We start from the raw sequence: 57,671 nt of genomic DNA, 5'->3' as shown, positions 1-57,671 counted from the left end.
GCCCTCGGAGGGCTCTTGGACGGAGCACTATCCCGAGCTGGGAACCGGCCCGATCTCGTTTCGAGACTCGACATCGCCGGAGTTCTTCGAACTGGAACGCGAGGCCGTGTTCAAACGGGCCTGGCTGAACGTTGCCCGCGTCGAGGAGTTGCCGCGCGTAGGCAGCTATGTCACCAAGGAAATCGAGGTGGCCCGCACGTCGGTGATTCTGGTCAGGGGCCGCGACGATCGCATTCGCGCCTTCTACAACGTCTGCCGCCACCGGGGAAACAAGTTGGTATGGAACGACTTTCCCGGTGAAGCGACACGCGGGACCTGTCGTCAGTTCACCTGCAAGTACCACGGGTGGCGCTACGGCCTCGACGGTGCGCTGACATTCGTGCAGCAGCCGGAAGAGTTCTTCGACCTAGACGCCGCGGACTACGGATTGCGGCCGGTGCATTGCGATGTGTGGAATGGATTTATATTTATCAACTTTGATGCCGAACCGCGTCAGAGCCTGCGCGAGTTCTTGGGTCCGATGATCACCGGCCTTGATGACTACCCGTTCGGCAAGTTGACCGAGCGCTACGAGTGGGTGGCGCACAACAACAGCAACTGGAAAATCTTCGCCGATGCGTTCCAGGAGTATTACCACGTGCCGTCGCTGCACCCACAACAGGTGCCGGCGGAGGTGCGCGACCCTAAGGCCGGATTCACCTGTGGCCATTTCCAACTCGACGGCCCGCACCGGCTGGTGTCGACTGCGGGACGGCGCCGTTGGCTGCTGTCGCCGGAGTTCATGTATCCCATCGAGCGGGCCACCAAGAGCGGCCTCGTCGGCCCGTGGCGCACACCGGATATCGGGGAGCTTCCGGCCGGCCTCAATCCCGGGGGCATTGAGCCGTGGGGAATCAGCAATTTCCAGATCTTCCCGAACACCGAGATATTGATCTACGGAGGCTGGTATCTCCTGTACCGGTACTGGCCGACTTCGTACAACACCCACCGGTTCGAGGCCTACACCTACTTCCACCCGGCGCGCACCGTCCGGGAACGCGTTGAACACGAAGTCGCCGCGGTGGTGCTCAAGGAGTTCGCGCTGCAGGACGCCGGCATGCTCGGCGGAACGCAGGCCGCACTGGAGTACGGCGTTGTCGACGAGTTCCCGCTCAACGACCAGGAGATCCTGGTGCGCCACCTGCACAAGGTTATCGTCGACTGGGTAGAGGCATACCAACGCGAAAAAGCTCCGGCGCCGGCGGGGGTCTGATCATGCCGGACGCCCTGCTGCCCAGTGCATTCGCCGAGCTGGAGCGCTATGCCCAAACCTGGTGCCTGGCCACCGAGACCGAGCGCTGGAACGCGCGGGTGGCCAGCACCATGCCCGAAATGCACGAGTTCTACGATGCGTTCTTCCCGCGCCTCGAAGAGGCCATCGACTACTGCGACAAGTTCCCGCTCGACGACCTACCTGAGGATGCGCTCAACCTGCTGCACCTGATCTATTCGCTGATCATGGTCGCCATGGCGGTCGAGGTCATGCACCAGCCCGTTCCGACCGATGCCGCCGATGCGGTCATGATCCGCACCCACGAACCGGTCCCGTGACATCCGCGTGACCACAAGGAAGGCCAGGCAGGGATTTTCATGAGTCTGCTCACCATCACCAAGCTCGGCGAGTCCGTCGGCGCCGAAGTCACCGGCCTGGATCCGGCTCACCTCAGTTCCGACGACCCGATCGGTGAGGTCATCCTGGATGCGTTGGAGCACAACGGTGTTCTGGTCTTTCCCGGGCTCCGGCTTCAACCCGAGACCCAGGTCGCCTTCTGCCGCCGCCTCGGAGAGGTCGATCACTCCTCCGACGGGCATCACCCCGTGCCCGGGATATACCCGATCACGCTGGACAAATCGAAGAACTCCTCGGCGGACTATCTTCGGGCCACGTTTGACTGGCATATCGACGGATGCACCCCGCTAGGGGACGAGTATCCCCAAAAAGCCACCGTCCTTTCGGCCGTGCAGGTCGCCGAATGGGGCGGCGAAACCGAATTCGCCAACTCATACGCCGCCTACGACAGGCTGAGCGACGAAGAAAAGCGCCGTCTCGGCACGTTACGTGTCGTGCACTCCCTGGAAGCCTCACAACGGAGCGTCACCCCCGATCCGACCCCAGAACAGCTGGCGCGATGGCGATCCCGGCGCACCCACGAGCACCCGTTGGTGTGGACACACCGCAGCGGCCGCAAGTCACTGGTGCTGGGCGCCTCGGCCGACTACGTCGTCGGGATGGATCTCGACGAAGGGCGTGCCCTATTGGCCGAACTCCTCGAGCGCGCCACCGTGCCCGCGAACGTCTACAGCCACACCTGGTCGGTCGGGGACACCGTCATCTGGGACAACCGAGGGGTCCTCCATCGCGCGGCTCCCTACGACCCCAGTTCCGCCCGCGAAATGCTCCGCACGACCGTCCTCGGCGACGAGCCAATCCAGTAAAGGGAACCGTGAATGACAAAATCGCTACTGTTCGTAGAGAGCAAGCCCGCATCAGCGGAACTGGTTGAGGAATACCATCGTTGGCACGATCGGGTGCATGTGCCCGAGATGCTGACAATTGATGGATTCGTGTCGGCCCGACGTTGGCAAACCGATGGTGACTCGTTCGTCACTCTCTACGAGATCGACACCGACGTCGACACGGCGCGCACCAACCTACGGGCGGCGTTCGCCGAGGGTCGCATGTCCAAACCGGTTGCGGTCGAGACGGAACCGCCACCGGTGATGCGTTACCTGAGTCTGATCAGCGACTCCACTCTCTGACGGACAGCGTGGCAGGCATCTTTCGAGCCATTTCGCAGGGGGCCGAGTGGCGTTGCGTATCAACCTATTTGGCTCGCCGGGCGCTAGGACTCTTCGGTCAACGCCTCGCTTAGCCGGCGGGTCGCAGCAGCGAGCTGCGCGCCGAGCTGGGTGACCGCCGCGCCGGTCATCGGCTCGGCGCTGGGGACCAGGCTGAGCATCAGGTCGATGCGGGATTCGCCCTCCAGGATGGGAGAGTCGATGTGGCTCACCTCGTAGGTGCGGTCCGGCTGCAGGCTGATCGGGAACCACTCCTCCTGATGGATCAGCTCGTCGGTCAATTCCTGTGCCAGCTGGCTCAGCCGGGTGGAACGAACCTCGGCACTGCGCACGATCTGCGCAAGTTCCCGCAGCCGCAGATCGGGCAGGATGTGCAGGCCGACCGCGTAGCCGCGCTGCTTGGCGGCGGCGATGGCCTGCCGGTAGCGACCGCGCACGTCGTCGGGAAGGGTGGCCAGCCAGCGTTCGCGAGCTTCCGGCCCGGCCCAGGCGACGGTCGACGCGCCATACGGCGGGCGGTGCGGGAACTGGGTGCCGACGGGCATCGGATTACCCCCGCCGCGGCTGCTCCGGACTTGATCGACGACGGTCGAGTAGTCATCGCTCACCGAAAAGGCAACGCAGTGCGCACCCGTCGCGGCCGAAAGTTCGGCCATCGCGGAGCGCGCCAACACTAGAGCGGGATAGCGGCCCGCGGCCTCTCGGCCGAGGCGCACCAGTGCGGGCCCGAGGTGGTAGGTCTTGCGAACCGGGTCGCGCAGCAGCCAGCCGGCCCGAAGTAGTTCGGACAGCATCGAGTGGCAGCTGGCCTTGTGGACGCTCAACTGGCGCGAAACCTGGGCCAACGTCATCCCCCCGCTGCCATCACCCGCCAGGTGTTCGAACAGGTTCACCACCCGCTCGGTCTGGGGGGAGGGGCGCGGAGCCATGGAGCCTATGGTCGCATAATGCGACTCCTTGCGGTGGGATGAGCGACCATGTGACCATGGCCACAATGTCTGACCTTCGAGGCAAGACCGCCGTCGTAACCGGGGGAGCCGGTGGCATCGGCCAGGCCATGGGCAGGCGCTTCGGCCGGGAGGGCATGAAGGTGGTGCTGGCCGACGTCCTCGCCGAACCATTGGACGCGGCAACCCGGGCACTCGTGGACGAGGGCATCGAGGCGGTCGGCGTGGTCACGGACGTCACCGACTATTCCTCGGTCGAGTCGCTTGCCAAGGAGGCGCTCGACCGCTTCGGCGCGGTGCACGTCGTCTGCAACAACGCCGGCACCGGCGGGGTCTCCGAGGGCTACATGTGGGAGCACGACCTGGCCGACTGGCGCTGGGGGATCGACGTCAACGTGCTCGGCGTCATCCATGGCATCAAGGCTTTCGTGCCGATCCTGCTCGAGCAGGGCGACGGGCACGTGGTCAACACCTGCTCGGGCAACGGGGGATTCGCCCCAATTGCGCGGGGGGCCATGGGCGGGCCAGCCACGGCGGTCTACCCGATGACCAAGGCCGCGGTGCTCTGCCTGACCGAAAGCCTCTACACCCACCTCGAGATGACCGGGACGCGGGTGCGGGCGCACGTCCTCTTCCCCGGCGGCTTTCTGAACACCGGCATCTGGGAGTCGTGGCGGCACCGCCCGGAGCGCTACGCCGCGACGCAGGAACGCCGCACACCGGAGGCGACGCTGGAAAAGGTGGTGGCCCGCTTCGAGGCCGCCGGCGCACATGTCGAGTTCACCCCACTCGAGACGGTGGCCGACCTCGTCGTGGAAGGGATTCGGGCGGACCGCTTCTGGATGATGGGGCCGCCCACCCCGGCCGATCAGGTCGTCAGCAAGAAGGCGGCATCGATCCTCGCCCGCGGCGAGCCCGACTACCTGGTTGACGTCCTCGGCCGGCATGCCGAGAAAACCGAAGGAGGAGCACGTTGAGCGCCAACGAAATTCGCTACGGTCCTCGCGCACCCGAGGCGCAAGTCGACCACGAGATCGATGCCACCAAGGCGCCCATCGCCACCGAGGCGATCACCGTCACCTACCTCACCGATCCGGAGATCGTCGCGGCCGTGCTGCCCAAGCCGTTGGAGCCGGCGGCCGAACCGCTGGTGCGGGTCCAGCTCCAGCGCGTCCAAATCGAAGGCAGGCCGCCGTTCGGGTCCGCGGTGTTCTCGGTGACCGCGCGCCACGGCGACCTCGCGGGCGACTATCCGCTCTTCATGCCCCAGTCGACCGAGCAGTCGGTCACAGGTGGGCGCGAAACATTCGGTGAGCCAAAGAAACTGGCCCACATCGAGGTGGAGCGCGACGGCGATCGCGTCGCTGCCGCCGTCGACCGGCTGGGCTATCAGCTCATCAGGGTGACCGGCCAGATCACCGGCCCGGCCGAGCTGCCGCCCGACCAGGTGAACACCGAGTTCTACTTCAAGTTCCTGCGCGCCCCCGACGGCAGCGGCATCACCGACCCCCACCTGGTCTACGGCGAATACCACCGCCACTACGAGCTGCTCGAGAATATCGACGGCACAGTGGAATTGGGCGAGTCACCGCTGGACCCGGTGGCCGACATCGCGATCCGCCAGATCACATCGATCACGTGGTGTCGCCGGCGCACGATCCAGGTGGGTCGGATCGCGACGCAGGTGCCGCAGGAATGGCTGCTGCCGTACGTGCACCAGCGCTACGACGACGTGGCCCTGCTCGCCGCGCCCCGTCCCGAGCCGACGCGGGTATAGCGCATCATGGACCGGTACACGGTCATCTCGGCCGACTGCCATGCCGGCGCTGACCTGCTCGACTATCGCGAATACCTCGATCCGCAGTACCGGGACGAATTCGACGGCTGGGCAAAGGCATACGTCAACCCGTTCGGCGACCTCACGGAGGCCGACGCGGAGCGCAATTGGAACAGCGCGCGCCGGAACTCGGACCTGGATGCCGAAGGCGTCGCGGGGGAGGTCATCTTCCCCAATACCGTGCCGCCGTTCTTTCCCCAGGCGAGTCTGGCCGCCCCCCAACCCGTGGACGCCCGGGAGCTCGAGCTGCGCTGGGCCGGCCTGCGTGCGCACAATCGTTGGCTTTCCGACTTCTGCTCGTTGTCGCCGGAGCGGCGCGCCGGGGTGGGTCAGATCTTGCTCGGGGACCTCGACGAGGCCGTCGCCGAGATAGCTCAGATCGCCAAGTTGGGCCTGCGCGGCGGTGTACTGCTGCCCGGGATCCCGCCCGGCGCAGGCATTCCCCAGCTCTACGCAGAACACTGGGAGCCGCTCTGGGCGGCGTGCGCGGAGGCGGGCCTGGTGGTCAACCACCACGGCGGCAACGCCGGACCGAACCCCACGGACGGATGGGGCAGCTCGTTCGCGGTATGGGTGTATGAGACGCATTGGTTTGCGCACCGGGCGCTGTGGCACCTGATCTTCAGCGGCGCACTGGATCGCCATCCGGATCTCACCGTCGTTTTCACCGAGCAGGGTGCGGGGTGGATACCGGCGACCCTTGACTCGCTCGACGTGGCGGCGGCCCGTTACGGGCGGGCGAACTCGGCGATCGCCCGCTTCGCCGGACCCACCGCCGGCTCGCTGACGTTGCGGCCCAGCGAATTTTGGTCCCGCCAGTGTTACGTCGGCGCCAGCTTCATGCGGCCCGTCGAGTGCGCCGAGCGCCACCGGATCGGCATCGACCGGATCATGTGGGGCAGCGACTACCCGCACCTGGAGGGCACCGCTCCCTACACCCGAGAAGCGTTGCGCTACACCTTCAGCGGTGTGCCGGCCGACGAGGTGGCGGCCATCGTGGGCGGCAATGCGGCGGCCGTATACGGATTCGACCTCGACGCGCTGGCGCCCCTGGTTGAGCGAATCGGCCCGACCGTGGCAGAGGTTGCCGAGCCCTTGGCGGCCGCGCCCGCCGATGCGAGCAGCACCGTCTTCGAGCCCGACCCGATCCGTACCTGGTAAGCGAGAGGACCACTGTGAACGACGCTGCGCCCTACCTCATCATCTCCGCCGACACCCACGCCGAGCTGCCCACCGAGCAGTATCGCGAGTACATCGACCCGGAATACCGGGAGGACTTCGAGACGTTCCTCGCCGAGAAAACTGCCGCCGCGGCGCAGACCGGCGACTTCATCGACGAGGAGTTCGCCGAGCAGTGGTTCGACGAACACGGAGACGGCATCGCGGGTGGCTGGGACGTCACCCAGCGCGACCGCGAACTCGACGGCGACGGCGTCGCCGGTGAGGTCATCTTTCCCGACGCCGACGCCGTCACCGGTGTCGCCGGGGCTCCGTTCGGCGCGGGCCTAGGGCAGTCGGGCGACCTGGACCCGGGACGTGCGATGGCGGGGGCGCGGGCCCACAACCGCTGGCTGGCTGAACTGTGCAGCCAGAGCCCCGAGCGGCGGGCCGGCGTCGCGGTCGTGCCGATACTCGCGGACATCGATGCGGCGGTGGCCGAGATCGCTCGAGCGGCCGAGGCCGGGTTGCGCGGCGGCATCATGATCCCGGTGCTCTGGGGCGACTATCCGCCCTACCATGACCGGCGCTACGACAAGGTGTGGGCCGCCTGCCAGGACCTGCAGATGCCAGTTCACACTCACGTCGGTCCCGCCCCCAGCGAGCAGTACGGTCCACACCTGGGCATCTACACGACCGAGGTGCGCTGGTGGGGAGTCCGGCCCCTGTGGTTCGCGTTGTGGGCCGGCGTGTTCGAGCGCTTCCCGAACCTGCGCTGGGGGGCTACCGAATGCGGGGCCTACTGGGCTAACGACCTGTTGTGGCTGATGGACACCCGGTTCATGCGTGAGCACTCGGCCAAGAAGATGAGCCGTCTCTTGGAGGGCGATCTGACGATGCTGCCCTCGGCCTACTTTGACCGGAACTGCTTCATCGGCGCCACCACGACCGAGCGCCGGGAACTGGCCCGTCGCTACGAGATCGGTGTACCAAACATGCTGTGGGGCAACGATTATCCTCACCCGGAAGGAACATGGCCGCATACCCGGGACTGGCTGCGACGCTCGTTCTGGGACATTCCGATAGACGAGACGCGACAAATCCTCGGGCTCAGCGCAGCCGAGGTGTACAACTTCGACGTGGCTGCGCTCGCGGGTCTAGTCGAGCGCATCGGCCCGACCCCGGCGGACCTGGGTCAGGACGATGCGGTGAGCATCCCCAAGTGGGAGGCGGCCCGCCGGGCCGGACGCCACTGGCTGACGGACGCGGAGCCCATCCCGGACCTTGTGGAGAGCTGAGGGCTACATTTCTTAGAGTGTCGAGTCCTTCTGGAGATCGTGGATGCATTCTCGCACTTGCTGCCCCATGATGCGCCCCAGCTGGGTGTAGGCGGCGAACTGCCCTTCGTTGAACCATTGATCGGATGTCGGGTCATGGGGGAACACGTCACCCGAGGCCGCGTAGGTCAAGAGCCACTGGGGGAATCCCTTGCACAGCACCGCTTTCGCGAAAATGAGAAGGCCTTGACGCTCATGTGGGCCATGCCCCAAGTCAGGGGCTGCCGATGGATAGGTGATGAGCCCGACCGCGACGGTCCTCTTGGCGAGGCGACTGTTCAGGCCGTAAAACGCGTCGGTCTCTTCGAACTTGTCGCCGGAGCCGGGGGTGAGCTCCGCCAAGGGGAACTTTGCGAAATAGTCGAAATCGATCGTCACACCCAGCTCGTATTCGGCCAATCGCATCGCGTCGGCCAGCCCGCTGGCCAATGGGGGTGCATCGCCGCCCCCATCGATGCAGAAGATCAGTCGGCTGCGTCGGCGCAGCGCCTCGACCAGTCCAAGGTTTTCGTAGTGGCCGCCGTCGGTGACTTGTACCAACCGCGCGTCGGGGTAGTTGAGGCCGATGAGTTCGCGGTAGTAGTAGCCGGCGCCGCGAATGTAAGGCAATGACTTCGGCCACGGCCTCTTGTTGTCCTTGGGATCGAGGCAGGCCCCATTCTCGGAGGCAGCAAGGTTGGCAACAAAATTCGGGTTGGGCAGCCATGTCCCCAGGCGAGCACCCGAAACGGCCAGTAGTTTTTCAAATCCCTTCTGTTGTCGGCCCATCGCCGACGCGAAGGCGGCTCCACTCGCTGCAACCGCAGTCAAAACCGTGAGATCCCGCTTGATTCTGGGTGGGGATTGGTCGTGCAGCTGGGGAGTCTGCAGCCACCCAAGTTCGGGGCCACCGATGAAATCGTGGCTGATCACGTAGGACACCGCGTTCAATCCCGGTGCAGGCTTGTGCTTTCCGCTGATGGGGGCCGCGGCGGCGAAAATGAACTTGGGTCCGCCCGCGGGAACGCTGCCAAAGTCAGGCAACCAGGTGTATTCATTCCGGTCGTAGGCTTCTGCGCGCCAGAGGCCCGAAACTCGTTTGCGCCGAACCGCGAACGTCTTCCCTAATCGATAGCGATAGAACGGATTCAGGCTTATCGACGCGACATCCACCGAGCTGATCCATGCGATCGCTAGGACCAATACCAACGAGGGCCACAAGGCGGAGAAAGGCATCTGGCGAAGGCCACCCTCTAGTCCGCCCGTGGTCAACGAGCGAAATACGCCGGCAGCAAAACATCCGAGGATGATCAGCCACGCGACCAGCAGGACGGTAAGGGTCACCACCACCAGAATCATCGCGATGACGCCCGGGGGGAGCAGTCGCTTCCATAGTGAGAGCTTTTTCGCCTCTCCCGACAGTGTGCTGCGCTTTTTCCAAGCCATCGCGGTAATCGCCGCCAGGTAGTTGAGACCCACCAGGCCGGAAACGGCTGCGGCGGCGTCACCCTGGTTATGGGTAGCGTGCGCGCTGAGCGATGAACACAGCCGCATCAGCGTCGGTAGCCCGACGACCACTATCAGCACCAGCGCTGCGAAGACCGCGCTGCCGACCGCGAAGCGCTGCACCCACAATTTCGCGCGCTCGCTAGGTTTCTTCCAGAGAAACATCTCGATACCCATTGCGATACTGGTGAGGAACGCGGCCAAGCCGGCGAAGACAGCCACTGCGATCCACGACGCAGGATGGTCTGTCAGACACATCAGGTAGTCCGGGTGCTCGTGCACGAACGCGTCGTTAACGTTCGGATTGAGTACGGGAATGATCTGGGCGAAGGAGAAGGCGGGGCGCGATAGCAGATATCCGAACACCCACCCCAGCAAGGCGGGGAGGGTGAAGAGGATGGTGATCGATGCGAGCAGATTCTTGAAGACCACGGCCAACGCGTAGACCAGTTCTCCGGGCGAGTCTGCGATATAGCTTGAGCCCCTTCGGAAATGGTCGAGCTCGGGCGACCCTTCCTCGAAGCGCTCGGAAACCAAGGGCTTCTTCTCGGTGTCCTGGGTGGCCAGCAGCCGCGCGCCGGCCGTATAGCCGCCGCCGGATACCGAGATCACGTAGTCGACGGTGTCGATGAGCTTTGCCCTGCCGCCGAACTTTTCGTGAACACCTATGCCTGGTTTGATCGGATCCTCTTTTGAGAATTCCTGCATGACGCCCATCGCGATGCATGCCGACCGCACTCCGCCACCGGATAAGCAGATCGCTTGCACCCGCTCGCCATTCCGGGCTTTGATGACGTTCCCAGCATCGGGGACGTTATACGCTTCGACCCAGCTCGCTTCATCGGGGTCGACAGCATCGGTCGGCTTGGGTGGCGTCCACAGCACTTCGTTCCACCACTTCGCGGTGGTCTTGTCCGAGGACCGCGTCCGGCAAGATCTCCCAGCCGCCGCCGCCCAGCGAAGGACGATTCCCACTGTCGCGGGAAAGCCGCCGAGGGCTAGCAGCAAGGCGCACCATTGGATGGTTGCTGCCGTCGAGATAGCGTTGATCCAGGCGGTCGAGTTGTGACCTTCGACCGCCCAACAAATCAGCGAAGCCTCGATAATCCCGGCTAAAGAGGCAATTGCCACGGCCGCAGCGACGTATATGGCCGCTAGTCGCCCAGCCGCCGAGATCGCCCACAACAGGAAGACCCCCGCTAGCCCGCCCAGCGTGAGGGTGTAGCCGAGGACGAAGAGAAAATCCGAGTAAATCGCTGCCCGGACCCGATCGACGACGACTGGGAATTGCGAGCCGTGACCGTAGATGTACCTCGCGAAGCTCGACCCTGCGGGGCCCGGCCACGAATACCACACCAATACGCCACCGGCGGTTGCAAGGGCAAATGCCGCGGCCGTTAGGACCCGCCGGCGAGACGCCCATTTGGCTGCCTCGATTGCCGACGGGGAAACCTCTTCAGTTGCCTCAGTTTGCGACTGTGAAGTCTCTTCAGTCACCAAAGTTTCCGACATGGATGCCTCTTCAATCCGCACCATGATGTTTCCCTTGTCCCGCATGACCGACGGCCGCCAAGCTGTATGCCGGGCGAATTTCCGAATCCTGTGGGCAAATGCTAGGGACGATGTGCAGTACTGATCTCGAGTAGTCGACTACTCCAATCCGCTCGAATTGGCGTACACCGGCCGGGCGCGCTCACAACGCGAAGGCCAATCGTGGACGACGAGGGCTGTGTCACCCGGCCGCCGGCGGCCGTGGCATCACCGTCAGCCGGTTCCCGTATCGCGGTATGACGCCCGATGCCCGCGTCGCCGCCGGCATTCCGGGCACGCCGGGCATTCCCGCCCCGACTGCCTCCTCGCTTCCCGGCAGCGTGGTTAAACCGGTGCCTGACAGTGCCGATATGTGGCTGACCGCCGGGGTGGACCAGCTCGCCGGCACTGACATCGGACCGATCGACTTTGCGCTGGTAAGCATCGCGGACACGCCGCCGCCACTGGTGAAGGCGCTCATGTTTTCCACCGGCAACTTAGTAAGCCCGGATGGGATCGACACCCCTAATGCTTCCCCGGCTTTTGCAAGTGATTTCGCAAAATCCTCGACTAGTGCGTCCGCGTCCATGGTGCTCTTGCCCGCAAAACCTGCAATGTTAAGCGTGGCCGGCAGCTGGAACACCCCACTCGAAGCCAGAGAACCCCACACTGTGGCGTCAGGCCCGATTAGTTTGCCAAGCTCGCTGTCCGTGAGGGGTGCGATGTCCTGCAAAAAGTTGGCCCACAAATATTGGAGCCATTGTGATATAGGCCCAGCTGCGACTCCTTGAAGTGTGTTGGCCTGTGCCACCGCGGCCGATTGGCTGGCCGCGCCCGCCGGATTGGTGGTCTGGTTCGGCGGGGTGAACGGCGTCAGCGTCGCCGCGGCGGCCGAGGCGCTTGAGTAGCCGTACATCGCGGCGGCGTCCTGGGCCCACATTTCGGCGTATTGCGCCTCGGTCGCCGCGATGGCCGCAGTGTTTTGGCCGAAGAAGTTGGTTGCGATCAGGGAAGCCAGTTGAGTGCGGTTGGCCGCGATCACCGGCGGGGGCACGGTCATCGCGAACGCCTGCTCGTAGGCCGCCGCGGCGGCCCTGGCCTGCATGGCGGTCTGCTTGCTCTGCTCGGCAGTCATACTCAGCCAACCGATGTAGGGGATGGCGGTGGCCGCCATCGAATCCGACGCGGGGCCGTGCCAGTTCAAGGTGGTCAGGCCCGAGATCACCGATTGGTAGGTCTCGGCCGTGGTGGCCAATTCGGCGGCCAGGGAATCCCAGCTGCCTGCGGCGGCCAAAAGCGAACCCGACCCCGGGCCGGTGTACATTCGGGCGGAGTTGATCTCCGGGGGTAAAATCGCGAAATCCATTGTGTCACATCTCCTTAGCTTGACTTCGGTGGCAAACCCCCCTTTTTTGACGGCGCAAGATAAAGCGCCGGGTGATGCGGGACAGATTGGTACCGCGGCCCGGGTTTCCGGGCGGTAACCGCTCATTCGAGTTCTCGGCGGACCACGCGAACTGTGCATATCCAGCCACCTTTGCGGTTTCGGTGACTATCTCTGGTGAACCCTATGAATTTCGAAGGAGTAAAGATAGGGCTGAACTGCGAAAAAATAAGATCGCCGATCTTGATTGCCGCGGGCTAGAAGCGGCAATGATCCGAGTTACTCAGCTATTAGCGCCAGCTCGCGGGCAGGTCGATTATGTGATTGGGGCAAACGTCCTGGGCCGCCAGCGACATGACGTTCCGTGCGTCCTCGGCCGACATCTTGGCGCGCAGCGTCATGAATGCATATTCGGCTGGCGCATAACCCGATTCGGGGCCGGCCGGATCATCCATCAGCTGGCACGCCTGTTTTTCTTTGTCCTGAAAGCTATCGGCGTGGGCGACGCCCCCGCCCAACAGCAAGGCCAGGCAAGCCAGCCCGCCGGCAGCAATCGTCGTGGGGGTCCTCACTGGTACTTCACCTTCAGTCGCGCCTCCGACGGCCCAGTGTAAGACGCGGCGTCGGTAGGAATTCATCGAAGAGCGCTCGGCGGCCGCCGTTGTTGGCCAGAATGGTCCGGGTGCAGGTCGTTCCTGAGGGGCTGGCGTCGGCGGCGCAGGACGTCGGAAAGATCGGCGCCGCGCTCGAAGAGGCCAACGCGATCGCAGCGCTGCGGACGAGCAGCATCCTGCCCGCCGGCGCCGACGAGGTCAGCGCGGCGGTCACGCCGCTGTTCATCAATCAATCGCGGATCTATCGGGAACTGGCCGCGGAGGGCCAGGTGTTCGAGCAGCGGTTCATGCAACTGCTGGGTGAGGCCGGCTCGGCCTACACGCAGACCGAGCAGGCCGCGCTGCAGGCGCTGCGCGACGCGATCGGCGAGCTGGAAGCCCCCCTCGCCTCGTTCGCGGCGCAGGCCGAGAACCCCGCCCCCACGAGCATTCCGCCGCTGATCGTCCCGCAGAACAGCTCGGTGGCACTGATCGTCGGCGGCACCACGTTCCCCCTGCCGGACGCCAAGTACGTCAGCTCGATCATGGCCAACTTCCTGAACAACCCCACGCTGTCGCCGCTGCTCGGGGCCTCGGGGCAGTCGTTTTACACGCCGGAGCAGTTCTGGCCGGTCACCCCGCAACTCGGGAACCTGACGCTGGGCCAGTCCGTCGCGCAGGGAGTGCAGTTGCTCAACGCCGCCATCAACACCGAACTCGCGGCCGGCAACAAGGTGGTCGTCTACGGCACGTCGCAAAGTTCGCTCATTGCGACCGACGAGATCCGCAACCTCATGGCAATGGCCAACCCGCCGGACCCCGCCAACCTGTCGTTCTTCTTGACCGGTGATCCGGGCAACCCCAACGGCGGGTTCTTCGAACGCTTCCCCGGCCTGTACATCCCATTGGTCGACGTGCTGATGAACGGCGCGACGCCGCCCAACTCGCCGTATCCGACCGTGATCTTTACCAATCAGTACGACATGGTGACGAATCTGCCCCAGTACGTGCTCAACCCGGTCAGCGATCTCAACGCGTTCATGGGGTTCGCGCTCTACCACGGGACGCACGACTACGTCGACCTGACGCCGGGGCAGATCGCCAACGCGATCGAGCTGCCGAGGTCGCCCGGGTACACCGGGGCCACCCACTACTACGAGCTGCTGACGCAGAACCTGCCGCTTGTCGCACCGCTGCGCCTGTACGTGCCGCAGCCGTTCGGCAACGCGCTGGCCGATCTACTGCAGCCGGACCTCCGGGTGATCGTCGACATGGGTTACGGGTCGGGCGAGTACGCCGACATCCCCACTCCCGCCAGCCTGTTCGAGCTGCCGAACCCGTTCACCATCGTCCCGGACCTGGCGCACGGCGCGGTTCAGGGCCCGCAGGCGGCGCTGGTGGATCTCGGGCTCCTGCCGCCGTCGATGATGCCGACCGGCTACCCGTTCAACCCGGTGCTCGATCCGGGCCTGAACTTCCCGCTGCCCCAGTCGTCGGTCACCGGGGTTTCGCTGTTGACCGGGTTCGAGGGCCAGCTGATGCGCGCGTTGGGTCTGATGCCGAGCTGGGACAGCTGACGGACGTGCCATGACCAACAGCCGCAGCCCTTTTCGGGCCGACCTTCTGCAAGGCAAGGTCGCCTTGGTCACCGGCGGTGCCACGGGGCTCGGTCTTGAGGTCGCCCGGGTGCTGGGCAACCACGGCGCCCGCGTCGCGATCTGCAGCCGCAAGGAACCGAATCTCCAAGCGGCCGTTGAAGCATTGCGCCAGGAGGGAATTGACGCGACATACGGCGTCTGTGACGTCCGCCGCGACGACGAGGTGACGGCCGTCGTCGAGGAGGTGCTGCGAAAGTTCGGCCGACTCGACATCGTCGTCAACAATGCCGCCGGAAACTTCCCCGTGCCGATAAGCGGCCTCAGCCCAAAGGGATTCAAGGCCGTCGTCGACATCGACCTACTGGGCACCTTCAACGTGTCGAAGGCGGCATACGACCTCTGGCTGCGCGAACACGGCGGCGCGGTGGTGAACATCAGCGCCGCGATCCAGTACCGCGGCATGGCCCTTCAGGCGCACGTCGTTTCGGCCAAGGCCGGCGTCGACGCGCTGAGCCGCGCCTGTGCGATCGAATGGGGACCCGACGGGGTCCGGGTGAATGTCGTTGCCCCGGGTGCGATGTCGGGCACCGAGGGCGTGAAGCGAATCACCGGCGATGCCCAGCACCGAACCACCCAGAACCCTCTGCGGCGTCCCGGTTCCACCACCGAGGTCGCCGAAGCCGTGCTGTTTTTGGCCAGCGACGCGGCGTCCTACGTGACTGGAGCCGTCCTTGTCGTCGACGGCGGCGGTTGGCTGACCGCCAGTGGCGTGCCGGATCTGCCGGGCTACCGCTGACCGCTCACATCTTCACGGTCAGCGGCCACACGTTCCAGATCTCGTCGCAGTACTCCGAGATGGCGCGGTCCGACGAGAATTTGCCGCTTCGGGCGGTATTGAGGATGGACATCTTCGTCCACGCCTCGGTGTCCCGCCAGGCCTCGCTGACCTGCTCCTGGCACTCGAGGTAGGACCTGAAGTCGGCGCACACCAGGAAAGGGTCGTTGTGGCGCAGGTTGTCCACCAGCGGGCGGAACACCTCGGTGTCCCCGTGCGAAAAGGTCCCGTTCGCAATCAGATCCAGCACGGCGCGCAACTCGTCATTTCCAGCTTGGGGGCCATCGATGTAATCGGACGGGCGGTACCCGTTCGCCTTGACGGCCTCGACCTCCTGCTCGGTCAGGCCGAACAGGAAGAAGTTCTCCGGCCCGACCTCATCGCGCATCTCAACGTTGGCCCCGTCGAGCGTGCCGATGGTCAGGGCGCCGTTGATCATGAACTTCATGTTCCCGGTGCCCGAGGCCTCCTTGCCCGCGGTTGAGATCTGCTCCGACAGGTCGGCGGCGGGGTAGATCATGTGCGCGTTCTGCACGTTGAAGTTCGGCACGAACGCCACCCGCAGGAAGCGGTTCACGGCCGGGTCCGCGTTGACCGTCTCACCGACGGCGTTGATCAGCTTGATGATCCGCTTGGCCATGAAGTAGCCCGGGGCGGCCTTGCCGCCGAAGATGAACGCTCGCTGCGGAATTGACAGCCCGGGGTCCTGCTTGAGCCGGTGATACAACGCGACGATGTGCAGGACGTTGAGGTGCTGGCGCTTGTACTCGTGGATGCGCTTGACCTGCACGTCGAACATCCAGTCCGGGTTCAGCTCGACGCCCGCGACCGACCGGACGTACTTGGCCAGGCGCGCCTTGTTGTTGCGCTTGATGTCGTGCCATTCCCGGCGGAAGGCCGCGTCGTCGACGAACGGCTCCAGCCCGCGCAGACGGCTCAGGTCGGTCAGCCAGCCGTCGCCGACGGTGCGGTCCAGCAGTTCGCGCAACCCGGGGTTGGCCAGGGCGAGGAAGCGTCGCGGCGTCACGCCGTTGGTCTTGTTGCTGAACCGCTCCGGCCACAGCTCGTAGAAGTCTTTGAGCACACTGCTTTTCAGCAGTTCGGAGTGCAGCGCGGCGACTCCGTTGATGGCGTGGCTGCCGACGGTGGCGAGGTGCGCCATCCGGACGCTCTTGCCGCCATCCTCGCCGATCAGCGACATCCGGCGCAATCGGTCCTCGTCGCCGGGGAACTTCGCGCGGACCTCGTCGAGGAACCGGCGGTTGATTTCGTAGATGATCTCGATGTGGCGCGGCAGCGCCTCGGAGAACATGTCCAGCGGCCAGGTCTCCAGCGCCTCGGGCAACAGGGTGTGGTTGGTGTAGCCGAATGTCGCGACGGTGATTTCCCACGCCTCGTCCCAGTCCAGCTCGCGCTCGTCGACCAGCAACCGCATCAGCTCGGCGACCCCGATGGAGGGGTGAGTGTCGTTGAGCTGCACGGCGAATCGCTGCGGGAGTTCCCGCACACCGGCGTCGGCGAGGTCGTCCATGATGTGCAGCACGTGCTGCAGCGAGCAGGACACGAAGAAGTACTGCTGCAGCAGCCGCAGCTGTTTGCCGGCCTCCGGCTCGTCGTTGGGGTACAGCACCTTGGTGACGGTTTCGGACATCACCTCGTCCTCGACCGCCCCGTAGTAATCGCCGGTGTTGAAGGCCTCCAACGCGAACGACTTCACGGCCCGCGCGCTCCACAGCGTCAGGACGTTGCAGGTGTTGACGCCGTAACCCTGGATGGGCGTGTCGTACGCGACGCCCTTGAGAACGCGCCCGGGCACCCACCGGACGCGGTCGTGGCCGGTGTCGTCGGTGTAGTGCGCGGCGTAGCCGCCCCACTTGACCAGGTAGTTGACGTCGGGTTTCGGGATCTCCCAAGGGTTTCCGTGGTCCAGCCAGTTGTCGGTCTGCTCGACCTGCCAGCCGTCGCGGATCTCCTGGTCGAAGATGCCGAATTCGTAGCGGATGCCGTAGCCGATCGCCGGCCGCTCGAGCGTGGCCAGCGAGTCGAGGTAGCACGCCGCGAGGCGGCCGAGGCCACCGTTGCCCAGTCCCGGTTCCTCCTCGCAAGCCAGGACCGTCTCGAGATTCTGTCCCATCGCCGCGAGCGCCGTCTTGGCCGCCAGCTCCATGTTCAGGTTCAGCAGGTTGTTGCCCAGCTGCGGACCCATCAAGAATTCGGCCGACAAGTAGCAGGTCACCTTGCGGCCGAGGTCCAGCGAGGTCTGCGTCGAGGCCACCCGGCGGTCCTGCATGCGGTCGCGCACTGCGAGGGCCAGCGCCCGGTAGTAGTGCTCGGGCCGCAGCGCGGCGGCCGGGCGACCGATCGAATAGCGCAGGTGGTCGGTGATCGCCCGCTGCAGCGCAGCCGCGCTCATCCCGGTACGGGAGTGCTCGGCCAGATCGGCCCGCGTGGGGCTGGGGGAAATTCCGTCAGAGGGCGTCTGCTCGACATCGGTCATCGTGGGTGGTCCTACTCCCTAGGGGTGGGCGGCAGGTCGTCAGTGTGGCAGCGATTTTTGCACATCAGGAGCGCAATTGCCGTCCGCGAAGTGAACGCCGGGCCACGCCCCGGCGACGAAACGGGGAGGCGGTCAGGCGATGTATCCGCGTGGCAGTACGGCGAAGTCGACGCACGCGGCGGCCAGCATGTCGCCGAGCACGGGGTGAACCGGGGCGCGGAGTGTGAGCATCGCACCGGCCGAGGGCGCTTTGAGCGTGGCAATGTTCGTGTTGGCCAGCAGTTGGACGGCCTCGAATTCGATGTCGCGCCAACCGGTGTGGACGGTCATGAGGGTGAGGACGCCCAATTGGTCGCCGGTGGGGGACAGGATCGCGTGATGCCAGGCGCTGTCGGCCTTGGCCCCCGAGTGCGGGCGAATCGATGCCAGGACGGTGCCGCCGCCGTCCTCCAACCGCGCCGCGCCGTCGGACGGGACGATCTTTCCCACCGGTGTGCCCTGGTTCGTGACGGTAGTCGTTGCGGCCACCGACAGCCTGAGTTCCTCGCCGGCCGGGCCGGAGAGGGTGTAGTCGCTCTTGCCGCCGTTCTTGAATCCGAGCAGGACGCCGACGCCGCCCTTCTGCCGAGCGCGCGCCACTTCGGCGCCGTCGGGCGTGGTGAGCTCGATGCGCAACGCGTTCGACGTCGCCCGAGACACTTTCGCGGCGACGGCCGTCGCGTTTCCTAGGATCGGCATGCGGGAGATCGTAGGCCAGAATCCTCAATCATGGACCAATTGCCGTTGGCCTCGGCCGGTGCGCGCTGGCTGATCGCCGCGGCCGTCCTTGGCTCGGGCATCGCGCTGCTGGACGGCACCGTCGTCAACGTGGCGCTGCCGGCCATCGGGCGCGACCTGGGCGGGGGTTTGACCGGCCAACAGTGGGTCCTCGACGGCTACCTGCTGACGCTGAGTGCGCTGCTGCTCACCGGAGGCGCCGCGGGCGACCGCTATGGGCGCCGACGGGTTTTCGTCGCCGGGCTGGTCGTCTTCACCGCGGCCTCCGTCGGCTGCGGTCTTTCGCCGACGGTCGGATGGCTGGTCGGAGCCCGGCTGGTGCAGGGTATTGGCGCGGCGGCGCTGGTTCCGGGCAGCCTCGCGTTGATCGACGCCGGGATCGTCGATGCCGACCGGGGCCGGGCCGTCGGGATCTGGGCGGGCATGTCCGGGGTGACGACGGCGCTGGGGCCGTTCATCGGCGGCTGGCTGGTCGATGCGGCGTCGTGGCGCTGGGTGTTCTTCTTGAACCTTCCGCTTGCCGCGGCGGTGCTGTGGATCGCCATCCGGCGCATCCCCGAATCGCGCGATCCCACCGCGCGGGGCGGTCCGGACGTCCTGGGGACCGCCGCCGTCACCGTCGGGCTGTCCGGGTTGATCTACGCGCTCATCGAGGCGCCTTTGCGCGGTTGGACATTCGTCACGGCGACCGCCGCTGTCGCCGGAACGGCTGCGCTGCTTGCCTTTCCGGCGATCGAACGACGCGCGCAATCGCCGCTGCTGCCGTTGCAGCTGTTGCGATCCCGGCAATTCACCGGCGCCAACCTGACGACCTTGGCCGTCTACACCGCCGTCGGCGGCGCGCTGTTCCTGTTGGCCCTGCAGCTGCAACAAAGCCTGCACTACTCCGCGCTCGCGGCGGGGTTGGCGATGCTGCCGATGACGATCATCATGCTGATCGGCTCGCCGTGGGCCGGGGCGCTCGGGCAGCGGGCGGGGCCGCGGCTGCCGATGACGGTCGGGCCGCTGATCGCCGCGGCGGGCCTGGCGTTGATGGCGCGGATCGCGCCCGGGGCGACCTATTTCGGCGCCGTGCTGCCCGCCGTCGTCGTATTCGGCGTCGGGCTGGCGATCACCGTGGCGCCGTTGACCGCGGCCGTCCTGTCCGCCGTCCCCGACGGCTACGCGGGCACCGCCTCCGGCGTCAACAACGCCGTCGCGCGCCTCGCCGGGTTGCTTGCGGTCGCCGTGCTGCCCGTTGCGGCCGGCATCACCGCCGGCCCGGGGGAGCCGCTCGGTCCCGGCTTCTCGGTGGCGATGATCATCACCGCCGCCGCATGCGTGGTCGGCGCGATCATTGCGGCCCTGACCGTCCGCACCGGCGGGGACTACGCCCGTCAGATGCTGCCGGGAATCAACCACGCGTGCCAGGACCCGTGCACTCGGGTGCCAGGACGCGACCGGGACGCCCTCTAGTGGCAATGACGGACGGTGTTCCGCATCGCGAACCTGTCAGCGGCATTCCACCGATTTCTCTGCATATGCTCCCGCCCATGAAGCATCGCGAGTCGCTGGCGGCCGTGATGGTTGCCGCCGCTGCCGTCGGCGGAGCGGCAACCCCACCACCACGAGCGCACGCCGCTCCGGCGCCCGAGGTGGAGTACATGTACGACGTGGCCGTGCGCCGGCATTACAACTTTCCCAACAACGACGCGGTCGGCTACGGCTACGGGATCTGTGACAAGGTACGGCGTGGCGACGGCTACGGCCAAGTAATGGGCGACGTCAAGAGTAGCGTGACTCCCAATGACGAATTCGCGGCCAATTACCTGGTCTCTTATGCGGTTAACCTCCTATGCCCCGAGTTGATTTGGCAACTGCGAAACTCAGCGGCCGGCTATCGGCCACCTCCGCCGTAGCGTGCACCTCGGCAATGATTTCCACCTCGACTGGGGCGTTCAGTGGCAGGGCGGCGACCCCGATTGCCGAGCGGGCATGTGTTCCGGCGTCGCCGAACACTTCGCCGAGCAGCTCCGAGGCGCCGTCGATGACCTTTGGTTGCCCGGTGAAACCGGGCGCGGACGCGACGTATCCAACCACTTTGACAATGCGGCGAACAGAGTCGATTCCGACGACGGAGTCCACGGCCGCCAACGCGTTCAATGCGCACAGCCGCGCCAGTGCCTTGCCGTCTTGTTCGCTGACATCGGTTCCCACTTGGCCGGATAGCGCCAATGTGCCGGACTCCAGCGGGAGTTGGCCGGCGGTGAAGACCAGTTGTCCGCTGCGCACCGCCGGCACATAGGCGGCCAGCGGCTTGGCGAGTTGGGGAAGCACGATTCCGAGTTCGCTAAGGCGCGCCGAGACGCTCACTTGAGCGTCTCGCGGATTACGGCTGCATGGCGTGGCAGCGACGGGTTGGTCATAGCCTTACGCTAACCAGCGCCAAATCGTCGGTGAGATCGTCGGCTTAGCATGCGGAACGCGGGTTCGATCATCGGCACCAGGGCCCAGGGTCAGGGATCCGGTCATGCGGGATGCCCGTAAACCGCGACGACGACGCTGCGGCTGAGGCTGTTCTCCGACCAGACGCCCATCTGGGTGTACTGGCAATCCTGCATGATCGCGAGATCCTGCGGGTTGTAGTACCACTGGTTGAGAATGTCGATGTTGTTGATGGCCAGGCTCGGGTTGATCGCCACCGTCTCGGCTACGTTTCCGTGGAATCCGGCTGCGAGCGCACGCGATTGAGGAGTGGAGCCGTCGGATCCGATGTCGCCGTCCAGGGTCGGGTTGTTCAATACGTCGAGGGTGTGCCACTGCGCGGCCAGCCGCAGGGGCGGGAAGACCGCCACGTTGTTGGTGCATCCGGCCTGGTGCTGGATCGTGTATACGTTGGCGACGACGCCGTTGTTGAGTCGGGCGTTGTCGGCGTGTGCTAGCGGTGCGGCCGCCAGGTGAGCCGCGGCTGGTATGGCGGCGCCGGCCAGTACGACCGCGGATCGGATGAAAATGGTCGCTGGACCCATGGCTGTTCCTCCTTGGCTACATCTGGCGCTAAACACATTGATTGCCCGAATGGCGGGACGAAAGATCGGGGCCCAATCTGCGGAACCGCGCTGGATCCGGGCGGGCGGGCGAGGCGAGAATTGCCCCTTACCTTGAGGGCGCCCTAGGAGGAACACGTGGCTGACGATCGTGATGCCGCCGACGCCGAATGGGCCGTGCCGCCGCCCGAGGAATCACAAGCCCAGGCCATTGACCCACAAGATGGTCAGACCGCGGCCGACCCGGAAGCTGTCGATGACAAACCTGGTTCGCCGTCGGGCGAGGAGTCGCAAGCCCAGCTCAGCGACTCACCCGATGAGTGCACAGTCGATGACGGCGATACCGCCAGGTCCGCGCGCTCGGGTGTACGGCTTGCCGTGGTGTTCGGGTTGGTAAGCGTGGTTGCGTTGAGCGGTGCTGGAGGTTGGCTGGGCTGGCGGGCTTACCACGCACAGCAGGCGCAGGTGCAACGCAACGTGTTCTTGCAGACCGGACGCCAGGCTGCGCTGAATCTGACCACAATCGATTACAACCAGGCAGAGGCGGACGTGCAGCGAATCCTCGATTCTGCGACCGGCGCGTTTTATGACGACTTCCAGCGCCGCTCGCCCGCGTTCGTCAACGTCGTGCAGCAGGCCCGGTCGAAATCCGAGGGCACCATCACCGCGGCGGCACTCGAATCCGACCAAGGAGACCAGGCTCAAGTGCTGGTGGCGGTCACGGTTAAGTCCTCCAATGCCGCCGCGGCCGACCAACCACCACGGGCATGGCGGATGCGTATTCAGGTCCAGCGGGTCGGTGAGGGCGCCAAGGTCTCGAATGTGGAGTTCGTGCCATGACAACCGAAACCGTCGACGTCACAGAATCGGCGCCAAAGGGCACCGAAGCCACCGATCGCGACACCTCAGATCGCAACGAGATCGCCGGTACAGCCGATGTAGCAGCATTCGATGGTGGCACCGGTGAGCGCGAAACCTCCGACACGCCAGAAGGTGACGCTCGTTCTGATGCGAACCGCAAGCGTCGCATCCGTTGGGTCCGCGTGCTGGCATACGGACTGCTGCCCGCACTGAGCCTCATCCTGGCGACAGGTGTGGGCTACGCGAAGTGGTTAGAGTCCTCGAACCGTCAGTCTCGTTTGGCGGCAACGGAATCCGTGAGCACCGCGACTGACGACATGGTGGCGTTGTTGTCGTATAAACCGGACACGGTCGATAAAGACTTGGGGGCCGCACGAGACCGGCTGACCGGGGATTTCCGCAATTCCTATACCGGGCTGATTCACGATGTCGTCATTCCTGGAGCCAAGCAAAAGCAGATCTCGGCGCTGGCCAATGTTCCTGCAGCGGCTTCGATTTCGGCAAGCCCCTCCCACGCTGTGGTGTTGGTGTTTGTCAACCAGACAGTGACCGTGGGCAATGACCCACCCACCAACACCGCGTCGAGCGTGCGGGTGACTCTGGACAAGATCGGCGGTCGGTGGCTGATTTCTCAATTTGAACCGGTGTGATGCCGGCCCCCTGGCCCGCGGGCGGCTGAGCTGATGGCGGTGCAAGGCGTTTGAGTGCCTTAGCGGCCCGTGGCGGTCTGCGCCGAATATCGGGCATTCGATGTGGCCAGACGGGATTCTTCCGAGATGCGGAACCATACTGGATGTTTGGGAGGCAGCACTGTTTGGCTGGAAGCCGCACGGCGCTCGCGATGTCGATTGGAGGTGGAGTGTGACAGTGGATCTCGATGCAATTGCCGGCGATGTCGAGCGCGGTCGCGTGGATCCGCGGATTTTCTTCGACGAAGGTATCTACCGCCAAGAACTCGAACGCGTCTTTCGGCGCTCGTGGCTGTACGTCGGACACGTATCCCAGGTACCAAACCCCGGCGACTTCCTGGCCAATCAAATGGGCGAAGACCCGGTGATCCTCGTCCGGGATCGCAAGGGTGCGTTGCGGGTCCATCTCAACAGGTGCCGCCACCGCGGCAATCTGGTGTGCCCGTTCGACCGCGGCAAGGCGAGTGTTTTCACCTGCAGCTACCACGGCTGGACCTACGGTAACGATGGAAGCCTCAAAGACGCCCCGTTCTACGAAGTCAGCTATGAGGGAGTGCTCGACAAGGACAAGTGGGGTTTGATCTCGGTGCCGCATGTGGCCGAATACGGCGGCCTGATCTTTGCGTCATGGGAGTCGGAGCTGACGCTCGACCAGTACCTCGGTGACATCCGCGAGTATCTCGATTGGGTACTGGTGCGGGGATTCGCCGGCGGCATGGAGGTGTTGCCGGGTGCTCAGCGCCTCGTGTTGTCGGGAAATTGGAAGCTGACCGCAGAAAACCTGGCCGGCGACGTCTACCACCCGTGGAGTTCGCACCTGGGTTCGCTGATGGTCAAAGATCCCGGAGCCGAAGAACCGGGCACATTCAACAACCGGCACATGCGCTTCTATCACGCCAACAGCGGCGCCGACAACGCACCGCCACACGGTCTTATCGGCGCCCAGCTCTACGGCGACGCGAAGAACTACGACCGGCACATCGCCGCCACATTCCTGGACCAAGAGGCCCTCGACTACCTTGATGAGCGCTACCGCAAGCTGGAAGAGGCCAAGCCGGACCCGCGCATCTATCCCGGCAACTTCACGGTCGGAACCATATTTCCGAATATGGGCTTCATTGCGCGCGGCACCGCGGTCAATCAAACGGGGCTCATGCAATTGCACCCGGCCGGGCCGCGCAAAGTCGACTACTGGCAGTGGATCGTCGTCGAAAAGGACGCGCCCGAATCGCTGAAGCGGCGATCCGCCCAGGATCTCATCCGCACCCAATCCCCGTCCGGGATGGTCGAACCCGACGACTATGAGAACTTCACCCGAATGGATCTGGCAGCGGGATCGCCGGAATCGCTGCGCCATCGGCTCAACTACGAGATGGGAATGGGCATCCGGCCGCCGCAGGAGTTCCTCGATACCCATTTTGAGGAACTTCCCGGCCAGACCGCGTTCGGGTACTCGGATTTCAACCAGCTCGCGATCTATCGCTACTGGGCACAGCTGATGAGGAGCTGACTGACTATGTCCATGGCTGTCGAGAGCCTCGTGCGGGAAGTCGAGCAGTTCTTTTTCCATGAGGCGCTGCTCTTGGACGAAGGCCGCTACGAGGAATGGCTGGAATTACTCAGCCACGACATCTGGTATTTCTGTCCGCTCATCGAGTTCGTAGACGGCGTCGAGCCGACTGTGGTTGAGCGTGGCGGACATTACTTGGATGAGAACATGCAGTCGCTGCGTAACCGGTGTCAGTGGCTGATGTCGCCGCACACTCATGTCGAGCGCCCACCCAGTTTGAAGCGCCGACTCATCTCGAACGTTCAGGTTCAGGAGCTCGACGACGGGTTGGCGGCCCAATCGAACTTCATGCTCTGGCAGATCCGGGCCCGAGACAGCCAAGGGGCGCTGTTCGTGGGCCGGCGCGCGGACCGCTTGCGGCGCGACGATGGGCAGTTGAAGCTTTCCGAACGCCGAATCCAGCTCGCCCATCCGGTGCTGCCGCGCGCGCTGTCGGTTTTGTTCTAGCAGGCCATCAGCCCGCTCGCGGGGGCGCAAAAACACATTACGGCAATAAGAAAGTGAGCATCACGATGGCACAGACGCTTTGGCTCGAGCTAGCCGGCGCCGAGGTCCGCTTCTATGACGTCGGCGGGATCCGCACGCGCGTGCTGGAAGCCGGTTCGGGTCCCGCGTTGCTGATGATGCATGGCTCGAGCGGTCACGCCGAAGCCTTTGCCAGGAACGTGGTTCCGCTTTCGGAGCGCTTCCACGTCATCGCTCCGGACTATCTCGGGTCCGGGATGACCGACTACCCGGAGACCATGCCCACGATGCGCGACCGCGTGGACCACATGATCGGGATTCTCGATGCGGCCGGCGTGGACAAGGCATGCGTGCTGGGCGAATCGTTCGGGGCGAGCCACGCCTTGTCGGGCGCTCTGTGGTATCCCGACCGCGTCTCCAGCGTGATCGTGGTCGTGGGCGGCGGCCCATTCATGGTCGATACGACCGAAGAAGACGTCGAACGACTGGCTCGGGGGATGCAGGGTCTGCTCGAAGGCAATGCGCGGATCGTCGAGCAGGGGCCCACGATGGAAGGGGTGCGCGACAGGCTGGCATGGCTGTTCCACGAGCCGGCGAAGTCGCTCACCGACGAGCTTGCCGCCCTTCGCTTTTTGTACTATCAGCGCGACAACATCCGCCGCGCCAACGCCGATCTCGTGGCGGCGTTGCGCAGGGGCGACTCTGTGTCGGTGCCGATGACCCCGGAATCGTTGCGCCAGGTGTCGCAGCCGACGCTTTTCATCTGGACCGACCACAACCCCACGATCCCGACCGCTCAGGCCCGCAAAGCCAGCGAGTACATACCGGATGTGCAGTTCGTGGAAATGGCCAACTGCGGCCATTGGCCCCAATGGGAAGACGCGCCGACGTTCAACAAGATCGTGACGGAGTTCCTGCTGGGCCTGGCGGTCCGCTGCAACGACGAAGCCGCGGTCTGACTGTCGTCGAACCACGGTTCGGCGGGTTCGGGAGTCCTACGTAAAGACGGTGTGCGACAACATTTCCAGCTCATACCGCCCCGTCTGCCGACTGGCGTTCTCACCGGTCGGGCGCATGTTTTGGAGCGGGTTGCCGTTGGCGACTCGTTTCTGAATGCTGGAACGCGGTGTTCGCGTTGGCGCCCTTGTCGGCAAGGCTGTGAAGCGTGTCGATGGCAACTGGGGCGGCGATGAAACTTGGTGTTGCGGTACCGACGTGCACCGAGGGGCTTATGTACCCATCCCCGTTCGCCTCTGTCGCCGAGGCGCTCGAGTCGGCCGTCTTGGCGGAAACCCTCGGCTTCGACTCGATTTGGGGCAATGATCACCTCAACACGCCACGCTATGTGCGCGAAAGGTATTCCACACCACCGACCTTCCTGGACCCGTGGGGTTATCTCGCCCACGTTTCGGCCCGCACGACACGGATCGGGCTGGCTACAGGGGTCACCGTTTTGCCGTTTCGGCATCCCCTGGTTCTCGCTAAACAGGCGACGACGTTGGATCAGATCTCGGGCGGGCGGCTGATTTTGGGTGTCGGCATCGGCGCCTACCGCGAAGAGTTCACGGCGAGATGGTCGGGGCGGGATCTGCACCGTGGACAGTTCGCCCAGGAGGCAATGGAATCTCTGCAGGTTCTGTTCACGCAGGACCGAGCGTCATACAGCGGACAATGGGTCTCGTTCCATGAAGTGGAGAGTTTCCCGAAACCTCTGCAGCGCCGGCTTCCTGTGCTATCGGGAGGCAACTCGCCGGGCAGCCGACGCCGTGCGGCGCTATTTGCGACCGGCTGGATGCCCGGATGTCTGACGCCGGCGGAGGTGAAGGCGGGCCTGGCCGACATAGAGATCTACGCCTCCGGCGCGGGCCGGGTGCTCGATGGCTTCGACGTTGCTCTTCAACTCGGCGTGACGGTGGCCCGGACGAAGGAACAAGCCGTAAAGGTGTTCTTGGAATCCGAATTCAGCGAGCACTTGCGATCCCTGGCGGGCTCGACGCTAGCCGGTCAGCAAGATGACCTGGTCAGCAGAAATCTGGTGGGCACCGCCCAGGATGTGGCCGAACAGATCGACGGGTATCGGCAAGCAGGGGTGACCACCCTGGCCGGCCTGGTGTTCACCGCTTCGTCGGTGGCGCAGATGAACGATGCGATGGCCGAATTCATGACGGAGGTGGCACCCGCCATTGGAAACTGACACCAGTCTGAGAGCGCAGCTCGCCACGCAACGTCGTGCCCGGCTGCAAACGGCGCTGGCCGACGCCGCATTCGATATGCTGCTGCTTACGTCGGCGGAATCGGTCCAATACGCATCGGGGTTCAGAAGTGTTGCGGCCTCGGTGTTTTCGGACGCCATGATCGCCGCTCTTGTCTCACCGACGCAGCTGCTGGTGATTGTGGGAGCTGGCGAGCGCGCCGCAGCCCTGGACAGCGGTCTGACGCCGGACGAGCTTATCAGCTACGGGACATTCTTCTTCGAGGGCCGGCTCACCACGGATATCGAGAATCACGGCGATTTTTCCGGTGCTATCGCGGCGGCGCTTTCGCGGATGACCGGACCGAAATCAGTTCTCGCGCTGGAGTCCTCGGTGCGGGCAACCATCATGGCGGCCGGTTTGACATCGCAATTTGTCGATGCCACGGAATGGTTGATGGGGGTGCGTGCGATCAAGCTTCCCGCCGAGCAGCAGCTGCTGCGGACCGCGGCATCGATCGCCGAGCGGGGCATCGAGGCCGGGATCGCCGCACTCGTGCCGGGCCGCCGGGAGAACGACATCGCCAGCGTAGTCGCCAAGACGATGGCAGCGCACGGGGCAAGCCCACGGTTCGTCGTGGTTACCTCCGGCGAGCGCAGCGCGCTGTCCGACGCGTTCGCCTCGGACCGGGCAATCGGATTCGGCGACCTGGTGCGCTTCGACATCGGTTGTGTGTACGACGGCTACTGGTCGGATATCGCGCGGACGGCTGTCGTCGGCCCACCGAGTCCGAGCCAGAGTTCTCGCTACGCCGCCTTACACGCCGGCGTCTTAGCCGAATTCGAGCAGGCCAAACCCGGCGTGACCGCCGCTGAGCTCTTCGACATCGGGGTCAACACCGTGCGCGCCCATGGGCTGGCCCGATACCGGCGCCACCACGTGGGCCACGCCATCGGGCTTTCCGTCTACGAACGACCGATCGTTGCACCCAACGTCGGGACGGTTCTGCAATCCGGAATGGTGTTCTGCTTGGAAACGCCCTACTACGAATTGGGTTGGGGCGGAATGATGGTCGAAGACACCGGGGTGGTGACCGACAACGGGTTCGAGCTGTTCACCACGTTGGATCGAGAACTCGCCGTGGTGCCACGATGAGTGCCCGCTACCTGGCATATCTGCGCTGCCCGCGATGCGGGCAGGACGCACCAGAGTCACACGCGCCGCTGGGATGCAACCCGTGCGCGGGCTCGGGGGTGGGAGTCAACCTGATACCGGTCTACGACCTGACGCCGCGTCCTCTTCCCTTCGATGCCTCGGCGCCGGGCATCTTCGGGTATCGGGAATTGCTGCCGTTAGCGGATCGGGACGTGCCCGTTAGCCTGGGAGAGGGGCGGACGCCGCTGATTGCGTTGGAGCGCCTGGGGCCACGGCTGGGGTTGAACCGGCTGCTGCTTAAGGACGAATCCCGTAATCCCACTTGGTCATACAAGGACAGGCTCGCTGCTGTCGCGGTCACCAAGGCGGCCGCCTCGGGAGCGCGCACGGTCGTGGTGTCCTCGACCGGCAATCATGGCGCGGCGGTCGCCGCATATGCCGCGGCCGCCGGCATGGACTGCGTGGTGCTCACCTTGTCGAGCGTGCCACCCCAGATGAGCACCTTGATGCAGGCGTACGGGGCCAGCGTGGTGGCTTATGAAAACAGCCAGGACCGATGGTCGGTGATGAGGGCCGCGGTCGACGCCTTCGGATGGGCACCGATATCGGGGCTGCTGAGCCCGCCGATCGGCTCCACCCCGTTCGGCATCGAGGGCTACAAAACCATCGCCTACGAATTGTGGCGCCAGTTGGGCGAGATCCCTGGTGTCGTGGTGGCACCGGTCGCCTACGGCGACGGACTGGCCGGGATCCAGCGGGGGTTCGCCGAGCTTGTTTCTTTTGGCCTGGCCGACCGAATGCCGCGGCTGGTGGCGGTCGACCCGTTCGGCGCGTATGCGCGCGCGCTGTGTTTCCGGGATGGCAAGCTACCCACGGTTGTCACGCGGCCCTCGATGGCATTCTCGGTGGCGACTCCGGTGGCGACCTATCAAGGGTTGGATGCGATACGCGCGACGAACGGGACCGCGGTCGCCGAGGCTTCCGATGCGGCGATCGTCGGCATGCAGCTCGAGCTGGCCTCGACGCAAGGCTTTTACGTCGAAGGGTCATCGGCGCTGACGTTGCTCGCGGCGCACCAGCTGGCCGATCGCGGATGGATCCGCGATGACGACACCGTGGTGGTGCTGTCGACCTCGAGCGGCCTGAAAGACCCCGGCGCCACGGCCAAGCACCTGCCGAATCTCGCGGTTCTCGAACCCTCCCTGGCGGCGTTGCAAGCGGCACTGCCGGCCGGGGTACACCCGTGACGATGCGCGTTGGGCTGCTGATCGCAGGCACTAGGTCGGCCGCGGACGCGGTGGCTGTCGCGCAGGCCGCCGAACACGCGGGGGTGGCGGAAATATGGGTTTCGGAGGACTATTTCGAAAACGGGGCTTTCGTGCTGGCCGCCGCGGTGGCCAGCGTCACGACAAGACCCAATGTTGGTGTGGGCGTCATCAATCCGTGGACCAGACATCCGATGCTGATCGCGATGGAGTTCGCCTCGCTTCGCGAATTGGCGCCGGGCCGCGCGTTGCTGGGGCTGGGTGCGAGCAACCAAGGCTGGATGCAGGATCGCTGTGGCATCCCGTTTCGGGCGCCGGTGTCGGCGCTGCGCGAGGCCACCCAGATCATCCGCGGTGCACTCGACGGCGAGCGGGTCAGGTTCAGCGGTGAGCACTTCACGGTTGACGCCCAGTTGACGCACCCGCAATTGGAGCCTGCGCGAATACACCTTGGGGTCAAGGGCTCTCGGATGATGGCCATGGCTGCCAAACATGCTGACGGTGTGGTGCTGTCGGTGATGACCTCACCCGGCTATGTGCGCTGGGTGCGCGAGAGGGTGGGGCGCGGGATCGATATCTCCGCCTACATCATGGCGGTCAGCGGCGCACACGCCCGTACGGCGGTGCGGCGGCCGCTCGCGCGTTATCTCGGTATCCATGGGGTACATGACATCACCATCCAGGGCGGTCTTGCTGCCGACACCGCACGACTGTTGCAAGAAGCCCGCCGCGCCGGCCGCGAGGCCGAGCAACACGTTACCGACCAGATGATCGACACGTTCGCCGTCGCAGGCGATCTGGGTGCCTGCTTTGCCGGGTTGGGACGTCTGGCGCGGGCCGGCTTGAATTCGGCCATTCTGCTCGACCCAGGAGACGACACGGTGGAGGAGTTGTTAGGCATGGCGAATGCGTATCTGCGGCGCCAATCCATGGCCGCCAACGAGAGGACCGGTGAGGGGTGAGGCTGTCCCTGTCGTTTGCGTGCGATTGGTATGACCGCACTGAGGCCATCAGATCCGGAGAGATTCGACCGGACGGGATCGACCTGGTCCCGCTGACGATGACTCCTACCGAGACATTTTGGCGACTCACCCAGTGCGACGAGTTCGATGTCGCGGAGATGTCGTTATCGGGCTTCATCATGCGCGTCGCGCGAGGCGACGATCGCTATGTGGGCCTGCCGGTGTTCACCTCGCGGGTCTTTCGCCATGACGGCATCATCTTGCGTCGGGAGATCGAATCCGCTCACCAGTTGCCAGGTAAGCGGATCGCTGTTCCCGAATACCACATGACCGCGGCGCTTTTCATGCGTGGGCTGTTGTTCGACGAGTACGGCCTCGATCATCGCAGCATTACCTGGGTGCAGGCAGGCCATCACACCCCCGGCCGAATCGAGCGCGAATCGATTTCGATACCCGATGTGACTATTGAGGTCGAACGTGAGCGAACGATCGATGAGATGCTGGCCGAGGGATCGGTAGCGGCCAGCCTGAATCCGTATGGGTCGGCGCTGCTGGGGGGATCAGCGCCCATCGTGCGCCGGCTTTACCCGGATCCCTTGGCGGCCGAAATCGAATACTTCGGTCGCACCGGCGTCTATCCGATCATGCATCTGGTCGTGGTGAAACGGGATCTTTATGAGCGCCACCCGTGGGTTGCGCTCAATTTGTACAAGGCGTTTGTCGCGGCCAAAGACCTTTGCCTGGAACGGATGAAGGGCATCGGCGGGCACTCGCCGGTGGCGCTGCCGGGGTTTTTGCATCGGCTTGATGATGCCCGCGAGATCTACGGGGCGGATTTGTGGCCCTACGGGCTTGAGGCGAACAGGACGACGCTCGACACGGCGTGCCGATATTCCTTTCAGCAGGGGCTCAGCAACCGGGCGGTGGCACCCGAGGAGTTGTTCGCCGACACGTTGCGCGTCCCTGAGGCGATCGACTGAGAGGGCGCCATGGCATTGGCAATCCCCCCGCGGTCGCGGTGGTCGAAACGGTCTGGCATTAGTGCCGGAATGTGATGAGAGCGGACTGGTTATGGTGATGACCGCACGCGAGCATGAGAGCGTCGCACAGGAATTGCTGGGCTGCTATAAGACTCGGCGCCCGATTGATCCGCTGGTGGAGCGGGCCTCGGGGATGACAGTGGATGACGCATACCGGATCCAGGTGGCGCAAGCCCGCGACCGGACGGCGGGGGGCGAGGTTGTCGTCGGATACAAGGTCGGCTTGACGTCGGCGCCGATGCGCACCGCGCTGGGAGTCGATGTTCCCGATTACGGTCACCTGTTCGACACCATGCTGTTAGCTGACGGCGAAGGGATACCTCTCGACAAATTCATTGCCCCCAAGGTTGAGCCCGAGGTGGCCTTTGTGCTCGAGCACGATCTGTGCGGCCCCGGTGTCAGCGCTGCCACCGCTGCCCGGGCGGTCGCTTATTGCTTACCGGCAATAGAAATCATCGACAGCCGTATCCGTGATTGGCGAATCACGCTGCGCGACACCATCGCCGACAACGGCTCGTCCGGGGCGTTCGTCCTCGGGGAGCGCCCGGTCCGGGTCACCGATTTGGATCTGCGAATGATCGGTTGCGTTTTCGCCAAGAACCGCACCGTGCGCGAGACTGGCGCGGGTGCGGCGGTATTGGGCGGCCCTCTGAAATCCCTTGCCTGGCTGGCGAACACACTTGCAGAGCAGGGGCCCTTGTCCAGCGGCAGCATCATCATGTCCGGTTCGATCACCGCGCCGTTGAGCGTCGCCCGCGGTGACCTATTCGACGCGGAGCTCGACCGCCTGGGTCGGGTGTCCGCACAGTTTTGAGGAGGAGGTCGAAATGAGTGAAATAGGTCCCGGGGCAACGGTTGCGGTGCTGGGCGCGGGACTGATGGGGTCCGCCATCGCTGCCCAGTACGTGACGGCGGGATACCAGGTGCGGGTGACGACCTCGCCGTCAACATCGCCCGAAGAGGCGATCGAACGGGTGCGTCGCCAGGTCAATAACGGCCGCGTCGATGTGCAGTGGTGCATCACGGTGACCGAAGCCGCCACCGAGGCTGCGATCGTGATCGAATCGCTGCCGGAGGTGCTCGAGGTCAAGCAGGTGCAACTCGGTGAAGCTCAGGCGGCGTGTCCGTCGGCTATCTTGTGCACCAACACCTCGTCGCTGCTGATCGGTGATATCGCGGCCGCCCTGGCTGACCCCGCCCGGCTGGTCGGCACGCACTATCTCAATCCGCCCGCAGCATTTCCTGTGGTCGAGTTGATCGCCGGATCCCAAACTTCACCGACGGTCTACGCGGATATCGAGGCTGTGCTGCGCGCGATGGGTCAAACCCCGATCAGGGTTCGCAAAGATGTATCGGGCTTTGTGATCAACAGGCTGCAGTTCGCCTTTCTGCGCGAAGCGGTCTGCCTGGTCGACGAGGGCATCGTCAGTGCCGAGGACCTTGACATCGTGGTCCGCGACGGTCTTGCCCGGCGCTGGGCACAGGCGGGGCCTTTTACCGTCGTTGCGATGGGCGGCCCGCCGCTGTTCGCGCGGGTCGCCGCGCAGGTGTGGCCCCATCTGTCCAACGCCACCGCGCCTAGCGATGGCGTCAGCCGGCGCAGCTTCGATGCCGGCGAACTCGAACGCGTCAGGGCCCACGTTCGCCGCGAACTGCTCGCCATCTCGGCCGCACACGCCCAACGTGCCGAAATCGCTTAACTAGCCGCCGGCATAGATCGGTTCCGCTCTTCGAAACACATCATGCGGCCGGCTCACGGGCCGACGAACATGCATCCATGACGAAAATCGCGGCGGCCGGTGTCGGCTCGAGCTGGCGCCGCGGTGCAACCGCAACAGCGGGGTGGGTGGCGGACCGGCCACTGCGCGCCTTCGGTGATTTCTGCGCGATGGCGTTGGACGCGTTGTTTTTTCTGCCCCGGCGGCCATTCAGGTGGCGCGAGTTAGCGCTGCAATTCTGGTTTGTCGCGCGGGTGTCGATCGCCCCAACATTGCTGTTGGCCATCCCGTTTTGCGCGCTGTCGGTGTTCATCACCAACATTTTGCTCATCGAGTTCGGTGCCGCCGACATCTCCGGCGCCGGTGCCGCGTTGGGCACGGTGACCCAGATCGCCCCCATCGTGACCGTGCTGGTGGTCGCTGGCGCCGGCGCCACGGCGATGTGCGCCGACCTGGGCGCGCGCACCATTCGAGAAGAACTCGACGCCCTGCGAGTGCTCGGCATCAATCCCGTGCAAGCACTCGTCGTGCCCCGCATGATCGCCTCCACTTTCGTGGCGATGCTGTTGTTGTCGCTGGTCACCCTGACCGGGTTGACCAGCGCCTTTTGCTTCTCGGTCTTCATCCAGCACATCACCCCCGGCGCGTGGGTCTCCAGCCTGACCCTTCTGGTGGGCCTCACCGAGGTGGTCGTGTCGCTGGTCAAGGCCACATTGTTCGGCCTGGCCGCCGGCCTGATCGCCTGCTACAAGGGCATCACCGTCAGCGGGGGACCCGCCGGGGTCGGCAACGCGGTCAACGAGACGGTCGTCTTCTCCTTCATCGCACTGTTCGTGATCAACCTGATCGTCACCGCCGTCGGCGTGAAGGCGGCAATGTGAGCATCGAATCGGTTGGTACCCAGCGGTATCCGCGGACCGCTCACATCATCGACGGCTGTGTCGGAGCCTGGCGGCGGCTGGGACGCCAGACCCGGTTCTACGCCCGCACACTGGCCGCTACGGGTGACGCCTGCACGCGCTACCGGACCGAGATTGCGCGCCTCGTGGCTCAGATGAGCCTGGGCACTGGGGTTCTCGCGATCATCGGTGGCACCATCGTCATCGTCGGTTTCCTGACCCTGTCCACCGGAGCGATCATCGCGGTTCAGGGTTACAACTCGCTGGCCGGGATCGGGGTGGAGGCGCTGACCGGTTTCGTGTCGGCATACCTGAACGTGCGCGCGATCGCACCCACGACGGCGGGCATCGGCCTGGCGGCCACCATCGGCGCTGGGGCCACCGCCCAGCTGGGCGCGATGCGCATCAGCGAAGAAATCGACGCCTTGGAAGCGATGGGCGTGCGCTCCATTGCCTACCTCGGCTCAACCCGGGTCATTTCCGGTGTCGTCGTGATCATTCCGCTGTACTGCGTCGGGCTTTTGACATCGTTTTTTGCCGCGCGTTTTGGAACCACGTTCGGCTACGGACAGTCAACGGGCGTCTACGACCACTACTTCAACACCTTTCTCAACCCGCTCGATGTGCTGTGGTCGTTCGTTGAGGTCGTCGCGATGGGCGCGATCATCATGCTCATCCACACCTACTACGGATTCACCGCCTCCGGCGGCCCGGCAGGGGTGGGCGAGGCGGTCGGGCGCGCGGTGCGCACCTCGTTGGTGTGTGCGGTGTTCATCACCTTGCTGGTCTCGTTGGCCGCGTACGGGCATTCCGGCAACCTCGATCTCTCCGGATGAGCCGATGGACATAGATGAGTCCGATGGCAGCCTCGACCCGGCGTGGTGGGCGCTGTTGCTGGTTGGGGTTCTCGCTGCGGTCCTGGTGCTGACCGGGCTGGTGTTTAGCGATTCCTTCAATTCCTATGTGCCCGTGCTGCTTACGTCCGACCGCGCGGGCCTGGTCATGGACACCGGCAGCAAGGTCAAGTTGCGCGGGGTGCAGGTCGGCCAGGTCAGCGGAGTTTCCGGCGGCAGCGGGCCGGTTCGGTTGAAGCTGGATATCTATCCGGACGAGATCCGGCACATCCCGGCCAACGTGTCGGCCCGGATTCGGGCCACCACCATATTCGGCGCCAAATACGTCGAGCTGTTATACCCCGAGCATCCCAGCAGCCAGCGGCTGGCTGCCGGACAGGTGCTGCAGTCGCAGAACGTCAACACCGAAGTCAACACGGTGTTTCAGGATCTGGTCGATGTGCTGCACCAGATCGACCCCGCCAAGCTCAACGGCGTGCTGTCGGCCTTGGCTGAGGGTGTTCGCGGCGAAGGACCGGCTATCGGTGAGGCCACCACCGCCGCGAATCAGGTGCTGTTGGCGCTGAACTCACGCAGCGACACCGCGCGTGCCGACTGGCGGGCGGCGAAGCGCTTTTCCGACGCCTACAGTGCGGCAGCGCCCGACATTCTGCAGACGCTCAATGCGGCGAGCACAACGGGTGCCACGATCACAGCCAACGCGTCGGCGCTGGATGCGTTGTTGCTCAGCGTGATGGGCCTGTCCAACAGCGGAATTGGCGTGTTGGCGCCCAACCAAGCCAACCTGATCAATTCGGTGAACACGCTGCGCCCGACGATGGACTTGTTGTTCAAGTACAACCCCGAGTACACCTGCTTGCTGTTGGGCGCCAAGTGGTACCTCGACAACGGGGCCTACGACATGCTGGGCGGCAACGGGCGTTCGTCGATTCTGGACATCGGCTTTCTGCTCGGCGATGACCCCTACCGGTATCCCGATAACCTGCCCGTCGTGGGCGCCAAGGGCGGACCCGGCGGCAAACCGGGCTGCGGCTCGCTGCCGGACGTCTCCAAGAACTGGCCGGTGCGTCAACTGATCACCAATACCGGCTGGGGCACCGGGGTGGATGTCCGGCCCAACCCCGGAATCGGTTTCCCCGGTTGGGCCAACTACTTCCCGGTGACCCGCGGCACACCCGAGCCGCCGAGCATCCGCTATCCCGGCGGGCCCGCGCCCGGCCCGATTCCCTACCCGGGCGCGCCGCCTTACGGGGCGCCGCAATACGCCCCCGACGGAACCCCCCGGTATCCGGGACTGCCGCCCGCACCCGCTCCCGGTCCGCCTCGTGAACCCGGCCCCACACCGGGCTCGGAGCCGTTCGTGGTTTCGGCGCCGGCCACCGCGCAGCCGACCCCGGCGCCTCCGCTTCCCCGAGAAGCCGCCCCAGCCCCATGACCGGCCAGACAGTCGAGACAACGATCCAGGAGAGGCCATGACAGGTTCGGTGTCGGGCGCCATCTGGCGCTCGGCGATCTTCATCGCCGTCTGCCTGGTCGGCACCTTCGCGCTGATCGCCGTCTTTGCCCAGCTGCGCTTCGAGGCGACCAGAAATTACTACGCCATATTCAGCAACGTCAGCGGCCTGGAGAACGGCAACTTTGTGCGGATCGCCGGCGTGGAAGTCGGCAAGGTCCAAAGCATCTCCATCCAACGTGATGCCACCGCGCGGGTCGAATTCAGCGCCGAAGACTCGGTCGTGCTCACCGAGGGCAGCAAGGCGGTGGTTCGCTACGACAACCTGATCGGGGGCCGCTATCTGGCGTTGCAGGAAGGCGCCGGAGGACCGCGCCGGCTGCGACCCGGAGAAACCATCCCCATCGACCGCACCGCGCCCGCATTGGATCTCGACGCTCTCATCGGCGGATTCCGGCCCCTGTTTCGCGCCCTGGATCCCGACCAGGTGAACGCCTTGTCGGGTCAGCTGATCTCGGCCTTTCAAGGCCAGGGCGCAACGATCGGATCGTTTCTTAGCCAGACCGCGGCGCTGACCGACACGTTGGCCGACCGTGACCAGTTGATCGGACAGGTGATCGTCAACCTCGACAGCGTGCTCGGGTCGCTGGGTGACCGCAGCACGCAATTCGCCAAGGCGGTGGATTCGCTGAGCGCACTGATCAAGACACTGGCCGACCGCAAGGAAGATGTCACCAACAGCCTGGCCTACGCCAACGCCGCCGCGGGGTCGATTGCCGATCTGCTGCAACAGGGCCGTCCAGCATTGCACGAGACCATCACGCAAACGGACCGAACCTCCGGCACCGTCCTGGCCGATCACGACTACGTGGACAACCTGCTCAACACATTGCCCGACGCATACCAGGCACTGGCGCGCCAGGGCCTGTACGGCGATTTCTTCAGCTACTACGCCTGTTCTTTGTTGTTCAAGGTCAACGGCAAAGGGGGCCAGCCGGTGTACATCAAAGTGGCCGAACAGCCCTCGGGAAGATGTACGCCCAAATGAAATCGTTCGCCGAACGCAATAACCTCGTCATCGGCGCCGCCGGCGTGGTGGCGATCGCCGGCGCGGTGCTGGTCGCCTTGCAGTACGACAAGCTGCCATTCATCAACCAGACCACCAGTTACGCGGCCTATTTCGCCGAAGCCGGAGGGTTGAGAACCGATGCGGCCGTGCAGGTTGCGGGGTTCCGGGTGGGGCAGGTGTCCTCGATCGCGCTGGATGGGCCGCGCGTGCTGGTGAAGTTCACCGTCGACAAGCACATCGCGATGGGTGACCGCAGCGAGGCGGCGATCAAGACCAAAAGCCTGCTGGGCGCCAAAATTCTGGAAGTCACTCCGCGCGGTGACGGCCACCAAACCGGCCCGATCCCGCTGAATCGCACGACCTCGGCCTACCAGCTGCCCGACGCACTCAGCGATCTGTCCACCACCATCAGCGGCCTTGACACCGGCCAGTTGTCTGAGTCGCTGCACGTGCTCGCGCAAACCTTCTCCGAGACACCCCCGGCGGTCAAGACCGCGGTTGAGGGGGTGGCGCGGTTTTCCCAAACCCTTGACGAGCGTGATGCGCAATTGCGCAAACTGCTGGAAAACGCCAACAAGGCGGCGGGGGTGCTCGCTCAGCGCAGCGACCAAGTTGTGGGCCTCATCGCCGATACCAACGCCCTGCTGATCCAACTGAAAAGCCAAAGCGCGGCCCTTGAGCACATTTTCCGCAACATCGCTTCGGTCAGCGAGCAGTTGAAGGGCTTCATCGCCGAGAACCGGGCGACGATGAAGCCTGCACTGGATAAACTCAACGGCGTCTTGGCGATCGTCGACAACCGCAAGGAGCGGGTGCAGAAGTCGCTTAAGTTGCTCAACGCCTACGCCCTGTCGCTGGGGGAGGCTTTGTCGGCGGGCCCGTTTTTCAAGACCTACATCTCCAACATTTTGCCAGGTCAATACCTGCAGCCGTTCGTCGACGCCGCCTTTTCCGACCTGGGCCTTGATCCCAACACCTTGTTGCCGTCGCAGCGCGTCGACCCGCAGACCGGGCAGCCGGCGACTCCGCCGCTGCCGGTGCCGTACCCCCGCACGGGCCAGGGCGGTGATCCGCGCCGGACCCTTCCCGACGCCATCACGGGTAACCCGGATGATCACCCGTGCCTGCTGCCCGGCCCGGGCTGTTACCCGTATCGAGAACCGCCGCCGGCCGGCCCGCCCGGCGGGCCGCCCCCCGGTCCACCGGCGGGTGTCGCGCCGGCCCCGACGCCGACGCGGGTGTATGAACCCGCTCCCAACGAGATCGCACCCCCCGACGCGCCGGGCGGGGGAGGCCGGCCATGACGTCGCGCAATACCAAAATCGGCTTGGCGGCGGTGCTGGTGCTGCTCGTGGTGCTCGGCTCGGTGACGCTGGTGCGTTGTGTCGGCGGGATCGGCCGCATCAGCGTTGTCGGATACTTCGAGAACAGCAACGGAATCTTCGTCGGTGACGAAGTGCGTATCCTCGGGGTGCCGGTCGGCAAGATCGACAAGATCGAGCCCCAACCGCAACGGGTCAAGATCTCGTTCTGGTATGACTCCAAATACCGTGTGCCCGCTGACGCCAAGGCGGTGATCCTGTCACCCTCGCTGGTCACCGCGCGCGCGATTCAGCTGACCCCCGCCTACACCGGCGGCCCGGTGCTGCAAGACAATTCGATCATCTCCCAGCAGCGGACCGCGGTTCCGATGGAGTTCGACGACTTCCGCCGGCAGCTGCAGAAGCTGACCGAGATGCTGCAGCCAACCCAGCCCGGTGGTGTCAGCACATTGGGTGCCTGGGCCAATACTGCCGCCGACAACCTGCGCGGTCAGGGTCCGAACATCCGTGACACCTTGATCAAGCTCTCGCAAGCGGTTTCGGCCCTCGGCGATCACAGCCACGACATTTTCGGCACGGTCAAAAGCCTGTCTGTGTTGGTATCGGCCCTGCAGCAGAGCACCGACTTGATGGTCGCGCTCAACCAGAACCTGGCCACGGTGACCGGGCTGCTCGCCGACGATCCGACGAAGATCAACGATGCGTTGCGTGATGTGCACGCGGTCATCGATGACGTCCGGGGCTTCGTTGCCGACAACAAGGAAGCGCTGGGTACGACGTCGGAGAAGCTCGCCTCGGTCACCACCGCGCTCAACGAAAGCCTTGATGACATCAAGCAATCGCTGCATGTTGCCCCGACAGCCCTGCAGAACTTCGTCAATGTCTATCATCCCGCCCAGGGAGCTCTGGTCGGTGCGCTGGTGGTCAACAACTTCGCCGACCCAATCACGTTCATCTGCGGGGCAATTCAGGCGGCCTCGAGGCTCGGTGCCGAGCAGTCGGCCAAGTTGTGCGTGCAATACCTGGCGCCGATCATCAAAAACCGCCAGTACAACTTCCTGCCACTGGGCGAAAACCTGTTTGTGGGCCCGAATGCAAGGCCCAACGAGGTGACCTACAGCGAAGACTGGATGCGTCCGGACTACGTGCCGCCGGCGCCCGCCGGTGCCCCTGCGGCCGGCCCGCCCGCCGATAGTGCCGCACCTGTGCCTGCCCCCCCAGCAGTGTCGACCAACCCGGCCGACGGCCTGCGGGGAATGATGGTGCCGCCGCAAGGGGGCTCCTGATGCGCGCACGGAAGTGGTGGAGCACGACGGCAGCGGTGATGCTTGTGGCGAGCTGCGTGGCCGGTTGTGGGTGGCGGGGTTTGAACTCCATTCCGATGCCCGGCACGCAGGGCCGAGGGCCCGGGGCGTACACGATCCAGGCGCAATTACCCGACGTGGACAACCTGCAACGGAACTCACGGGTGCGGGTGGGCGATGTCACGGTCGGCACCGTGAGCAACATCGCGCGCCAGGGCTGGCATGCGTTGGTGACTATGCGGATCAATGGTGACGTGCAGCTGCCGGCGAATGCCACAGCCAAACTCGGGCAGACCAGCCTGCTGGGTTCGCTGCATGTCGAATTGGGCCCGCCCACTGACGCACCGCCCACGGGCAGGCTGCACGACGGCTCGCTGATCCCGCTGGCGTCGGGGGGCGCGTACCCGAACACCGAGCAAACGCTGGCGGCGCTGTCGTTGCTGCTCAATGGGGGCGGCCTCGGCCAGCTTCAAGACATCACCAAGGCGTTTAGCACCGCCTTCTCCGGGCGCGAACAGGACGTGAGAAGCCTGCTGACCCAACTCGACAAGTTCATCAACAACCTCAATGCACAAAAAGACGACATCATCGCGGCCACCGACAGCTTCAACAAGCTGATGGGCCAGTTCGCCGAACAACGTTCGGTGCTGGACAAGGCATTACGGACCATCCCCGATGCTTTGGCGGTGCTCAAAGACGAGCGGGTGAAGTTGGCGGACACGCTGACGCGCCTGGGCGGATTTAGCGCGCTGGCAGCGGATTCGGTCAACCGCACCAAAGAATCGCTGGTGGCCGAACTCAAAGATGCGGCACCAGTGCTGGAGTCCCTGGCCAACGCCGGCCCGGCTTTGACGCGTTCGCTGAGCGGCCTGGCGACCTATCCGTGGCCCGCGGAAAACATCACAAAGTGGTTCCGCGGCGATTACGCCAACTCGGTGGTGATATTCGACATGACCCTGAGCCGGATGGACGCGGCGTTTTTCACCGGTACCCGCTGGGAGGGCAACCTGACCGAACTCGAGATGCAGTGGGGTCGCACCATCGGGCAGCTGCCCAGCCCGTACACGAAAGGCAACCCGCTGGTTGTGCCCTACCATTTGGATCAGGGGCCTTAACGTGCGATTGACCAGGCTCATCCGCGTCCAGCTGGCCGTGTTCTCGGCCGTGTCGTTGACCGCGGCATCGATCATGATCTTCGGCTACCTGAAGGTTCCCGCCCTGTTGTTCGGCATCGGGCGTTACACGGTGACCATGCAGCTGGCGCGCGCTGGCGGGCTTTATCCGCGGGCCAATGTCACCTACCGCGGAACCGAAGTGGGCCGGGTGAGCGATGTACGCCTCAGCGATGGCGAGGTGGCGGCGGCGCTGTCACTGAATTCCGACATCACCATCCCGGCCGATGTCGACGCCGAAGTCCACAGCCAATCGGCCATCGGTGAACAGTACGTTGAGCTAGTGCCGCGCAGCGACCGCGGCCCAGCCCTCAAAGAGGGTGATGTCATCCCCGTAGATCGCACCACGGTCCCGCCCGATATCAGCGCGTTGCTCGATGCCACCAACCGCGGTTTGCAGGCCATCCCGCGCGAGGCTCTCAAGACCACGATCGATGAGTCCTATCTCGCCGTTGGTGGGCTGGGGGCGGAGCTCTCGCGCTTGGTGAGGGGCTCCACCACGTTGGCGGTCGACGCTCACGCCCACCAAGACGAGCTGACCTCTCTGATCGATCGATCCAAGCCGGTACTGGACTCCCAAGCCGAAAGTGCTGATGCAATTCAGGGCTGGGCGGCTCACTTGGCGACGATCAGCCGGCAGTTCCAGGGACAAGATGCGGCGGTTGCCGGAATCCTGCGATTGGGTCCGGCAGCGGCGGAGGGGGCGCGGTCACTGATCGAGCGGGTGCAGCCCACCATCCCGACCCTGCTGGCGAACCTGGTTTCCGTCGGCCAGGTGGGCCTGACCTACCAGCCCAACCTCGAGCAGCTTTTGGTATTGCTTCCCCAGATCGTGGCCGTGGCCGGCGGTGTGGAAGTCGCCAACCTCAATACCAAGTACAAGGGCATCTATCTCGCCTTCGATCTCAACGTCAACCTTCCCCCTCCCTGCGTCACTGGCTATCTGCCGCCGCAACAGCGGCGTACGCAAGTCAACGAGGATTACCCGGACCGACCCGACGGCGGCATCTATTGCCGGATTCCGCAGGACGCGTCGAACGACGTGCGCGGTGCGCGCAACCTGCCGTGTGAGACGCGGCCAGGCAAACGCGCCCCGACGGTCAAGATGTGCGAAAGCGACGAAAACTACGTGCCGCTGAATGACGGTAATTACTGGAAGGGCGACCCCAACGCAACCCTGAGCGGACAAGACATCCCCCAACTGCCGCCGGGTTCGGCACCGCAGGCCGCGCCGGCGGCACCGCCGCCGCCGATCGCGGCCGCCCAGTACAACCCCGCCACGGGCACCTATTTCGGGCCCGATGGCCACGAGTACACCCAAGCCGACCTCGCGCAAACGGCACCGACGCACAAGAGCTGGCAGAGCATGCTGACCCCGCCGAACGGCAATTGAGCATCGTGGCGAGCGCCATGCCCGGCCGCGCTCTCACGTTCGCGGTCACCCGCAGCGCGCAACCGGCCTCCGCGGAGCGGCGCGCACAACTGATGACCAACCCACCGTTCGGTCAGTATCACACCGACCACATGGTGTCGATCAGCTATTGCGCCGAAAAGGGTTGGCATGACGCGCGCGTAATCCCTTACGGGCCCATCGAACTCGATCCCTCGGCGATCGTGTTGCACTATGCCCAGGAGATTTTCGAGGGGTTGAAGGCCTACCGGTGGGCCGATGGCTCGATCATGTCGTTTCGGCCCCAGGCGAACGCGGTGCGGCTACAAAACTCCGCGCGCCGGCTCGCCATGCCCGCGCTTCCCGTCGAGATGTTCATTGATTCGCTGCGTCAACTTCTCGCGGTCGACGGCAGCTGGGTGCCATGCGGGGCCGGTGAGGATTCGCTGTATTTGCGGCCATTCGTGTTCGCCACCGAACCGGGGCTCGGGGTGCGCCCGGCGCAGCGGTACCGGTATCTGGTGATCGCCTCCCCGGCGGGCTCGTATTTCCCGCGTGGCATCAAGCCCGTCACCGTGTGGCTGTCCACCGAGTACGTGCGCGCGTGTCCGGGCGGTACCGGCGCCGCGAAGTTCGGCGGCAACTACGCGGCGTCGTTGTTGGCGCAGGCGCAGGCGACGGACAACGCATGCGATCAGGTGGTGTGGCTCGATGCGCTTGAACGCCGCTACGTCGAAGAGATGGGTGGGATGAACCTGTTCTTCGTGTTTGGCCGCGGCGCCGAGGCGCGGCTCGTCACGCCCGACCTGAGCGGCTCGATCCTGCCGGGCGTCACGAGAGACTCGTTGCTCACCTTGGCGCGCGATTCCGGATTGAGGGTCGTGGAGCGCAGAATCGACGTCCACGAGTGGGAGCAGAATGCCGCGGCCGGGGAAATCACCGAGGTGTTTGCCTGTGGCACCGCCGCGGTCATCACACCGGTCGCCGGGGTGAAACACGTGGGCGGTGGGTTCACGGTCGGCCGCGGGGAGCCGGGCCCGGTGACGATCGCGCTGCGTAAGGCGTTGACCGGCATCCAGCGCGGCACGTTCGTCGACACCCACCGCTGGATGACCAGGCTGGGCTGACCACCGTCTCACCTGCGTTCCGAATCCTAGAACGCGAGCTGGCAACGGGCCGAGGTTAGAGCACGATGAGACGTTCAGAGGAATGGGAGCTTCCAGCGTGGCGGAATTGGTGTCCTGTGAAACGAGCGGTAGCGCTGGCGGGGTGCACGCCATCGACCCGTATTCACACGAGTTCTTGAGTAACCCGTTTGCTGATCTGAAGCGTCTTCGCGAGGCGGCCCCGGCGGTGTACCTCGAGCAATACGGGATTTGGGCGGTGGCCCGCTACCGCGATGTTGATGCGATCCTGCGTGATCATGAGACCTTCTCCTCGGAATCCGGAACTGGCATCGACGACCTGAAGAAGTCCTCGTGGCGAGGAGCCAGCATCCTGTTGGAGTCGGATCCGCCGATCCACACCGTGAACAGGCGGGCAGTCAACCGGGCGGTCGCGCCGAGCGCACTCAAGGCATTGCGGGTGATGTTTGAAGAACGCGCCGACAGTCTGGTCGAAAAGCTGATCACCAAGCGGCAATTCGATGCGGTTTCCGAGTTAGCGGAAGTTTTTCCTGCCGAGGTGTTTCCTGAGGCCTTCGGGCTCAAAGATAAGAACAAAGACATGCTGCTGGCGTTCGAGTCGATGGTGTTCAACGGGTGGGGGCCGCGTAACGATTTGTTCGAAGCGGCGATGATGCGTGCAGCGGAGGTCACCAATTGGGTGCATCAACAGTGTTCGCGCGCAGCGCTGACTGACGACGGCCTGGGGGCGCGCATCTACAGTGCGGTCAGCGCGGGCGAGATCACCGAGGAGAACGCCGATTTGCTGGTTAGATCGTTCCTGGCGGCCGGCGTCGACACCACGATCAATGGAATTGCGCTCGCCATCGGTGCGTTTGTGCGCAACCCCGACCAGTGGGAACTGCTGCGTCGGTATCCAGACCTGGCCCGAAGCGCATTCGATGAGGCCCTGCGGCTGGAATCACCGGTGATCGGGTTCTTCCGCACAACGACCTGCCCCACCACGATCGATGGAGTAGACATCCTGGCCAACGCCAAGGTGTTGGTGTTGTTCGCCGGAGCAAATCGTGATCCCGACCGATGGGAACGACCGGACGACTTCGATATCAAACGAAAAGCGGTCGGCCATGTCGCATTCGGCATGGGGGTGCACAGTTGCGTCGGTCAGGCCATTGCACGGCTGGAGGCCGAGGTCTTGTTCAAGGCACTGGCCGCGCGGATTCGGACGTGGACGCTGGTTGGTGAGCCAAAACCGCGCCTGTGCAACACTTTGCGCGGCTACAGCCACCTGCCCGTCGAGGTCCAACCGGGTTGAGCCCCGATTCGCAACGCTCACGAAGAGGTGAGATGTGCTGGGGGCCAAGCGCTCCCGCTGTCGCCAGCGCCCGACGAGGGGCCAAGCGAGAGACGCCGCCCTCGGCGGTGTGGGCGTTGCGCCGGACTGATCGACCACCGGTGTCCACGGCCATGGGCGGCGGCAATCGGAGAAGGCGCTGTCGCACCCTTCGGCGAAAGGATTTGATAAAAGCCAAAAAAGAACATATCCGTTACGCATTTAACGGAGCGGAAAGATTATTGACTTGTAGGATGTGGGAACCGAAAGCTCTTCAAAAATGGTTCGGTTGGCAAGGAGTGGGGTGAGGCAATGAGTCCACCGGTGGCCGCCAGGCCTGCGTGCCCGGGTCCAGCCACGTCACGAGCCAACCGGACTTCGCTGGACAAGGCGATCGACATCCTCAACGCTTTTGACGGTCCAGGGATCACGCGGTCGCTGACGCAAATAGTCGAGGCGACTAGCCTTCCGAAAGCTACCGCTCATCGCCTGTTGGCGACGTTGGTGGTTCGCGGCCTAGTCGAGCGCCGCGACAGCCGATATGTTCTGGGCACGCGGATGTTCACGCTGGGTAACCAAGTACCGTTCTGCCGTCCACGTCAGCTGCGCGAAACCGCCAAGCCGATCCTGCACGCCGTGCACAGCAACGTGCGCCAAAACGTCCACCTGGCGATCCTCGACGACGATCAAGTTCTCTACGTGGAAAAACTCGCGTTGCCCAAACAGACATTGCCCACCGCTGTCGGCGCCAAATTGCCGGCGCATCAAACGGCGCTGGGCAAGGCGTTGCTCGCCTACTCGGGTTCGATCGCCGTCGAAAGCTATTTGAGCCGACGGCTGAGTGCGGCCACCTCCTGCACGGTGACCGATCCCGACAAGATGTGGCGAGAATTGGTCGACGTACGCGCGCACGGGTTCGCCACCGAACGCAACGAAAGCATGATCGGGCTGTCGTGTGTCGCGGCGCCCATCTTCGGGCCCGGAACCCAGCACCCGATCGCGGCGGTGAGTGTCAGCCTGCTGGGCGGCCAGGTATCGCCGTTGGACTATGTCACCACCGCGCAAAACACGGCGCGCAGCATTTCGTCGGCGCTGCGCAGTGCGGTCAGAAGTGGCCACTTCACCCGGCCGGGTATCAGCGCGGCGGCACCGGAGCGATGTGCGGAGCCCGCGCAGGCCGAGCTGGAGGCACCCTAGCCGCGCTCGACCGCCACAATGGTCTCGGAGATCTCCAAGTCATAGGTGCGCAGCGCGTCGCACGCCGGCGGCCCGACATTTTTGCCGGTGGCGAGGTCGAACATCGAGCCGTGCCAGCCACAGACCAGGACACCGTCGTCGAGCTCGCCGTCTTCAGAAAGCGATGCCGGGCGATGGGTGCAGGTGTCATCGATGGCGTGAAACTGGCCGTCGACGTTGAAGATTGCTATGCGCCTGTCGTCTGTCTCGAAGACGCAGGACTGTCCGTCGGCGGGAAGCTGTGTGACGGGTCCCAAGGTTGCCCGCCACCTGCCCGATCCGCCACCGGCGCCCACGTATGCGGCCGTCACGCCGTCAGATCCCATAACGCTGCCCACAGGCCGGTCATCGCCCGGTAAATCGGTTGGTATTCAAGAACTTTAGGGGTGGCGCCGTCAGGAAGCGTGCCCAGTAGCGTTATGCCCTGCAGGAATTCGGAGTCTCCGTTGGCGACCAGTTCGTCGGCGCTGTGCGCGGCGATCCGATGGAAATCCGCTACGCGAATCGCCTCAAGGAGCCCGTGGTCGAAGTCGGTGCAGATCGATCCCATCGCGTGCGGACCTCGATAGCCTGCGAGCGTGAACTGGGCCACGGTGAAATGCGATAGACCACCGGAGGAGCACAGCACCACCCGCTTGCCGTCGCCGGCGTGTGCCAAAGCGCCGCGCAGCGCCCGTCCGAACTCGAAGTAGCGGCGCGGTGGGGGAAACGGTGGAGTCACGGCGTTGACGAAGATCGGCAGAATCGGTGTGCCGGCGTCGGGCACGAAATGATGGGCCACTTGGGTGAAGGCGTGCGCGGTCAGTGCATCTCCGTGCGGTTTCCACACCTGAGCGACGTCGAAACCGTTGTCCAGCAACAGCCCCAACAGTTCCAGTGCGAAAGGCCGGTCACAGGGGTATAGCCGGGATGTCTGCGACATGCGATCGTTGACGAGTGCTTGGTCGCCGGTGTAGATGGCGAATTGCGGAGCGCCGAACGGACCGAAGTTTTCGTCTTGGTCATTGCCGATGATGATGAGAACGTCGGGCGCCAGTTCGGCCAATCGCTGCCGGATCAGGTTCTGGACCGCCTCGATTTTCGCGAATCGTCGGGCCGCATCGTCAAATTCTTCCCGCTCGTAGTCGTCCGGGCCCGCCGGGGGTTCGTGACCGATGTGTTTGGTGTAGATGCCGCGCAGCAGCGTCCGTACTCCGTCCCACTCCTTGGGGTCCATCAAGGCGGTGGCGTGACTTGTCGCAAAGCCAGCGAGCGCTTGCGCCATCGAGCTGCCCTCCTGTCGCGATTTACGCACGGTCGAATGTCGCGAGGTTTCCTGATCGCGAACCCTCCTTGCATGAAACTATGCGCTGCCTGGGTTGGTCACCGCGCGTGCCAACTGGTGGAACCGATCTTGTCTTGATTTGCTCGCGACCAGCATGGCGCTGGCCGCCGATTTTCTGGAGTCGTTGTTGGCGAGTTACTCGCGCGACCTGCGACGTCAGCCGATTCCGCTTACGCGACAGCTCGATCACGCGGGAAGGGCGGGCACCAAACTCAGCGCCGGCGTGACGTAATGCGCGGCCACTTGCATTTGTGTCGACCCGAAAACCGATAAGCTCAAAGGAGTTCACCAGAGGTGCTGTTTTGACGGCCCGCTGAGGATACTGCGCCTGCACTTGGCGGTGCCGGTTTGAGTGACGAGCTGAGGATGATGAATGGTTCGAATCGACACCCACCACCACTTGATCCCGCCGGACTATCGAGCCGCTTTGGACAAGTGCGATGCGGAGGTCCCGGGGCGTCGCTTGCAGCCGGATTGGAGTGCCGAGCATGCGCTCGAGATGATGGCGCAGCTGAGTATCGGCACTGCGATCCTGTCGATATCTGCCCCGGGGACCACCATTTTGCAACGTACGTCGGATGCCGCCGCTCTGGCGAGGGATCTCAATGACTTCACCGCAGCGATCGTTGCTGAGCGCCCGGAACGATTCGGGTTTTTCGCCACGGTGCCGATGCCTCACGTGAAAGAGTCGGTTGAAGAAGCGGTTCGCGCCTTGGACGAGCTGAATGCAGATGGGATTGTGCTGCTGGCCAACTCGGCTGGCGTCTATTTGGGCCAGGAGGGGCAGGAGGAGCTGTTCGAGGCGCTGGATGCGCGGTCGGCTGTCGTGTTCGTGCATCCCGCCGAGCTGCCCGGCCCGACGGTACCGGGTATCCCGCCGTTCGTCGCCGATTTTCTGCTCGACACCACTCGGGCAGCATATCTGTTGGTGCGCAACTCGATACGGTCTCGCTATCCTCACATCCGGTTCATTTTGGCCCATGCCGGCGGCTTCGTGCCCTACGCCGCACACCGGCTCGCGATCGCCATTCTCGGTGATACCCGTCGAAATCCCTTGGATACCCTGGATGAATTCTCCAGCTTCTACTACGACACGTCGCTGTCGTCGAGTCCTGCCGCGTTGCCGAATCTGCTGGCGTTCGCCAATCCGGGCCACGTCACGTTCGGCTCGGATATTCCTTTCGCGCCCATGGCGGCCAGCCAGTACTTCGCTGAAGGTATCGACTCCTATCCGGGGCTCGACGACATCACCCGCGAGGGGATTAACAACCTCAATGCGTTGGCGCTGCTGCCCCGGCTCAGCACCCAGCCGCAGTGGGCGGCGGCCGCCGCGGGCCACGAGTTCATCTCCCCGTAGCGATACGGAGTCAGCCGGTCGAAACGTCATGGTGCTCGCTCAGATTGTCGCGATTTTGTTGGCTCGCTTCGTTTTCGAGTAGCGGTCGGTACTGCGCCAGTAACGCGGGCGCGCTGACCCCGGCGAGGGCTACCAGCAAATCTCCCGCGTAGTAGCCAGCCAGCAGCTTGCTGGGCGCCGGGGCCTGAGCATCCGTCGGATCCGCGCCGTGCAGCAGTCGCACGCGGTCGGCGAGCCCGGGGCGGCCGAGCAGTTGTACCCTGCGGCCGTATTGATCCGACCAGAAGTAGGGAAGCAGCGGCCGCACTCGCTGGCGGGATTGTCCCGCCAGGTCGCGCAGCAAGGTAGTGGCCACGATCGCGGCCTGCTCCACGGCGGTGGTCCAATGTTCGAAGCGGCTTTCTTGGCCGTCTGTCTCATCGTGCCAGCAGGCGACATCACCTAGCGCATATACGTGCCCGAACGCCGAAGCCAGCCCCCGGACGCGTCCGGCGCCGTCGCAGGTGATGCCTGTTGCCCAGCCCTGCGGCCGGGCATCTGCCAGCCATTCGGTGTCGATCCGCGATCCGACTCCGACGACCGCGATGTCGGCCGAGCGTCGCGATCCGTCGGTCAACGTCACAGTGACGGCCTCGGTGTCGTCATCCACCGAGCGCAGGCCGCGACCGGTCAGCAACCTCACTCCATAGCGAGTGGCCATGCGCCCGAGGATGCCGCCGACCACCATGCCCAGACTGCGTTGGTAGGGGACGGCTTGTACCTCCACGACGGTGACGTCCAGCCCGCGGTCGTGTGCCGCAGTGGCCACTTCTGCGCCGATGAACCCGGCCCCGATCACCAACAGGCTGCGCGCAGTTTCCATCGCGGCGCGCAAGGCCAGTGCGTCGTCAAACGTGCGTAGCGTATGTGCCCGTCGGTGGCCGGACAGGACAGGCAGGGTACGCGCGCGCACTCCCGTAGCGATCACCAGGGCGTCGTAGTCGACCTCCGCGCCGTAATAAGTCGAGACGGTGCCCGGCCGCAGCCCGGTGGCCGCAGCACCGTAGCGCAGGTCGATCCCGAGGGCTTCGTGGCCGTCGTCGGGCCCGAGAAGATCTGGCAGCGGGTCGGTTTCGGGCTTAAGTAAGCGTTTGGACAGCGGCGGTCGATCGTACGGCGGATAGTTCTCATCGCTGAGCATCGTGAGCTGCCCGGTGAATCCGGTGGCCCGCAATTTTTCCGCGGTGTGCCAGCCGGCCAGACCGCCGCCGACGATGACAACGTGTTTGTGGTCAAGCATCGCCGCGCTCGTCAGTGGTCCAGCAGGTCGGCAAGTGCGGTTCCGATCGGATAGCCGAGTTCTGCCCGTCTCATCCGATAGGCCTGCACACCGCGTAGTTTGACCTCCTCGAATCCGCGAACCAGGTCGGCGGTATCAGCGATCGTGGCAGCCAGTTCCGTTCTGTGCTTGGGAAGGTTTGGCTGAAGCTGGCCGATCAGGTCGACGTAGTCATCGATGAGCGCTCGTTCGATGCGGCGGATGCGTGTGTGCCCGAATGGGTCGAACGGTGTTCCCCGTAAGGCGCGGCCTTTGGCCAGGCCACGCAGCACGGGCCGCCACATCGGGCCAAGGGTGATCTTGTGGCCCAGGCCGGCTCCGCGCAGGGTGGGCGGATGCAGGTTGAACGAGACCCGCCGGGCGCCGGGGACCTGCTGGGTTAGTGCGCGCATCTGGGTGGGGTCGGTGAGTAGGCGCGCGACTTCGTATTCGTCCTTGTAGGCCATGAACCGGTGCAGGCCCCGGGCGACGGCACAGCTGTATGCGGTCCCCGCACCGGTGAGCCGCTCAGCCTGCGCGGCGGATTCCACGAGTTCGATGAATCTGCGAACAGCGCTGGGGCCCGAGTGGGCATGCAACTGGGCGGCGAGGACGCCGGCCAGGCGGCGAGTTTCACCGAGCAGTTCGGTTTCGGCGACCCAGCGTTCGGGGTCCAAGGCCGCAGCCACCGGTACTGCCGGGGGCGGGGATGTGGCCGCTGTAAAGGCGTCGGGGTCAGCGACGGCGACTCGGCCCCATCGGAAGGCCGCGATATTTGCTTGGACGGCAACGCCGTTGATGGTGATGGCCGACTCGATGGCAGCGGCCGACATCGGCAGCAGACCGGCTTGATAGGCGCCACCGACGACCAGTAGGTTGGCGACTTCGGTGGTGTCGAACAATGCTAGTGAGGCGCCTAGCGCGTCCAGCGAGGCGACCCGACGGCAGGCTGTCCCGATGCGGCCGAGCAGCTGTGACCCGCGGGGATATCGGATGGTGGGGTCGTAGACCATGGTGCCCGTTGGGGTGGGGCTGGTGGAGGCGATCGCGGCGGTTCTCGCGGGATCGCACCGCCGTAGGTTTGTCGGTTCGGCCGCAACCATAAGGTCGAAGACCAGGTAGCAGTCGGCGGCACCGTCGCTGAGCCGGTTGGCGGGTTCGGGCTGCTCGTGAGACAGCCGAAGATGCGATGTCACCGGTCCTGCTTTTTGTGACAGCCCCGTTTGATCCAGACCGGCGCAGCGCAGCCCTTGTTGTAATGCCGCGGTCGCCAACACTTGGTTGACCGTCACGATGCCGGTTCCGCCGATCCCGGCAAGATAGATGTCGTAGGTGGAATCGATGGCGGGCAGCCGTGGTTCGGGGACCGCTGGCGGTGGGGGCGGTGCTGGATGGGTCGATGCCTGGCTCGGGTCGATGTCGACGGTGACAAAAGACGGGCAGTCGCCGGCCAGGCACGAGAAGTCGACGTTGCAGGAGGATTGGTCGATGCGGGTCTTGCGCCCGAAGTCGGTGTCGACCGGCTGCACCGACAGGCAGTTGCTTTTTGCCCCGCAGTCACCGCATCCTTCGCAGACGGCTTCGTTGATGACGACGCGTTTGGTGGCGGGGGGGAGCTTTCCGCGTTTGCGTAGCCGCCGGGCTTCGGCGGCGCAGCGCTGGTCGTAGATGATGACGGTCACCCCGGCCACCTCGCGCAGCAGACGCTGCGCTTCGTCGAGCCGGTCGCGGTGCCAGACCAAAACGCCTGGGCCGAGGTGCTTCTTGCGTGCGGCTCGCCTGCTGTAGCGGCCGGGGTCGTCGGCGCAGATGATGATGCGCGCCACTCCCTCGGCGTGGAGTTTGCGAGTCAGAGTCGGCACGTCGAGGGCGCCCTGGGCATCCTGGGCGCCGGTCATCGCGACCGCGGAGTTGTACAGGATCTTGTAGGTGATGTTCACCCCGGCGGCGATGCATGCCTGGATCGCCAGTTGCCCTGAGTGGAAAAGTGTTCCGTCGCCTAGGTTTTGGAAGATGTGCCCGATATCGGTGAAGGGCGCTTGTCCGATCCACTGTGCGCCCTCGCCGCCCATCTGGGTCAGCGATGTGACTTGCGACGCTTCGCGGGGCACGATCGTCACCATTGTGTGGCAGCCGATTCCGCCGGCGGCCAGCGAGCCTTCGGGCACCGTTGTCGAGCGGTTGTGCGGGCACCCGCTGCAAAAGTATGGAATGCGGGAGGTCTGGTTCGGTGAGATCAGCGGCAACCGTTTGCGGGGCGCCGCCAGTTGCACGTTGCCGCCGAGCAGGCTGCGCAAGGGTGCGGCCAACCGGTCTGCTGTTAGCGCGCCGTCGGCCGGGATAAGCGGATCACCGTCGCGGCCGCGCTTCCCCAGCACACGCGGGGCGCCACTCGTGCCGTAAAGGATGTCTCGGACTTGGGTTTCGACGAACGCGGTCTTTTCCTCAATGACCACTAGTTCGCGTAGGCCGCCCGCGAAGCGCCGTAGCACCGCACCGCCGAGGGGGTACGGCATTCCGATGCGCAACAGCCGAATGCCGGCGCGGCGGAGGCCCGCGTCATCGAGCCCCAAGTCGCGCAGCGCCTGACGGGTGTGATCGAACGCCGTCCCGGTGGCCGCCACACCCAGCCACGCATCGGTTGTGTCGACTTCCACTTGGTCAAATGGGTTGAGGGCGGCGAACTGTTGCACCATTTCCCAGCGCGGGCCGACCAGGTCCGCTTCGGCAGCCAGGCAGTCGGTGGGCGCTTGCATCACGCGTTGCTGGTATGTCCAGGGCCGGCCCTGCCACGAGACGCGGGGTCGCTGGATGCTCAATGCGGAAAAGTCGTTGTCGACGCTCCACAGGCCATCGGCGACGTCGGCGACGACCTTCACGCCGACCCAGCACCCCGACGCGCGCGACAGCTCAATGCCATACAGCCCGAAGACGATCATTTCCTCGCTGTTGCGCGGAAACAGCACCGGCATACCCAGCGCCGACAGCGATCGCTCCGATGCGCATGGCACCGTCGACGACTTGGCGCCGGGGTCATCGCCGACCAGTACCAGGACCCCGCCCTTCGGATCGGCACCGTAAAGGTTCCCGTGCCGCAGCACGTCGCCGGAGCGGTCGGCGCCGGGGCCCTTGCCGAACCAGATGCCGACCACTCCGTCGTAGGCGCGGGAGCCCGTCGGCAGCGCGGACTGGCTGCCCCAAACAGCCGTTGCGGCAAGCTCTTCGTTGAGGCCGGGGACGAACCGCATCCCGTGCTGATGGGTGAGCTCGGGTGCTTGAGCCAGGGCCTTATCTACTCCCGCGAAGGGGCTGCCGGGATAGCCCGACACCAAGCTGGCGGTGTGAAGGCCGGATCGCTTATCACGCACGTGCTGCTCGACGAGCAACCGTGGCAGGGCTTGCAATCCGGTGAGCACGACTGGGCCGGCACCCGATTGGAATCGCTGGGAAAGTTCGTATTTGCGCAGTCCGGGGCCGGTCGACGGCTCGGAGGTCATCGTCATGGCCGACTGCCAGAACTGGTCAACATGAAACTGTATTCTCTGATCGGACAACATTACGCGCAACTAATCGATGCTGAGTTGAGCAGACTGTCATGCTTAGGCTATTACTATCGGTAGCGGAGGGTCACCTTGACAACCATCGACGAGCTCGACGCGGATATCATCGCGGCTCTGTGTGACGATGCGCGGACCAGCGTGATGGATTTGGCGCAGCGATTACGCGTGTCACGCAACACCATTCACGCGCGGCTGAGTCGACTCGCGGAGGCTCAGATTGTGGCGGGTTATAGCGTGCGGGTTCGCCTCCTTGAGGCCGGCATTCCCGTCGAGGCCTTTGTCGACGTTGAGCTCGCTCAGGGAGCGCTTCAGTCGGTCGTCGATGCGCTGGGCGAGATGCCCAATGTCTTGGAAGTGCACGTGACGACGGGGCGTGCCGATCTGATGGTGCGCATTGCGGCGCGCACGCATGAAGAGCTGCAGCACCTGATTCAAGAGATGTATGACGTCCACGGTGTGAATCGCACGACGACGCACATCGCCTTGTCGACGCCGGTGCCCTATCGTGTGGGTCCGCTCTTGGCGCACCTGACGCGGGCGGCGGGGCGTGGGCGATCGGGGGGTGCCTGACAACGCGGGCGATCATGGTGTCCTGCTGAGTGCGCGACAGACGTGTTGCCAATGTCGACCCGATCGTGCGGTCAGGGAGTTCAGTCATGTGGAACTGCCGTGGACGCCGTTGCGCGGACACGTTCACCATGAGATACCGCCGGAGGGTCTCCAGGCGGCCGAAGACGATTGTTCAGCAACCGATTGGTCGTGATTGACGGTGACAACTCAAGCCGGGGACAGAGTGCTGGCGGACGAAATTGTCCCAGGGCTCAAACTCGATCAGATGGGATTCGGCGGGGCCGACATCGATGACGCGTGCGCCGTTTTGCGGCGTGAAGCGCCCGTGGCTTGGTATGAACCGGGGCGGTTTTGGAGCATCGTGCGATACGAGGACGTCAAATTTGTATCGGAGCGACCAAAAATATTCTCCTCGGCCAGAGGGGTGATGATGGGTGATCAGCTCAACGACGACCGGATTTCCAGGGGCGGCAGTGTAACCGGCGAGAACCTCATTGAATTGGACCCACCGAGGCACATGGAGGTCCGTCGGGTGTTGAGTCCCGCGTTCACCCGTCCTGCGGTGGCGCGGCTTGACACCCGCATTCGCGAAATCGTCGACGAAGTGCTCGAGTCGGTGGACGACACTCAGCCGCTGGACCTAGTGCAGTCGTTCGCGGCGCCCATTCCGATCCGCGTGATCGCCGAGCTGCTCGGGGCGCCCGCTGAAGATTGGCTGTTGTTCAAGCGGTGGACGGATGCGATGGTCGAGCTTATTCAGCCCGATACTTCCGCGGAGCGGGCGGCCGCGGCCGGCGCCGAGGTGGCAGCGATGAATGTCTACCTCGCCGAGCTACTAGCAAGAAAGCGCCACGAGCCCGGCGACGATCTCACTAGCCTGATGCAGCACTCGAAGATCCACGGTGAAACGCTGTCGCCCGAAACGGTCCATACGATGTGTGTTGCTCTGCTCGTGGCCGGCAACGAGACCACTCGAAGCCTGTTGGCCGGGGGTGCCTGGCTTTTGGCGCAGCACCCAGACCAACGACGCCGTGTTGTTGAGGACCATGGCAACCTCCCGCTGGCGATCGAAGAGTGCCTCCGCCTCGCCTCGCCCGTCACCGCGTTTATCCGTACTGCCACCGAGGACACGGTGCTGGCCGGCCAGCGGATAGCGGCGGGCGACTGTGTGGCGATGTTCTACCGCAGCGCGAATCGGGACGAGAAGATCTGGCAGGACCCGCTTGCCTTCGACATCTCCAGACCAGTCGGCAAGGGCAACCTAGCGCTCGGCTGGGGCGAGCATGTGTGTTTGGGAGCGCATCTGGCACGTCTGGAAGCCCGTATTGCATTGGGTGAACTGCTGCGGCGGTATCCGGCCTATGAGGTCTGCGGCGATGTCCAGGATTTGCTCACTCCGCTCATCAGCACAGTGCTCGAACTACCCGTCGTGTTGCGCTGACCAGTCACCAATTAGTGTGGCGGTTGGTGAAAACCGCCTGAGCGGCAAGGGAATTGCTGCGAATGCTAACGCCTGCGATGGCGGCAGCGATGGACGTTCGGCGCGGCCACAGCGTCGGCTCAGGTAGTGTCAGGCCGCCTCGCTGAGTGCCGTTCAATCATGCGGAACAGTCGTGGACAGCGCGGTACCGGTTCGGCGACGATGATGAGATAAGTTGCTCCGGCACAACGTATCCGGTTCCGGAGAAGACGGGTGTTCGCTGAACGCGCGGCGCGTCCATCGTGGAGCTCTCGGACCGGCCAGAGAGGGGACGACATGGATCCCAATCCCGACTATGACGTCAGTGATGAGCTGGAATTTGCCACGTCGTGGTTCGCGTGGATCCTTCGGGGCCACTACCCGCCGCCAGCCTATCCGCCGAACTAGTGGGCGACGGCTTCAATGGTCTTTTGGGCCGATCCAGGTAGCAAGCAGACCCTTGGCCAATGGCGACCAAGTGCGTCAATTAGCGCCTGTATTAGGTCTTTTCGCGCTCGAGCGCGTGGTCTCAGCGCCAGAATGGCGCACATCGGCGTGGTGGCGGTCCTTCTTGGGGGTGGAATGCCGTGGGCGCCTTTCGCGAAGGCCAATGCAGACGTCGAATACCTGATGGTGCCGTCGGCGGCCATGGGCCGCGACGTCCCGGTTGCGTTCCTGGCTGGCGGCTCCCATGCGGTGTATCTGCTTGATGCCTTCGACGCCGGGGAGACGGTGAGCAACTGGGTGACCGCGGGCAATGCCATGAATGCGCTTGGTGGCAAGGGGATTTCGGTGGTTGCGCCCGCTGGCGGGGCTTATAGCCTGTATACCAATTGGGAGCGCGACGGCGGCAGGCAATGGGAGAGCTTCCTCGCCGACGAATTGCCAAACTGGCTAGCAACGAACAAGGGGATGGCGCCGGGGGGCCATGCCATCGTGGGCGCTTCGCAGGGTGGCACCGGGGCGCTGACGCTGGCGGAGTTTCATCCGGACCGATTCCGCTACGCCGGGTCGATGTCGGGCTTTCTCACCGTCGGAAATACCACACTCAACGGTGCGATCACCGCGGGCATGATGCAGTTCGGCGGGGTTGATACCAACAACATGTGGGGCCCGGCGCAGCTCGGTCGGTGGAAATGGCATGACCCTGACGCTCACGTGCAGCTGTTGGCCGACAACGGCACTCGGT

The 57,671-nt window shown here is 64.6% G+C and carries 50 protein-coding genes and 1 pseudogene (1 of these 51 running past the window's edge); 39 read left to right on the top strand and 12 right to left on the bottom strand.

The features are described 5' to 3' along the window. The 4 genes in view from A5706_RS31725 to A5706_RS31710 are tightly spaced (at most 39 nt apart) and all read left to right on the top strand, a layout consistent with a single transcriptional unit that may run on beyond the window. Positions 1 to 1,252 carry the 3' portion of an aromatic ring-hydroxylating dioxygenase subunit alpha gene (locus A5706_RS31725; RefSeq protein WP_068140624.1) on the top strand. The gene continues 17 nt to the left of window position 1, outside the view, so only the last 1,252 of its 1,269 coding nucleotides appear in the window; its start codon lies off the left edge, out of view; its stop codon occupies positions 1,250 to 1,252. Between the two features lie 2 nt (positions 1,253 to 1,254). Beyond that, positions 1,255 to 1,590, top strand: coding sequence for a hypothetical protein (locus tag A5706_RS31720; protein ID WP_068140620.1), 336 nt, complete (start codon positions 1,255 to 1,257; stop codon positions 1,588 to 1,590). Between the two features lie 39 nt (positions 1,591 to 1,629). Beyond that, positions 1,630 to 2,475, top strand: coding sequence for a TauD/TfdA family dioxygenase (locus tag A5706_RS31715; protein WP_068140618.1), 846 nt, complete (start codon positions 1,630 to 1,632; stop codon positions 2,473 to 2,475). A 12-nt stretch (positions 2,476 to 2,487) separates the two neighbouring features. Continuing rightward, entirely contained in the window at positions 2,488 to 2,799 is a 312-nt protein-coding gene (locus tag A5706_RS31710; RefSeq protein WP_068140615.1) for a hypothetical protein, read from the top strand. Positions 2,800 to 2,882: 83 nt separating this feature from the next. Here the strand turns inward: A5706_RS31710 and A5706_RS31705 are convergent, their stop codons facing one another. Beyond that, positions 2,883 to 3,767 (bottom strand): IclR family transcriptional regulator, encoded by an 885-nt coding sequence (locus A5706_RS31705; protein ID WP_068140609.1) that lies wholly within the window; start codon positions 3,765 to 3,767, stop codon positions 2,883 to 2,885. Positions 3,768 to 3,832: 65 nt separating this feature from the next. On the opposite strand from A5706_RS31705, the gene A5706_RS31700 reads away from it, so the two are divergent. The 4 genes from A5706_RS31700 to A5706_RS31685 are packed head-to-tail and all read left to right on the top strand — an operon-like array spanning position 3,833 to position 8,078. Continuing rightward, positions 3,833 to 4,762 (top strand): SDR family NAD(P)-dependent oxidoreductase, encoded by a 930-nt coding sequence (locus A5706_RS31700; RefSeq protein WP_231985490.1) that lies wholly within the window; start codon positions 3,833 to 3,835, stop codon positions 4,760 to 4,762. Beyond that, positions 4,759 to 5,562, top strand: a complete 804-nt coding sequence (locus A5706_RS31695; protein ID WP_068140606.1) for an acetoacetate decarboxylase family protein — start codon at positions 4,759 to 4,761, stop codon at positions 5,560 to 5,562. The genes A5706_RS31700 and A5706_RS31695 overlap by 4 nt, the downstream gene beginning before the upstream one ends. 6 nt (positions 5,563 to 5,568) lie before the next feature. Continuing rightward, entirely contained in the window at positions 5,569 to 6,783 is a 1,215-nt protein-coding gene (locus A5706_RS31690; protein ID WP_068140604.1) for an amidohydrolase family protein, read from the top strand. A 14-nt stretch (positions 6,784 to 6,797) separates the two neighbouring features. Further along, the gene (locus A5706_RS31685; RefSeq protein ID WP_068140600.1) at positions 6,798 to 8,078 is read left to right on the top strand and encodes an amidohydrolase family protein; all 1,281 of its coding nucleotides are present in this window, start codon (positions 6,798 to 6,800) and stop codon (positions 8,076 to 8,078) included. A 12-nt stretch (positions 8,079 to 8,090) separates the two neighbouring features. Here the strand turns inward: A5706_RS31685 and A5706_RS31680 are convergent, their stop codons facing one another. The 3 genes from A5706_RS31680 to A5706_RS31665 all read right to left on the bottom strand — a co-directional run bounded on the left by A5706_RS31680 (position 8,091) and on the right by A5706_RS31665 (position 13,088). Then, complete coding sequence (locus tag A5706_RS31680) at positions 8,091 to 11,138, bottom strand: hypothetical protein (protein WP_156767440.1); 3,048 nt, start codon at positions 11,136 to 11,138, stop codon at positions 8,091 to 8,093. A gap of 196 nt (positions 11,139 to 11,334) precedes the next feature. Beyond that, positions 11,335 to 12,498 (bottom strand): PPE family protein, encoded by a 1,164-nt coding sequence (locus tag A5706_RS31670; RefSeq protein WP_068140591.1) that lies wholly within the window; start codon positions 12,496 to 12,498, stop codon positions 11,335 to 11,337. 308 nt (positions 12,499 to 12,806) lie between these two features. Further along, complete coding sequence (locus tag A5706_RS31665) at positions 12,807 to 13,088, bottom strand: hypothetical protein (RefSeq protein WP_068140589.1); 282 nt, start codon at positions 13,086 to 13,088, stop codon at positions 12,807 to 12,809. 101 nt (positions 13,089 to 13,189) lie between these two features. Here A5706_RS31665 and A5706_RS31660 point away from each other — a divergent pair, with 101 nt between their 5' ends. After that, positions 13,190 to 14,686, top strand: coding sequence for a PE-PPE domain-containing protein (locus A5706_RS31660; protein ID WP_068140586.1), 1,497 nt, complete (start codon positions 13,190 to 13,192; stop codon positions 14,684 to 14,686). A 10-nt stretch (positions 14,687 to 14,696) separates the two neighbouring features. Further along, entirely contained in the window at positions 14,697 to 15,503 is an 807-nt protein-coding gene (locus tag A5706_RS31655; RefSeq protein ID WP_068140583.1) for an SDR family oxidoreductase, read from the top strand. Positions 15,504 to 15,507: 4 nt separating this feature from the next. Here the strand turns inward: A5706_RS31655 and A5706_RS31650 are convergent, their stop codons facing one another. After that, on the bottom strand, positions 15,508 to 17,955 hold the full coding sequence (locus tag A5706_RS31650) for a glycogen/starch/alpha-glucan phosphorylase (RefSeq protein WP_068140578.1): 2,448 nt from the start codon (positions 17,953 to 17,955) through the stop codon (positions 15,508 to 15,510). A 216-nt stretch (positions 17,956 to 18,171) separates the two neighbouring features. Continuing rightward, positions 18,172 to 18,777 (bottom strand): hypothetical protein, encoded by a 606-nt coding sequence (locus tag A5706_RS31645; protein WP_068140575.1) that lies wholly within the window; start codon positions 18,775 to 18,777, stop codon positions 18,172 to 18,174. 30 nt (positions 18,778 to 18,807) lie between these two features. On the opposite strand from A5706_RS31645, the gene A5706_RS31640 reads away from it, so the two are divergent. After that, complete coding sequence (locus A5706_RS31640; RefSeq protein WP_068140569.1) at positions 18,808 to 20,271, top strand: MFS transporter; 1,464 nt, start codon at positions 18,808 to 18,810, stop codon at positions 20,269 to 20,271. Positions 20,272 to 20,348: 77 nt separating this feature from the next. Continuing rightward, a complete protein-coding gene (locus tag A5706_RS32745) occupies positions 20,349 to 20,714 on the top strand; it encodes a DUF732 domain-containing protein (RefSeq protein WP_082964774.1) in 366 nt (121 codons plus the stop codon). A 4-nt stretch (positions 20,715 to 20,718) separates the two neighbouring features. On the opposite strand, the pseudogene A5706_RS31635 reads toward A5706_RS32745, so the two are convergent. Together A5706_RS31635 and A5706_RS31630 are read right to left on the bottom strand one after the other, a co-directional pair. After that, positions 20,719 to 21,168 (bottom strand): annotated as a pseudogene (locus A5706_RS31635) (RidA family protein); the annotation flags it as partial. 155 nt (positions 21,169 to 21,323) lie between these two features. Continuing rightward, a complete protein-coding gene (locus A5706_RS31630) occupies positions 21,324 to 21,824 on the bottom strand; it encodes a CAP domain-containing protein (protein ID WP_068140567.1) in 501 nt (166 codons plus the stop codon). A 156-nt stretch (positions 21,825 to 21,980) separates the two neighbouring features. Here A5706_RS31630 and A5706_RS31625 point away from each other — a divergent pair, with 156 nt between their 5' ends. The 23 genes from A5706_RS31625 to A5706_RS31515 all read left to right on the top strand — a co-directional run bounded on the left by A5706_RS31625 (position 21,981) and on the right by A5706_RS31515 (position 46,876). After that, the gene (locus A5706_RS31625) at positions 21,981 to 22,682 is read left to right on the top strand and encodes a hypothetical protein (protein WP_068140563.1); all 702 of its coding nucleotides are present in this window, start codon (positions 21,981 to 21,983) and stop codon (positions 22,680 to 22,682) included. Then, positions 22,679 to 23,353, top strand: coding sequence for a hypothetical protein (locus A5706_RS31620; protein WP_068140562.1), 675 nt, complete (start codon positions 22,679 to 22,681; stop codon positions 23,351 to 23,353). Before A5706_RS31625 ends, A5706_RS31620 begins: the two co-directional genes overlap by 4 nt. A 217-nt stretch (positions 23,354 to 23,570) precedes the next feature. Beyond that, complete coding sequence (locus A5706_RS31615) at positions 23,571 to 24,902, top strand: Rieske 2Fe-2S domain-containing protein (RefSeq protein ID WP_068140560.1); 1,332 nt, start codon at positions 23,571 to 23,573, stop codon at positions 24,900 to 24,902. Between the two features lie 12 nt (positions 24,903 to 24,914). Beyond that, complete coding sequence (locus A5706_RS31610) at positions 24,915 to 25,409, top strand: aromatic-ring-hydroxylating dioxygenase subunit beta (RefSeq protein ID WP_231985488.1); 495 nt, start codon at positions 24,915 to 24,917, stop codon at positions 25,407 to 25,409. 65 nt (positions 25,410 to 25,474) lie between these two features. After that, the gene (locus A5706_RS31605) at positions 25,475 to 26,386 is read left to right on the top strand and encodes an alpha/beta fold hydrolase (protein WP_068140726.1); all 912 of its coding nucleotides are present in this window, start codon (positions 25,475 to 25,477) and stop codon (positions 26,384 to 26,386) included. A gap of 212 nt (positions 26,387 to 26,598) precedes the next feature. Then, positions 26,599 to 27,621, top strand: coding sequence for an LLM class flavin-dependent oxidoreductase (locus A5706_RS31600; protein ID WP_068140724.1), 1,023 nt, complete (start codon positions 26,599 to 26,601; stop codon positions 27,619 to 27,621). Then, the gene (locus A5706_RS31595) at positions 27,611 to 28,774 is read left to right on the top strand and encodes a Xaa-Pro peptidase family protein (RefSeq protein ID WP_156767439.1); all 1,164 of its coding nucleotides are present in this window, start codon (positions 27,611 to 27,613) and stop codon (positions 28,772 to 28,774) included. Before A5706_RS31600 ends, A5706_RS31595 begins: the two co-directional genes overlap by 11 nt. Continuing rightward, positions 28,771 to 30,021, top strand: a complete 1,251-nt coding sequence (locus A5706_RS31590; RefSeq protein ID WP_082964769.1) for a pyridoxal-phosphate dependent enzyme — start codon at positions 28,771 to 28,773, stop codon at positions 30,019 to 30,021. The genes A5706_RS31595 and A5706_RS31590 overlap by 4 nt, the downstream gene beginning before the upstream one ends. A gap of 2 nt (positions 30,022 to 30,023) precedes the next feature. Then, the gene (locus A5706_RS31585) at positions 30,024 to 31,001 is read left to right on the top strand and encodes an LLM class flavin-dependent oxidoreductase (RefSeq protein ID WP_068140549.1); all 978 of its coding nucleotides are present in this window, start codon (positions 30,024 to 30,026) and stop codon (positions 30,999 to 31,001) included. A gap of 179 nt (positions 31,002 to 31,180) precedes the next feature. Next, a complete protein-coding gene (locus A5706_RS31580) occupies positions 31,181 to 31,981 on the top strand; it encodes an ABC transporter substrate-binding protein (RefSeq protein ID WP_156767437.1) in 801 nt (266 codons plus the stop codon). 97 nt (positions 31,982 to 32,078) lie between these two features. Then, on the top strand, positions 32,079 to 32,855 hold the full coding sequence (locus tag A5706_RS31575; RefSeq protein ID WP_068140718.1) for a 2-keto-4-pentenoate hydratase: 777 nt from the start codon (positions 32,079 to 32,081) through the stop codon (positions 32,853 to 32,855). Positions 32,856 to 32,868: 13 nt separating this feature from the next. Next, entirely contained in the window at positions 32,869 to 33,741 is an 873-nt protein-coding gene (locus tag A5706_RS31570; protein ID WP_082964768.1) for a 3-hydroxyacyl-CoA dehydrogenase family protein, read from the top strand. A 188-nt stretch (positions 33,742 to 33,929) separates the two neighbouring features. Further along, on the top strand, positions 33,930 to 34,640 hold the full coding sequence (locus A5706_RS31565) for an ABC transporter permease (protein WP_068140715.1): 711 nt from the start codon (positions 33,930 to 33,932) through the stop codon (positions 34,638 to 34,640). A 44-nt stretch (positions 34,641 to 34,684) separates the two neighbouring features. After that, positions 34,685 to 35,494 (top strand): ABC transporter permease, encoded by an 810-nt coding sequence (locus tag A5706_RS31560; RefSeq protein WP_068140712.1) that lies wholly within the window; start codon positions 34,685 to 34,687, stop codon positions 35,492 to 35,494. Positions 35,495 to 35,498: 4 nt separating this feature from the next. Then, positions 35,499 to 36,947 carry an MCE family protein gene (locus A5706_RS31555; protein WP_068140540.1) on the top strand — a complete coding sequence of 483 codons (1,449 nt, stop codon included), beginning with the start codon at positions 35,499 to 35,501 and terminating at the stop codon, positions 36,945 to 36,947. Between the two features lie 37 nt (positions 36,948 to 36,984). Next, positions 36,985 to 38,013 (top strand): virulence factor Mce family protein, encoded by a 1,029-nt coding sequence (locus A5706_RS31550; RefSeq protein ID WP_068140536.1) that lies wholly within the window; start codon positions 36,985 to 36,987, stop codon positions 38,011 to 38,013. Next, positions 38,010 to 39,338 (top strand): MCE family protein, encoded by a 1,329-nt coding sequence (locus A5706_RS31545; protein ID WP_068140533.1) that lies wholly within the window; start codon positions 38,010 to 38,012, stop codon positions 39,336 to 39,338. The genes A5706_RS31550 and A5706_RS31545 overlap by 4 nt, the downstream gene beginning before the upstream one ends. Next, positions 39,335 to 40,642, top strand: a complete 1,308-nt coding sequence (locus A5706_RS31540) for a virulence factor Mce family protein (RefSeq protein ID WP_068140530.1) — start codon at positions 39,335 to 39,337, stop codon at positions 40,640 to 40,642. Before A5706_RS31545 ends, A5706_RS31540 begins: the two co-directional genes overlap by 4 nt. Beyond that, a complete protein-coding gene (locus A5706_RS31535) occupies positions 40,642 to 41,775 on the top strand; it encodes an MCE family protein (protein ID WP_156767436.1) in 1,134 nt (377 codons plus the stop codon). Before A5706_RS31540 ends, A5706_RS31535 begins: the two co-directional genes overlap by 1 nt. Before the next feature lies 1 nt (position 41,776). Next, positions 41,777 to 43,225, top strand: coding sequence for an MCE family protein (locus A5706_RS31530; protein ID WP_068140522.1), 1,449 nt, complete (start codon positions 41,777 to 41,779; stop codon positions 43,223 to 43,225). A 17-nt stretch (positions 43,226 to 43,242) separates the two neighbouring features. Next, positions 43,243 to 44,349 (top strand): branched-chain amino acid aminotransferase, encoded by a 1,107-nt coding sequence (locus A5706_RS31525; RefSeq protein WP_068140519.1) that lies wholly within the window; start codon positions 43,243 to 43,245, stop codon positions 44,347 to 44,349. A gap of 97 nt (positions 44,350 to 44,446) precedes the next feature. Next, positions 44,447 to 45,661, top strand: coding sequence for a cytochrome P450 (locus A5706_RS31520; RefSeq protein WP_197518044.1), 1,215 nt, complete (start codon positions 44,447 to 44,449; stop codon positions 45,659 to 45,661). A gap of 330 nt (positions 45,662 to 45,991) precedes the next feature. Next, positions 45,992 to 46,876: an IclR family transcriptional regulator gene (locus A5706_RS31515; RefSeq protein WP_082964766.1), complete on the top strand. Its 885-nt coding sequence runs from the start codon at positions 45,992 to 45,994 to the stop codon at positions 46,874 to 46,876. On the opposite strand, the gene A5706_RS31510 is transcribed toward A5706_RS31515, so the two are convergent. Both A5706_RS31510 and A5706_RS31505 read right to left on the bottom strand, forming a co-directional pair. Beyond that, a complete protein-coding gene (locus A5706_RS31510) occupies positions 46,873 to 47,226 on the bottom strand; it encodes a Rieske 2Fe-2S domain-containing protein (RefSeq protein ID WP_197518043.1) in 354 nt (117 codons plus the stop codon). The genes A5706_RS31515 and A5706_RS31510 overlap by 4 nt on opposite strands. Further along, complete coding sequence (locus A5706_RS31505; protein WP_068140512.1) at positions 47,223 to 48,179, bottom strand: hypothetical protein; 957 nt, start codon at positions 48,177 to 48,179, stop codon at positions 47,223 to 47,225. Before A5706_RS31505 ends, A5706_RS31510 begins: the two co-directional genes overlap by 4 nt. Before the next feature lie 433 nt (positions 48,180 to 48,612). On the opposite strand from A5706_RS31505, the gene A5706_RS31500 reads away from it, so the two are divergent. Beyond that, positions 48,613 to 49,596, top strand: a complete 984-nt coding sequence (locus tag A5706_RS31500; protein WP_068140510.1) for an amidohydrolase family protein — start codon at positions 48,613 to 48,615, stop codon at positions 49,594 to 49,596. A 10-nt stretch (positions 49,597 to 49,606) separates the two neighbouring features. Here the strand turns inward: A5706_RS31500 and A5706_RS31495 are convergent, their stop codons facing one another. Both A5706_RS31495 and A5706_RS31490 read right to left on the bottom strand, forming a co-directional pair. Beyond that, positions 49,607 to 50,875, bottom strand: a complete 1,269-nt coding sequence (locus A5706_RS31495; protein WP_068140507.1) for an NAD(P)/FAD-dependent oxidoreductase — start codon at positions 50,873 to 50,875, stop codon at positions 49,607 to 49,609. Between the two features lie 11 nt (positions 50,876 to 50,886). Further along, positions 50,887 to 54,390: an indolepyruvate ferredoxin oxidoreductase family protein gene (locus A5706_RS31490; RefSeq protein WP_068140706.1), complete on the bottom strand. Its 3,504-nt coding sequence runs from the start codon at positions 54,388 to 54,390 to the stop codon at positions 50,887 to 50,889. A gap of 135 nt (positions 54,391 to 54,525) precedes the next feature. Between A5706_RS31490 and A5706_RS31485 the strand changes: the two genes are divergently transcribed. From A5706_RS31485 to A5706_RS31475, 3 genes are all read left to right on the top strand, one after another. Continuing rightward, positions 54,526 to 55,023, top strand: coding sequence for an Lrp/AsnC family transcriptional regulator (locus tag A5706_RS31485; protein WP_068140504.1), 498 nt, complete (start codon positions 54,526 to 54,528; stop codon positions 55,021 to 55,023). Positions 55,024 to 55,246: 223 nt separating this feature from the next. Further along, positions 55,247 to 56,464: a cytochrome P450 gene (locus A5706_RS31480; protein ID WP_082964764.1), complete on the top strand. Its 1,218-nt coding sequence runs from the start codon at positions 55,247 to 55,249 to the stop codon at positions 56,462 to 56,464. Between the two features lie 558 nt (positions 56,465 to 57,022). Next, positions 57,023 to 57,671, top strand: a 649-nt coding sequence (locus A5706_RS31475) for an alpha/beta hydrolase family protein (RefSeq protein WP_068140696.1), incomplete at its 3' end; no start/stop codon positions are given.

The organism is Mycobacterium sp. E796 (genome assembly GCF_001672815.1).
Classification (GTDB): domain Bacteria; phylum Actinomycetota; class Actinomycetes; order Mycobacteriales; family Mycobacteriaceae; genus Mycobacterium.
Note: the sequence above shows the minus strand (reverse complement) of the source record. Positions and strands in the feature narration are given on the sequence as shown.

Bases quoted from the DNA above. Each gene is read 5' to 3' on its own strand.
- A5706_RS31720 (WP_068140620.1), top strand. From the start codon at position 1,255: ATGCCGGACGCCCTGCTGCCCAGTGCATTCGCCGAGCTGGAGCGCTAT.
- A5706_RS31715 (WP_068140618.1), top strand. From the start codon at position 1,630: ATGAGTCTGCTCACCATCACCAAGCTCGGCGAGTCCGTCGGCGCCGAA.
- A5706_RS31710 (WP_068140615.1), top strand. From the start codon at position 2,488: ATGACAAAATCGCTACTGTTCGTAGAGAGCAAGCCCGCATCAGCGGAA.
- A5706_RS31705 (WP_068140609.1), bottom strand. From the start codon at position 3,767: ATGGCTCCGCGCCCCTCCCCCCAGACCGAGCGGGTGGTGAACCTGTTC.
- A5706_RS31700 (WP_231985490.1), top strand. From the start codon at position 3,833: ATGTCTGACCTTCGAGGCAAGACCGCCGTCGTAACCGGGGGAGCCGGT.
- A5706_RS31690 (WP_068140604.1), top strand. From the start codon at position 5,569: ATGGACCGGTACACGGTCATCTCGGCCGACTGCCATGCCGGCGCTGAC.
- A5706_RS31680 (WP_156767440.1), bottom strand. From the start codon at position 11,138: ATGGTGCGGATTGAAGAGGCATCCATGTCGGAAACTTTGGTGACTGAA.
- A5706_RS31670 (WP_068140591.1), bottom strand. From the start codon at position 12,498: ATGGATTTCGCGATTTTACCCCCGGAGATCAACTCCGCCCGAATGTAC.
- A5706_RS31660 (WP_068140586.1), top strand. From the start codon at position 13,190: ATGGTCCGGGTGCAGGTCGTTCCTGAGGGGCTGGCGTCGGCGGCGCAG.
- A5706_RS31655 (WP_068140583.1), top strand. From the start codon at position 14,697: ATGACCAACAGCCGCAGCCCTTTTCGGGCCGACCTTCTGCAAGGCAAG.
- A5706_RS31650 (WP_068140578.1), bottom strand. From the start codon at position 17,955: ATGAGCGCGGCTGCGCTGCAGCGGGCGATCACCGACCACCTGCGCTAT.
- A5706_RS31645 (WP_068140575.1), bottom strand. From the start codon at position 18,777: ATGCCGATCCTAGGAAACGCGACGGCCGTCGCCGCGAAAGTGTCTCGG.
- A5706_RS31640 (WP_068140569.1), top strand. From the start codon at position 18,808: ATGGACCAATTGCCGTTGGCCTCGGCCGGTGCGCGCTGGCTGATCGCC.
- A5706_RS32745 (WP_082964774.1), top strand. From the start codon at position 20,349: ATGAAGCATCGCGAGTCGCTGGCGGCCGTGATGGTTGCCGCCGCTGCC.
- A5706_RS31630 (WP_068140567.1), bottom strand. From the start codon at position 21,824: ATGGGTCCAGCGACCATTTTCATCCGATCCGCGGTCGTACTGGCCGGC.
- A5706_RS31620 (WP_068140562.1), top strand. From the start codon at position 22,679: ATGACAACCGAAACCGTCGACGTCACAGAATCGGCGCCAAAGGGCACC.
- A5706_RS31610 (WP_231985488.1), top strand. From the start codon at position 24,915: ATGGCTGTCGAGAGCCTCGTGCGGGAAGTCGAGCAGTTCTTTTTCCAT.
- A5706_RS31605 (WP_068140726.1), top strand. From the start codon at position 25,475: ATGGCACAGACGCTTTGGCTCGAGCTAGCCGGCGCCGAGGTCCGCTTC.
- A5706_RS31600 (WP_068140724.1), top strand. From the start codon at position 26,599: ATGGCAACTGGGGCGGCGATGAAACTTGGTGTTGCGGTACCGACGTGC.
- A5706_RS31590 (WP_082964769.1), top strand. From the start codon at position 28,771: ATGAGTGCCCGCTACCTGGCATATCTGCGCTGCCCGCGATGCGGGCAG.
- A5706_RS31585 (WP_068140549.1), top strand. From the start codon at position 30,024: ATGCGCGTTGGGCTGCTGATCGCAGGCACTAGGTCGGCCGCGGACGCG.
- A5706_RS31580 (WP_156767437.1), top strand. From the start codon at position 31,181: ATGCGCGTCGCGCGAGGCGACGATCGCTATGTGGGCCTGCCGGTGTTC.
- A5706_RS31575 (WP_068140718.1), top strand. From the start codon at position 32,079: ATGACCGCACGCGAGCATGAGAGCGTCGCACAGGAATTGCTGGGCTGC.
- A5706_RS31570 (WP_082964768.1), top strand. From the start codon at position 32,869: ATGAGTGAAATAGGTCCCGGGGCAACGGTTGCGGTGCTGGGCGCGGGA.
- A5706_RS31565 (WP_068140715.1), top strand. From the start codon at position 33,930: ATGGCGTTGGACGCGTTGTTTTTTCTGCCCCGGCGGCCATTCAGGTGG.
- A5706_RS31555 (WP_068140540.1), top strand. From the start codon at position 35,499: ATGGACATAGATGAGTCCGATGGCAGCCTCGACCCGGCGTGGTGGGCG.
- A5706_RS31550 (WP_068140536.1), top strand. From the start codon at position 36,985: ATGACAGGTTCGGTGTCGGGCGCCATCTGGCGCTCGGCGATCTTCATC.
- A5706_RS31545 (WP_068140533.1), top strand. From the start codon at position 38,010: ATGAAATCGTTCGCCGAACGCAATAACCTCGTCATCGGCGCCGCCGGC.
- A5706_RS31540 (WP_068140530.1), top strand. From the start codon at position 39,335: ATGACGTCGCGCAATACCAAAATCGGCTTGGCGGCGGTGCTGGTGCTG.
- A5706_RS31535 (WP_156767436.1), top strand. From the start codon at position 40,642: ATGCGCGCACGGAAGTGGTGGAGCACGACGGCAGCGGTGATGCTTGTG.
- A5706_RS31525 (WP_068140519.1), top strand. From the start codon at position 43,243: ATGCCCGGCCGCGCTCTCACGTTCGCGGTCACCCGCAGCGCGCAACCG.
- A5706_RS31515 (WP_082964766.1), top strand. From the start codon at position 45,992: ATGAGTCCACCGGTGGCCGCCAGGCCTGCGTGCCCGGGTCCAGCCACG.
- A5706_RS31505 (WP_068140512.1), bottom strand. From the start codon at position 48,179: ATGGCGCAAGCGCTCGCTGGCTTTGCGACAAGTCACGCCACCGCCTTG.
- A5706_RS31500 (WP_068140510.1), top strand. From the start codon at position 48,613: ATGGTTCGAATCGACACCCACCACCACTTGATCCCGCCGGACTATCGA.
- A5706_RS31495 (WP_068140507.1), bottom strand. From the start codon at position 50,875: ATGCTTGACCACAAACACGTTGTCATCGTCGGCGGCGGTCTGGCCGGC.
- A5706_RS31490 (WP_068140706.1), bottom strand. From the start codon at position 54,390: ATGACCTCCGAGCCGTCGACCGGCCCCGGACTGCGCAAATACGAACTT.